Raw genomic sequence first — 57,671 nt, 5'->3', positions numbered from 1 at the left:
GCTCATCTTCCTTTAACATTGTCTTTACTAACTCTGCATAATCTTCTGGAGAAATTTCGGATTTTAAAATTTCAGCATCCTTCTCAACAAGAACATCTTCAATTTCTTCCGGTGGATTACTTATTATATAACTAATAATTGCTCTAGCTAAAAATGTTAGAAGAAAGAATACAAAAGCAACAATACACGCTTTAAGAATAATTCCCATTCCTTCTATAAAGGGAAAAGAATATAAAAAATATACACTAAAAGCAATAAGCGCTATCCAAAAGTTAGAGAGAATAGTTCCTACCATTATATATTTCTCACTCCTTGGTTCACTGTTCGAATATTTAATAGTTTGGTAGTGGGATCGAACTCGATAGTTCTGCCACTATTTCCTCCTGTATCTTCTGCAAGAATAGGAATAGAATATTTTTTTAAATACTCTTTTACCGCCTCGACATTTCGTGGCCCAATTCGCATTGTATCTCTTGTAGAAGAGAACTGAAACATTTGAGCTCCTCCAGCTATCTTAGCCTTTAGCTTATAAGATTGAATACCTTCTATTTTTAACTGCTCCACCATCGCTGTAATTCCCGTATCTGCAAATTTCGCAATATTTATCGTTTCAGTTCTACCAAGACTAGAATCCGGTAGCATAACGTGGACCATGCCCACTGTTGTTGATCTTTCGTCATATAGAACAACTCCTACACACGAACCAAGCCCAGAAGTACGTATTTTATCCGGGGCTTTTGCAATATTCATATCTGCAATACCGACTTTTACTATTTGACCTTGTGCGTTCATATTAGTTAACTCCTAAAGCTTTAAAAATAGCATCAAATGATTCTGGATCTGGCAATAAAAAGAAATGCCCTTTCACACTTTCTTCATTTGGAACGTCCTCTTCAATAATAGCTGTATCTATTACAATGACATAATCACTTATATGAGATAACTCTACCAATCCAAAACTAATGATAGCACCAACCATATCTACGCTCAGGGCAGGTACAGTTGGGTATATTTTTAAACGTGTAAAATCTGATAATGCAGATAGATAGGAACCAGAAAGTATATTACCAAGTTCCTGCATTGCAGAGGCTCCTATTTCAGATACTTCACCTGTTTGAAAATCGAAGGTTTCATCTTGTACCAATCTTCGTATGAATCGATTCGCTTGCTCTACTGGTAGGACAAAAAACATACTGCCAGTTACATCACCTTCTATACGAAGATAAATGCCAGCAACTACACTTTCTGGTCCACCAGCTAAATCCATCATATCGTCAAATGAAACCATTTCCACCTTTGGTACCTTCATGTCAATTTTTTTATTTAATAATGTCGACAATGCAGTTGCAGCATGTGCAGCACCAATATTCCCTATTTCCTTTAAAACATCTAAATGCATGGAGGTTATTTTACTGTCATACATCATTTAAACTCCTGACTTAATAGGATTTAATACATGATTTAAGTGAAGAAGGATTAAAAGACGGCTATCGATTTTTGCAACTCCAGCTATAAAGTCTTGTTCCATACCCCCAACTACCTCAGGCTGTGGTTCAATTGAATCAACTGGAATATCTAATACATCATTAGCAGAGTCAACAATCACCCCAACATCCATATCGTCCAACGTTATTATAATAATACGAGTAGATTCACTTAAACTACTCTCTCCTAGTCCAAAGCGATTTTTCAAATCAATAATAGGAGTAACTACCCCTCGTAAGTTGATAACTCCCTTCACAAATGAAGGAGTTTTAGGGACACGTGTAATATAAATAAGTTTTTCAATACCTTGAACCTGACTTACAGGTATCACATATTCTTTGTCTGCCAGTTGAAAAACTACTACTTTTAAATTTTCAAAGTCTACTGCTACTGTCATAATGCTCTCTCATCCTTTCTAGTAGATGCTATTTAACCGATTAATGCATTACAATCTACAATTAGCGCTACTTTACCATTACCCAAAATAGTTGCACCAGAGATTGCGAATACACTTGATAAATATGCACCAAGTGATTTTAAAACGATTTCTTGCTGACCGATAAACGAATCTACAACTAGGCCAGCCATTTTATCTCCTTTTCGGACAAGAACAACAGAGTGAAATTCATCATCTGTACTTTCTCTAGGAACATCAAATACATTTTCTAAGAATACTAAAGGAACAACTTTCCCACGGAAATCTATCACTTTTTGGTTATGAGCATTTAATATATCTGAAGAGCGAATAATCGCTGTCTCGATAATAGAAGAGAGCGGTATAGCGTATATTTCCTCACCAAGTTCTACTAGCATTACTGAAATAATAGAAAGTGTTAACGGTAATTGGATAGAAAATAATGACCCTTTCCCTTCCGTCGATGAAATATCAATAGAACCACCAAGAGATTCAATCGTCGTTTTTACCACGTCTAATCCAACGCCTCTACCCGAAACGTCTGAAATAACATCAGCTGTAGAGAACCCAGAAGAAAGAATAAGCTCTGCTACTTGTTTATCACTTAACGTTTGAGCCACTTCGTTTGAAACAATTCCTTTTGAGATAGCTTTTTTCAAGACTTTCTCACGGTTAATACCTGCACCATCATCCTCAATCTCGATAAACACATGATTTCCGCTATGGTATGCACGAAGTACGACTGTGCCTTCCTCTGATTTACCTTTAGCTAAACGGATTTCAGGGCTTTCTACCCCATGATCTAAGGAATTTCTTATTAAATGTACAAGAGGGTCCCCAATTTCATCAATTACTGTTCGATCTAATTCTGTTTCAGCACCAATCACTTCTAAATTGATTTTTTTGTTTAAATCACGTGCTAACTGGCGTACCATTCTTGGGAATCTATTAAATACTGTTTCAACAGGAACCATACGCATATTTAATATAATATTTTGTAGATCTCCAGTTATACGAGACATACGTTCTACTGTTTCATCTAACTCGCTATTATGTAAATCTTCGGAGATTGACTGTAGACGACCACGGTCAATTACTAATTCCTCAAATAAATTCATCAATATATCCAATCGTTCAATATTCACACGAATAGTTTTACTAGATTGAACTTGATTATTTTTAGATGTAGTAGATTTTTCAGGAGATTTTACTTCCACTATTTGTCGCTTATCTTCTATGACATCAGCAATTTCCACAACTGAATTCTCTTCAACTTTGTCTAACTCTAAATTATTTCGTTTTTTAAGTTGTTCTAATGTTACTGTGTTCACTAGTACTTCTGTCACTTCAGAGACTTTCATCAATTTCTTTTGCACATCTTCTGAAGGTTCAGTTGTAACTAAAGCTACATAGAAAATTTCATCAAAATCTTCTCCCTCCAATTTTTCCACAGATGGAGAAGATTTTATAACGTCTCCCATTTTCTCTAGCAATTCAAAAACCATATATACTCTTGCAGCTTTTAGTAAGCAATCTTCACGTAGTTTGACAGAAATTTCATACGTAAAGAAATCCTGTTCAACTGACTGTTGAATGACAGTCATTTCATAATCGTCATAAGTTAACCAGTTCTCTTGAGCAATATTACCTACAACAACGGGTTCTACTGTTGTAGCAGCAACTGGAATTTCTTCCCCAGTTTCTATTTTATGTAGCTTTTGTACAGTATCTGTTACATCTAGCTTTCCTTTTCCTCCTGCCGCAATATCCAATACCATTTCTTCCAATTGATCGACAGCAACGAAAACAACGTCTAGTAATTCAGCGGTTACATGCAAACGGCTATTTCTAATTTCATCTAAAACATTTTCCATCTTATGCGTTAAATTTGCGATATCTTCATAACCCATTGTTGCTGACATACCTTTTAAAGTATGTGCAGAGCGGAATACTTCATTGACTATTGCTATGTTTTCAGGATTCTTTTCTAATTCTAATAAATGTTCATTACAAGCTTGTAAATGTTCCTTGCTCTCTTCTATAAACATTTCCAAATATTGATTTGTATCCATTGATTGACACCCCTTTAAGGTAGATATTGTATGATGGTTTTTGCTATTTGATCTAAATCCACTACTTCATTTACTAAATTTGTTTCTACGGCAGCCTTTGGCATTCCATATACAATGCATGTACTCGCTGCTTCAGCAATGGCCACGACATTTCCGCTCTTTTTCAACTCTTTAAGACCGAGAGATCCATCAGATCCCATTCCTGTCATAATAACTGCAATCTTATCAAAATCATTAAACTGACTATTATCTGCAAAAAGTATATCTACAGCCGGCCTATGTCCGTTTCGTGGAGCTTCTTTGTCATTTAGAACAATATAATAAGATGATGCTCGTTTCTGAATGCGCATATGATAGCCTCCAGGGGCAATATACGCATGTCCATCTTGAAGCAAATCACCATCTTCCGCTTCTTTTACCTCAATTTCAGATAATTGATTGAGTCTTTGTGCCAATGACTTTGTAAATCCAGCAGGCATATGTTGAACAATTAAAACTGGAGCTTTCATATTGCTTGGAAGTTTTGTAATCACTTCTTGAAGAGCTCTCGGTCCTCCAGTTGAAGTTCCAATTAAGACCATTTTCTTGTTCGTCTTGTTCCACTTGATAGAACTAGGTGAGTCAGGTATTTTCTTTACTACTACATTTTCGGATGCCCTATTATTTATAGGTTGTGGGGAACGTTTTTTCATTTTTTTTATGGATACTTGTGCTGCATTTTCTACTTTTTCTATTAATTCCTCTTTAATTTTATGTAAATCTAATGAAATGGTGCCACTTGGCTTTGCGATAAAATCAACGGCGCCATATTCCATCGCTTGCATCGTACTTTCCGCCCCACTTTTTGTTGTACTAGATAGCATTACAACTGGAACTGGCATATCAGTCATTATCCTGAGTAGTGCATCCAAACCATTCATCACTGGCATTTCAACATCCATTGTAATGACATCTGGTTGCAGAGTCTTTATTTTTTCAATTGCGTCTTTTCCATTCCTAGCAATACCTATTACTTCTATCGTTTTGTTATCCACAAAGAAATCACTTATAAGTTTTCGCATGAATGCAGAATCATCTACTATTAACAGCTTTTTTTTTGTTCTAACGTCCATCATCTCACGCCCTTCTGCGAAAAAAGACTCTTTAATCGAGATATGAATTTATTGTGCTTAGGAACATCATCTTCCGTATCTTCAAAATCAGTAAATGCAGAAGCTATTTTTTTTAGCTTTTTCGTTATTTCTGCTTGAGGATATAAAATAGAGAATGGTATTTGTTCCCTTACAGCTTTCCGAACAACTGAATCTTCAGGCAATACACCTAATACCGTAATCTCTTTGGATAGAAACTTGGACATAGCTAGCTTTAATCTAGCAGTAGTATCTGCCCCTTCTTCATCGGTAAACGCCCTGTTGCAAATAAGAAAGAAGTTTTTATCAGAATCCTTATAGTAAATGTATTTCATCATAGAATAAGCATCTGTTATAGATGTAGGCTCTGCCGTTGTTATGACAATAATATCGTCTACAGAGACTAACAAATCCAATGTCTGACTAGTAGCACCTGCCCCCATATCAAACACAATATAATCATAGTTTTTCTGTAAATATTCGAAAGCCTCTATCAACCGATTGAACATATCCTCGGTCCACTCCATAACGCCACTTAACCCTGAACCACCAGATATATATTGTAAGTCGTTCGGACCTTCAAACATCACTGATTCTAATGGCTGATCTCCGACTAAATAGTCCTTTAAATTAAAGGGTACTGATTTACCAAGTAAAATATGAATATTTCCCATTCCAATATCCATATCAATGAGTACAACTTTTTTACCTTGCCCACTTAAAGTTGTGGTGAAATTTATGGAAAAATTGCTTTTTCCAACTCCACCTTTACCGCTAACTACTGCTATTGATCGCCCTAGCCTATTTTGGTTCCGAAGCATTTTCATTCTTAGTTCTTCAGCTTGATCTCTCATAGCGAATCCCCTTTAAAAATAATTTGAGTAATTCTTCAAGACTAGCTTCCATAATATCTTCCGGGACTTCTTGACCATCCGTGTAGTAAGCAAGTCCCTTATTATATTTAACCATTAAATTGATAATTGAGCCAATAGTATTTGTTTCATCAACCTTAGTAAAGATAAATTTTTCAATAGGAAATTCACTAAATTGTTCTATTATCACTTCCATGTCCTTTTGCTTAGACGTAGAAGAGAGTACTAGGAAGGTTTCCGTATTCACTTCGAACTCAATTAGTTTTTGCAAATCTCTTACAAATTTAGTTTCTTTATAGTTTCTACCTGCTGTATCTATAAATACAATATCTAAATTATCAAACTTTACCATAGCTTCTTGCAAATCTTTTTCATTGTAGACAATTTCGAGAGGAGCTTGAAGTAAACCTGCATATGTTTTTAGTTGTTCAATTGCTGCAATTCGATATGTATCCGTCGTAATAAAGCCTACTTTTTTCTTTTTTTCTAAAACCGCTCGTGCAGCCATTTTAGCTATCGTCGTCGTTTTACCAACACCTGTTGGACCGAGAACATTTATATATTTCTTCGTATACGAAACTCCACCGAACGGAAGATGCTCAATTTTTGTTTTGAGTAGATTTTTCGTTATAGTAATTTGATCTTTTATTTCAAAATCTTCAGTATTACTTTTTAGATGCACAAAAAGCTCATCACTTACAGGTGTGATAAGCTCCTCTGACAATTCTTGCTCTTGTAAATAGTCCATAAGAGTTTTCATTTCTGCTGGATATGAACTTAACATTTCTGGACGTTGAATATTCTTTACTAGTTGTTTCAAATCTTCTAATTCTTTTTTTATCTCCACAGAAACATTTTGATGTTCTTGAGGTACCATAGTTGGCACCTCAAATGTTTTACTGGATTGCTCGAATGTATCCATTCCAGCTAACACTTCGATAGATTTTTTCTTAAACAAGCCTAAAAAACCTTTCGAGTAGACTACCTTTGAACTTAAAATAACTGCGTCGTCACCAAGTTCTTTACGTATTAACTTCATAGCTTCTGGCATTGTACTCGCCGTATATTTTTTCATCTTCAATCTACATTCACCACCCCGACACTTTGTACCTCGATTGAGGATTCTAGTTCATTATAAGAAAGAATTGGTACATGTGGGAAATATCTTTCAGTCATTTGTCTAACATACATTCTTACTGCAGGTGAACAAAGAATGATTGGAGACTGTTCCATCATGGAAGCACGCTCTATTTCTTTTGCCATAGACTCTAATATTGCTTGAGAATCACTTGGATCTATAGATAAATAGTTTCCATGTTCTGTTTGTTGAATACTGTCGGCAATTAGTTTTTCTACTTTACCAGAGACCGTTAACACTTTTAGAACATTACTATTTCCAGCGTATTGTGTTGTAATTTGTTTCGCTAAAGATTGTCTGGAGTATTCAGTTAATACATCGGCATCCGACGTCATTTTTGAATAGTCTGCAAGGGTCTCAAAAATGATTGGCAAATTCCGAATAGATACATGCTCTCTTAATAGATTGCTCAATATTTTTTGAATTTCTCCTACTGTCAATGGAGTAGGTGTTAATTCGTCTACTAGAATAGGGTAAGTCTCTCTAATATGATCGATTAATTGTTTCGTCTCTTGGCGACCTAATAATTCATGTGCATTATTTCGGATGATTTCAGTCATATGTGTGGAAACAACACTTGGCGGATCGACAACGGTATATCCTAGTATTTCCGCTTCTTCCTTCACAGATTCCGTAATCCATTTTGCAGGTAAACCAAAGGAGGGTTCAACTGTATCAATACCATCGATCGAATCATCGTCACCAGGACTCATTGCTAAATAATGATCTAAAAGAAGCTCTCCTCTAGCCATTTCATTGCCTTTAATCTTGATACGATATTCGTTTGGTTGAAGCTGAATATTATCACGAATGCGAACTACTGGAATAACTACACCTAATTCAAGTGCAAGCTGTCTACGAATCATTACGACACGATCAAGTAAATCTCCGCCCTGTGCAGCATCCACTAACGGAATCAATCCATATCCAAACTCGAATTCGATTGGATCCACATTTAGCAGATTAATAACATTTTCAGGACTTTTCATATTATCAGTTGTTACTTCCTCTTCAAATTCTTCTATTTCGTCTGGGTCTTCTTTACTTGCCTTACTTATCATATAAGCACCTACTGCAAGTGCTATTGCAACTGGCAAAGTTAAAACTAAGCCAATTGGTGTGACAATACCTAGAAGCGTTATTGTCACAGCTGCAACATAAAGAAGTTTTGGCTGATTAAACAATTGACCTGTAATATCTCCACCAAGATTACCTTTAGATGCAGCTCTTGTTACAACAATCCCCGTCGCTGTTGAGATTAATAATGCAGGAATCTGGGAAACGAGACCATCCCCGACAGTTAGTGTTGAAAATAGTACTGCCGCTTCACCAAAAGGTAGTCCAAATTGTACAACCCCGATAATAATACCGAATAATAAGTTGATAATTACGATAATGATACCTGCTATAGCATCTCCTTTTACGAATTTTGTTGCCCCGTCCATAGCTCCGTAAAAGTCTGCTTCACCACTAACCTTTTCACGTCTTTCTCGTGCTTCTTTCTCCGAAATCATCCCCGCATTTAAATCCGCATCGATACTCATTTGTTTACCCGGCATTGCATCTAATGTAAAACGAGCAGCAACTTCAGAAACACGCTCTGCACCTTTCGTAATTACGATAAAGTTTATAATAACTAAAATAGCAAAAACGACTAGACCAACAAGCATATTTCCTCCTGTAACAAATGTACCAAAGGTTTCAACTACTTTACCTGCGTCACCCTCAGCTAAGATTGCTCTTGTCGTGGAAATATTTAAAGCAAGTCTAAATAATGTAACGAGTAAAACGATTGTTGGGAATACTGAGAACTCTAAAGCTTCTTTCATATTCATAGCGGTCATCAATATTAATAAGGCTATCGTAATATTTATAATAATAAGAAAACTTATCAACCAGTGAGGGAGAGGTATTACGAGCATCGCCACAATAGATATTACAGCTGCCAATACGGTTATATCGCGGACTTGCATATACTTCCACCTCTAACTTTACCTTTAAATTTTTTGTTTTATACGATATACATAAGCTAATACTTCGGCAACTGCTTTGAAAAATTCGTCTGGAATTCGTTGCCCAATCTCTACTTGATCATACATCGATCGAGCAAGTGGTCTATTTTCTACCATGACGACATTATTTTCCTTCGCAATTAACTTTATCTTTTGTGCAACAAAGTCTGCACCTTTTGCTACTACTGTTGGAGCATCCATCGATTCATCATCGTATTTTAAAGCAATGGCAAAATGTGTAGGATTCGTAATAACGACATCCGCTGTAGGAATTTCCTGCATCATACGACGCATCGCCATTTCCCGCTGTCTTTGCCGTATACGAGACTTAATAATTGGATCACCCTCAGAGTTTTTATGTTCATCTTTAATATCTTGCTTGGACATTTTAAGATTTTTTTCATAGTCGAACTTTTGATAAAAGAAATCCAGGATTGAAATAAATAATAATACACATGAAGCAGCAATCCCCATTGTTCCAGTTAACCAGCCAACAGTCGACAGTGTATCCCAAGCTGTCTTGAATGATAGGGATAAAACCTTCTCCAAATTCATCCACAATATTAAAGTAGTTACAGAACCAATAAATGATATTTTCAAAATAGATTTTAATAGCTCTATAATTGCTTTAAGCGAAAAGATCCTTTTGAGACCTTTTATAGGATCAATCTTTTTCAAATCAAACTTCAAGGGCTCTGTAGTAAACAATAAACCAAACTGAAAGAAATTTGCAGCTATAGCAGCTACCACAGCAACTAACATTATTGGCAATAAAATCATAGCCATTTCAAGAAGCATATCCTTATAAATGATTATTGCTGTATCGATGGTCAACGTTTCTATTAACATATACTTAGTAAACGTAACGCTGAAGAACGAAAAAATCTCCGTTCTTAAAAAACTAGCAAAGAAAAATAGAAATACAAAAACAGCGAGTAATACAATCGCACTTGTGACATCTGGACTCTTTAATACTTGTCCTTTTTTACGAGAATCCTCTCTCTTTTTAGGTGTAGCTTTTTCTGTTTTTTCTCCCGCAAAATACTGGAGATCTAAGCGTAGAGTAATCATATTAGCCACCACCTAAAATTATCATTAAATCACGCATAGCAATAACCAAAATTTCGAACATCTTCTGTACAACAGCCAATAGTACTCCCATCATAACGAGAAGTACTAAAAACCCAACACCTATTTTTATCGGATATCCTATAACGAAGATATTCAACTGAGGTACCGTTCTTGCTGTAATCCCAAGTGCTATATCGACAAGAAATAGTGTAGCAACAATTGGTATAGACATTTGAAACGCTACGGCAAAAACACCTGCAAAGGTTTTCATAATGAATTCTACGTAATTTTCTTGCCCAAAAGCTGGCCACGTCATTTCCATTGGCATAAAATGATAGCTATAGAAAATACCATCCAGCAATAAATGATGTCCATTTAAAGCTAATAACAACAGCAATGCCAAGGTGTTTAAAAATTGACCGACTAACGGACTTTGGGAACCTGTCTGCGGATCAATAACATTGGCCATTGCAAAACCCATCTGAAAGTCGATAAATCCACCTGCAATTTGAATTGCAGACATAATGATATACGCAAGTAAACCTATAAATAATCCAAATATGACTTCTTTAATAATTAAAAGAATATAATCACCATTTATTTCAAACGGTTCTACATCGAGGGTATAATACATCATCCAGGAAAGCACTACAGCAAAAGCGATCCGGTGGGTAGCAGGTATTGTCCGATGCGAGAATAGTGGTAACACTACAAAAAAAGCAGAAACACGAGCAATAATTAGTAGTAAAACAGTAAGGTTTGGTAAAATTGCATCCATTGAATCAACCAATGTATCGTATTAGATTCTCAAAAATATCTGCTGCATATGAAGTTACTTGAGATAGCATCCATGGACCAAAGAAAACAATAGCTACTAACACTGCAACTATTTTCGGTACAAATGCAAGTGTTTGTTCTTGTATTTGCGTAGTGGCCTGAAAAATACTTACTGCAAGACCTGTTATTAAGGCAACTAAAAGAAGAGGACCTGATGCAAGAAGAATGACCCAAATTGCTCGTTCCGCAATTGAAATTACCATTTCATTATTCAATACAATCAGCTCCTAAAAACTTTGTAATATAGACTTCATAACTAAATACCATCCATCTACCAATACAAATAATAATATTTTAAATGGTAGAGAGATCATAACTGGTGGTAACATCATCATACCCATTGACATCAGTACACTCGCCACAATCATATCAATTACTAGAAAAGGGATAAAAATCATAAAACCAATTTGGAATGCTGTTTTAATTTCACTAAGTGCAAAAGCAGGTACCATAACCGTTAACGGGATATCCTCAATTGTTTCAGGTCTTTCTGCTTCTGAATATCTTAAGAAAAGTTCCAAATCTTTTTGCCTTGTATGCTTACTCATAAACTCTTTGAAGGGACCACTAGCATTTTCATACGCTTGCTCTAAAGTAATATCTTCATCGAACAAAGGTGTTAATGCTTCTTCATTTACTTGCTGTAATGTTGGTGCCATGATAAAAAATGTTAAAAATAATGCTAAACCAACTATCACTTGGTTCGGCGGCATCTGGTTTGTCGCAAGTGCCGTTCGAACAAATGATAATATAATTACTATTCTAGCAAAGGACGTCATCAATATTAATATACTAGGAGCTAAAGATAAGACCGTTAGCAATAGCATTAATTTTATAGAAGTGGAGAGATTTGATGGGTCGCTGTCCGAGAAAAACTGGACAAATTCATTCATTGTTATCGCGCTCCTTCGTCTTCCAATCCTTTAATACATTACTACGGTCTTTTTGAATTTCTTGTAATCTTTTCTGAAAGGTCTCTTCAAACGAAGGTTCCTTAGCCTCACTCTTCGTCTTTGAAGTTCCTTTTTCTTTCAGGCGACCAATAAGTTCAGATATGTATGGAATACTTTTTCCAATATCTACTTTTTCTTCATATATTTTAGTTAGGTTTTCTATTTCCATTGGATCAGTTATTTCTTTTAACAAAGTAATATCTTCTCCAATGCCAACTAAGTATATGGAATTACCAACTTGCATAAGTTGCAACGATTTTCCCTGTCCAACTCCAACCCCACCTAAATTATGAATTAGCTGATTGGTCTGAAAGGTTTTGTTTCTGCTATTTACAAAACGAAGTAATCCATAAAGTAAAGCAATAACAAACAAAAGAGCAAAAATCATTTTGATATAATCCCAAGCTGTAACAGAAACACCCACAGAAACGGGTTCCTCAGTCGTTTCTGGAGTTTCATTTATATTAGCTTCTGACTCTTTTTCATTATTAACATTATCGTTCTGTTTCTTTAAGTACTCATCTACACTTTCATTCGAATCTGATTCTGCTTCTGCATCTGGCTGAATTCCGAAAGTTAGCAAAAATAGCACACTTAAAACGAGGGAGAATTTCCTCATCATATCATTACCCTAAAGCTTTAGAAATTGCTTCTATTACTCTATCAGCTTGGAATGGTTTTACGATGAAATCTTTTGCTCCTGCTTGGATTGCATCAATTACCATCGCTTGTTGACCCATAGCAGAGCACATAATAATAGTAGCTGTTGGATCTTTCGCTTTAATCTCTTTTAAAGCTGCAATTCCATCCATCTCTGGCATTGTAATATCCATCGTAACTAAATCAGGTTTAAGTTCGTTATACTTTTCAATTGCTTGAACGCCATCTCCAGCTTCTCCTACTACTTCAAAACCATTTTTACTTAAAATATCCTTAATCATCATTCTCATAAATGCTGCATCATCTACTATTAAAATTCTTTTCGACATAGTATGTCTCCTCCAGTGCTTATCTTAAATTATTAATACGTTCTGCTTGACTTAAAATATCTGTAATTCGAACACCAAAATTCTCATCAATAACAACGACTTCTCCTTTGGCTACATGTCGATTGTTGACGAGAATATCTACAGGCTCTCCAGCCAGTTTGTCGAGTTCAATGATGGAGCCACTTGTTAGTTCCAAAATCTCTTTTACAGTTCTCTTAGTACGACCTAATTCTACTGTTACTTGGAGGGGAATATCAAGTAGTAAATTTAAATTTCTTGACTCATTTTGCGATAAACTTGGTGACTCGAAGCTAGCAAATTGAGCTTGCTGAACTTTCACTGGTGGTGCTTGTGGACGTGATTGCTGCTGACTATACTGCACCTGCGCCTGTGACTGTACTTCAGGTTTTTGTTGTGTTTGCATAGATTGCTGCTGTTGAACCGGCGCATGATATATTTTTTCTTCTGTAATAGTAGCAGCTACCTCTGGTTCCTCTTCACCTATTAATGACTTCACTAAGTTAAGCCCAAATTCTAATGGCAATAATTGCATAATATTAGAATCTATTAGCTCTCCAATTTTAAGACGGAAAGATATTTTAATAAGTAATTCATCTTCTGGAATGGCGTCTGTTCCTTCACCTTGCATTAGATTCATAAGATCGATGGTAGGTGGTGAAATATCTACTTTTTTATTGAAAACGGTAGACATTGACGTAGCGGCCGAACCCATCATTTGGTTCATCGCTTCTTGAACTGCGCTTAACTGAATTTCGCTAAGCTCAGGCTTGGGATCTAAACCATCTCCTCCAAGCATCAAATCTGCGATAATGGCAGCATCTGACTGTTTTATAACGAGAAGATTCATACCGATTAGTCCAGCGGTATATTGTACCTGTACCGCTACATACGGTTGAGGAAACTCTTCATTTAGTTTTCTGCGGTTAATCATACTAATATTCGGTGTAGTAATATCTACTTTTTGTCCTAAAAGAGAAGAAAGGGCTGTAGCCGAACTACCAAATGAAATGTTACCGATTTCTCCGAGTGTATCCTGGGCAAATGAATCCAAATAATCTTCTACATTTACGTCCTCTGTAACTTTCTCTTTCGCACTTTCCTCATCTATATTCGTTCCTCTAAGGAGGGCTTCAATTTCTTCTTGGGAGAGCATATCATCACTCATCATCATCCTCTCCTCCTTTCACAGTTTCAATGACTTGGACAGCCATTCGTTTTTTTAGTTTACCAGGTTGACCAATGAATTTAGGAATACCTCCAACATTAACTGTTAGTGGATCATCAATTTTAGTATTTAACTGAATGACGTCTCCCAGCTGTAAGTACAATAGATCTTCCATCGATATATCCGTTGTCCCAATCTCTGCGACAATAGGAATTTCTGCTGCTTTTACACGTTTTTTTAGAACTGCGAGTTGTTCAGGTGATACTTCTTTTTTATTGGTTTGCATCCAATAACGTACAGATAAGTTAGGAACAATCGGTTCCAACACTACGTGTGGGATACAAATATTTATCATTCCACTTGTTTCACCAATAATAGTATTAAAGGATATAACAACTACAGTTTCATTCGGTGAGATCATTTGTAAAAATTGAGGGTTTACTTCTAGCTCTGTAAGTATCGGATCAATATCCGCAATATTTACCCATGCTTCTCGTAAATTATCAAATGAACGTTCAAATAGATTTGTCATAATCTTCGTTTCAATTTCCGTTAAATTAGTTGCTTTTGTATGTGCTTGTCCTTTACCACCCATCATTAAATCTAGCATGGAATATGCAATATTTGGATTTATCTCCATCAGGATATTCCCTTCTAGCGGTGGAACCTCAAACACATTGATTAATGTCATATGTGGTACCGAACGAACAAACTCTTCAAACGGTATTTGATCGACTGACACGACCGAAATTTGTACATATGTTCTTAACTGGGCAGAAAAAAATGTAGTTAATAGACGAGCAAAGTTCTCATGGATTCTCGTTAAACTGCGAATCTGATCTTTGGAAAAGCGAAGTGCTCTTTTGAAGTCATACGTCCTTACTTTTCTAGCCTCTTGTTCACTTTTCATCTCATCTGCTGTCATTTCACCTGTTGAGAGTGCACTTAACAACGCATCTATTTCTGATTGAGATAATATATCTCCTGCCAATCTGCCCACCTCCATTCGAAAGAATTACTTTATTGTATAATATAAGAAGTAATATAAACTTGTTGAATTTCTCCACTATCCATTAGCTCACCAATTTTTGTTTTTAATGCTGATTCAAACATCGCTTTCCCCTCTTTACCCTCTAACTCTTCAGGAGTCAATTCAGATAGTTCCGTAATCACAATATTGTTCACTTGGAAATCCCGTTTAGTTAACTCTTCGGCAGCCTCTTTACTATCTGTTTGAACCTTTAAAGATATGCGGATAAATTTATTCGACGCTAGATTAGTAGTTATTTCTGGTATATCTACCGAGGATTCGATAATTTGATCAATTGTCGGCTCCTTACTTTCGTCTGTTTTGTTTAATTGCATAATTATTAGCAAAGCGACTACTCCTACTAACGTAATCGAAACTAAAATTATAAGCATAATGGTTAATAGTTTATTTTTACTCTTCATCTTGTTCACCTCTTATATGCGGGTTCGATAATATATGTACTTCTTTGTAATACTGAGAAATTTTGAAGTGTACCTCGTCCCTAGATTCCAACGCTACATATTTATGACCATTTGTGAGTGTAATCGTCGTGTCTGGGAAAGACTCCACCGTCTCTATGTACAGAGCATTTAACGAAAACTCCTTACCGTTCAATCTTGTTAAAGTAATCATATAAAAGGGCCGGGCACTACAGGAACGGCCCAACCCTCCCTTACAATATGTTTTTAATCAATTTCACCTTGGCGTAATTGCGTCAAGATTTTGTATCGTGCTTGCACGATTAACTCTTTTACAAAATCTGTAACAACCGCCGGTGGCTCTAATATGATTCAGTTGTTATTAAAATAACTGAATCATATTAATTTATCGTTTTAAATTAATTAACTCTTCCAAGATAGAATCTGAAGTTGTGATTATACGAGTATTTGCTTGGAAACCACGTTGTGCAACAATCATGTCTGTGAATTCTTCAGATAAATCAACGTTGGACATTTCTAGGAAACCAGAATTGATAGTCCCAAGACCCGAAGTTAGAGGGGCCCCTATAACAGGTTCACCAGAAGCAGGTGATTCAATAAAATAATTTGAACCACTCTTAGTTAACCCACCGCTATTTGGGAATTTGGCTAATTCAATTTGCCCTTCTGTTTGAAGTACTCCGTCCACATCGACATAAGTGACTGTTCCATCTTGACCAATTGACATACTCTGTGCATCTGTAGGAATATTTAAAATTACTGAACCTACACCTATTAAATACTTTCCATCACCATTTACTAAGTCACCATTACTATCCATATAAAAATTACCTGCTCTAGTATAGGAAATATCAGTAGTAAGTTTATCAGAATCGGCTACTTGGAAGAAACCATCACCTGAGATAGCTAAATCCAAAGTATTTCCCGTAGATTGTAATGAACCTCCTGTTTGAATTGTGTCAATAGAAGCTAATTGTGATCCTAAACCTACTTGTTTAGCATTCACTCCACCACGTGTACCAGTTGCACCTGATGCCCCCGAAGTAGTCTGCGAGATAAGATCTTTAAAAATGGTACGTCCCTTTTTAAATCCGTATGTGTTTACATTAGAGATATTGTTACCTATTACGTCTAATTTCGTTTGGAAGTTTTTCATACCTGAAATACCTGAATACAATGAGCGAATCATTTAATTTTTCTCCCTTCAATTTGCGTGCTAGCTTCAATCAGTCGGCTGCACATAGCTTCCTTTACAGGTCCTGCTATAATTTTTTTGTTAGTTTAGTACGATTGTACCGTCAATATTTGTGAATAGTTGGTCTTTCGCTTCCGTGCGATTCATTGCAGTAATGACAGTGGAATTTTTTGCACTGACGATTAATGCTGCTTGATCCATCAATACTAATGAGTCATTCACACCCTTTGAGCGTGCTTCTGATACCTTTTCACTTACTATTTGCCATTCCGCATCTGAAATATAAATATTTCTTTCTTGTAAACGTTGGTTTGCATGTTTACTTACCTTTAGTTCTGTTTTTGCAGATGCTTCATGTAAATGCTGTAAGAAAGATTGTTTAGGTGAAGCTACTTTGCTTGATGAGATTGGTTGACGGATAGTTGTTTGCAGCGGAACACGATTTATCGAAATGTTGTCCATTGCAATTCTCCGTTCTTATTTGCTTATTGAAGTAATTTGATCTGCCGTAATGGAAGTACCATCACTTAAGTTATAGACTATATTTCCATCTTTTTTGCTAACAGATTCAACCGTTGCCGTAATTTCAGTTGGTGTTTCTGTTTCTGCATCATCTTCATTAGTTTCCGTTTTAGCGGGAATATAACTAACTGTTTTACCAATTAACATACTTGCCTCTACTAAACTATTAGAATTAGAACTTGAGTTACCCGAAAGAACTTCTGAAATATTTCCAGGGTTAATGACTTTTCCATCTGCTAACGTGAATTCTACGTTTCCTGCCACAAACTTAATACCTATAATAGTACCAGTACCTTCGTTTATAATTGGATTACCTTTGTCATCTTTTTTGTCTGTCATTTCATGCCATTTTACATTTTTACCTACAAAGTTACTAAATTCAATCATTTGACTTTGCTCTTGAACTGCAGCAAATTCTTGAAAAGCAGTAGTTAAATTTGTCATTTGCTCTAAAGAAGAGAATTGCGCCATCTGTGCAATGAATTGTGAGTCATCCATCGGTTTTGTCGGATCTTGGTTTTGAAGCTGTGTCATTAGAATTTTTAAAAATGCATCTTTACCTAATGTACTATTCCCAGTTGTAGTAGTTTTTTTCACTTGGTTTGATAGATACATACTGTCTGTAATTTTAGACATTTCAGCCATAGCTTAGGCCTCCATTTCCTCTAAATAATCTTGAAAAGTAAACGGTTCTTCTAGCTCTTCATTATTATTTTCTTGTTGTTGCTGCTGATCTTGCTGTTTAAATGACTGTTGGAAGTCTTGGTTCTTTTCTTGTCTAGTAGATTCTTGCAAAGCTTGAGTTATTTCTAACCTCTCCAGTTGAATATTTTGACCTGCAAAACCTTGCCTCAATTGACTTGAGTTAGAATCCAACATTTCTTTACCTAATGCTGTTGATGCTAATATTTTTGCTGTCAGCATACCATCTTTTTGAATCAATTCAATTCGAATTGTACCAAGTTGCTCAGGAAATAGTTTTAGAACTAGTCTATTTGCTCCACCTGCTTGTCCAAACTGGACACGGTTCATCACTTTTTGCAATTCTTTAATAAATTCTTCTGACTGTGCAGCCTTCTCTGTTGGTAGTGTCATAGAAACTGATTCTACTTTAGTTTGAATCACTGTAGTAGTACTGCCTTGCACATTTGATGTAATTTCTTTCGTTTCAGTAACAATCTCTGGTTGAACAGAGTGAGACGTCTGTTTGACTACCATTTGAGTTTGAATAATCGGTTGTTTTAATAGTTGTGGTGACGAAGGTGTATTATTTGTAGGTATTCTGCCCACAGTTTCCTTCACATTTTCAAGCAACTGCTTTATATCAAATAGTGTGGATTCTTCTTTAATCGTTAAATCTGATTTGTTTCCGATTAACTGTACCGTTTTTAGTAACTCCACAGCTTGTTTGGCATCAACTGGATTGCTCGGTCCTTGTCCGTTAAGGGATGAAATGATTGCATCTATAATTTTAGTTGCTTTTTCATTTATACCTGCAAGTAAATCCCAAACATTTGATACGATTAGTTCGTCATTAGTATCTGTATTTTTTTCACTCTCAGCGCCTAATAAATTATCCAAAAGATCTTTTAAATCCTTAGGATTAACAGTTAATTCGCCTGAACCTACTAGTGATTCAAGTTCCTCTAGAGAATTTACATTAAGAATTGCTAACAAATCCTGCAATGCATTTCCTTCAGCAACTGCTTGTGGTACAGCAGTTGGTTGTTGGATTTGTTGATTGGATAAGATCTGACCAAATACAGTTCCAAACTTTTGACCGTTATTCGAATTTACTTGAAGTTTATTTGCTACTTGAGTTGTAGCATTTAAATTTGTGTTAACGACCATTGCGATATTCATGATTATTATCACCTCCCTTCAATAGAAAGTATTATTGTTTAGTCATCAATTCTGTATACTTTGCGGCATCCTCTGGTGTCATTTTTTCATAAATGCTCGCCACAGTATCTGGCTTAAGGCTTGTTAAAATACGTAAAGCCTCTGCATCACTCATTTTAGTTATAACTGGAGCTGCTGTTTTTGCAGACATTTTTTCAAAGGTAGAAACGATTTCTGCATAATCACGTTTAGCACTCTCTCGATCTCTTGTTAATGTTGCAATTTCATCTAATAATCGTTCTTGTTCTATTAACAGAGCTTCTTTTTCCGTTGCTGAATTATCTAGTTCTGCTTGTACTTTGTCAATTTGAGCTTCTTTTTCTTGAATTTTTGCTTGTAAAGAGACAACTCGTTCTTCTAGTACATCCGTTTTTTTGTCTTCTGTTAAAACTTGTTCCTCACTAAAACCAGTTAACTCTTTTGCTTTTTCAAAAACGTTTATATTTGCTATCTGAGCAATTACTAGTAAGAGAAGTAAAGCAAATAAAAAAGGAATGATAAACAAATAAAAAAACATTTTTATTTTACTTATACTCTTTGTTTCGCTATTTATTTGTTCAATGCTTTTATTTGATTTGTTCCGTTTAGCCATGCTTCTACTCACCTAATCTCTTTGTTTTGAAACTTCAAAGAAGATATTTCATCTAATTGAATTGTTTCTAGTCTTTGTTGCTCTTGCTGAAACTGCTCTAAGCCTTTTTCTTTTATCTTTTCGAACTTCTTTACCTCTAATGACTTTTCAAGAAGTTTTTCTTCCATCCAATTCATTTTAGATCTTGCTTGGATAACTTCCTTTTGAACTATATCAATTCTTTTTTGCAGTCCTTCGATATAGCTTGAATAATGATGGATGTTGTCTATGGATAGACCAGAAACAAGAAGATTGTTTTGAGTGTCTACTGTATCCTCTTTTTTCTTCAACAAATTATAAAGTTCCGTTGCAACTTTTTCGAAAACAGATACAGATTCTTTGTATGCCAATTCTGTTTCCGACTTTTCTTGTTCACGAATCGTTAAAACTTTAGCAAATTTAAATTGATAAGCAACCATTTTATGAAACACCACCTGATAATTTCACTAATTCATCTACCGAGGAATCCAAAGATACTTTATCTAAATATCCTTGTTTTAAAAATGAAGTAATTAAAGGTTCATACTGTATAGCTTCGTCAATCTCACGAGATGTACCACGTTTATACGCTCCGATATTGATCAGATCTTCTGATTTATTGTACGTAAAGTATAAATCCCTCAATCTTTCCGCTGCTTTCACATGTTTTTCGTCTGAAATATGATTCATCAATCGGCTAATGCTTTTCAAAACATTAATAGCTGGATACTGCCCCTTGTTAGCGAGTGAACGATCCAACACAATATGACCATCTAAAATACCACGAACAGTATCGGCAATTGGTTCATTCATGTCGTCACCATCTACCAGTACTGTATAAAATGCTGTGATCGTTCCAAATTCGTTTGTACCTGTGCGTTCTAACAACTTAGGTAAAATGGAAAATACAGATGGAGTATATCCTCTTGTAGCTGGAGGCTCTCCTACTGCAAGACCCACTTCACGCTGCGCCATCGCTACACGTGTAACAGAGTCCATCATGAGCATAACGTTTAACCCTTTGTCCCGGAAGTACTCAGCAATTGCTGTAGCCGTAAAAGCACCTTTAATGCGCATTAAAGCAGGTTGGTCAGAGGTAGCTGCTACTACAATCGATTTTTCTAGTCCTTCTTTTCCCAAATCTCTCTCGATAAACTCACGTACTTCTCTGCCACGTTCCCCAATTAACGCGATGACATTTAAATCTGCGTTAGTATTTCTAGCAATCATTCCTAGTAATGTACTTTTTCCTACACCAGAACCAGCGAAAATACCTACCCTTTGGCCTTTTCCGACCGTTAGCATTCCATCAATTGCCTTTACACCAACTTCGATTTGCTCTTCTATTGGTGGTCTTGTCAATGGATTCGGGGAATCTTTTTCGGTTCCAACTGTCATCAAGCCTTTTGGCAAGACAGATCCATCAATTGGATTCCCCATAGAATCTAACACTTTCCCTATTAGTTCCGAACCAACCTTAATCTCTAATGGACTATTCGTCCCTTCGACTAAACAGCCAGTAGATATTTCTCTAATATTAGTGTAGGGCATTAATACGACGATCTCTTCCTTAAAACCAACTACTTCAGCAAGAATAATCGAAGCTCCTGTTTTGGCTGAGTTTATATGGATTTTACAAACATCTCCAACTGAACTTTCAGGACCTTGTGATTCAATCATTAATCCAACTACTCGACTAACTCGACCATATTTTTTAAAGGTAGGTATATTCGAAATTTGTTGAATTAAATCTACAGCCTTCATCACATTCACTCCATACTATCTAGAATATCTACTAGCTTGCGTCGCAACTCTTGAACTTGCTCGTCAATACTGACGACGATTCTTCCATGGTTGGTTTCTATATAACAATCTGTTTCATTCATATCTTCATCAACAAAAATCATAAATGGTACATCTACTGGGAAAATGGAGGAGAGTTCTTCTCTATTATTAGATACAAGTTCAAAGTAGACGGGCGAAACATAAAGTTTAATCTCTCTCATTTCTCTTGCCTCTTTTAAACCTCTTTTAACAATTGATAAAAACAATTCCTCGTTGTTATCTAGCTTCGTTGCAATAATACGCTCTGCAGTTCGTATAGATAGTTCTAAAATGACCTGTTCCTGTTGCTGTAAATAATTTGCAGCATTCTCATGAGCAGTTTTCATTGCATCGTTAGCTAATTTTAGTGAATTTTGCATATCAGCTTGTGCTTTTAAGCGACCTTCTTCTAATCCTTGCACAAAGCCTTCATCATATGCTTTTTGCTGATAAGCAATCTTCTCTTCTTCCCAAATATTTAATTGGTCTTCGATATACTGTTTTGTTTCTTCGATATCTTTTGTTAGTACTGATCGCTTTCTTGCTATCTCTTGGTCTACCTCTTCTATCATTTTACTTCGTTCTTGTGTAAGTACATCTAGAGTCAACGGCTCGTCTGTGTTCAACATTTCTTGAACATGTAAATTCCTTATTTGAATAGGCTTGGAATTTTCCTTTGTTTCATTCAAATATACATTTCGGAAAATTTTAGACAATGATGTCATCTCCTCCGCCACGAGCAATTATTATTTCGCCTGCGTCTTCCAATCTTCTAATTACTGTTACAATTCTAGATTGAGCTTCTTCTACGTCACGTAGACGAACTGGCCCCATAATTTCCATTTCTTCTTTAAATGTATCAGCCATACGTACGGACATATTGCGGAAAATAACATCTTTAACTTCTTCACTAGAAACCTTCATAGAAAGTAATAAGTCTTCATTTTCACAGTCACGAATAACACGTTGGATAGAACGATTATCAAGTGTAACAATATCTTCGAACACGAACATTCTTTTCTTGATCTCTTCTGCAAGCTCTGGATCCTGTATTTCTAAAGCATCCAAAATTGTTTTCTCCGTTGTTCTGTCTACACCATTTAACACTTCTACGACTGCATCGATACCACCGGTCTCTGTATAATCCTGCGTTACAGTCGAAGATAGCTTACGTTCTAGTACAGATTCAATTTCACTAATTACTTCAGGTGAAGTAGAATCCATTGTAGCTATTCTTTTTGCAATATCTGCTTGTACTTCCTGTGGTAATGACGAAAGAATGATTCCAGCTTGCTGTGCCTCTAGATAAGATAGGATCAAAGCAATCGTTTGCGGATGTTCATTTTGGATAAAGTTAAACAGTTGAGCTGGCTCTGCACGTCTTGCAAAATCAAAAGGTCTCACTTGTAAAGATGAAGTAAGTCGATTAATAATTGCTTGAGCATGATCTGTGCCTAATGCTTTCTCTAACACTGTTTTTGCGTATCCAATACCACCCTGTGAAATATAATCTTGTGCTAAAGCTATATTGTGAAATTCTTCTATTATATCTTCTTTTATTTCAGGTTCTACTTTTTTAACACCTGAAATTTCTAGAGTTAAACGCTCAATTTCTTCTTCATTTAAATGTTTATAAATAGAAGCAGACACTTCAGGTCCGAGAGAAATTAATAAGAGCGCGGCTTTTTGTTTACCACTTAAATCTTTTTCTTTCTTGTTCATAGCCGTCCCCCCAATCAATTACGACTCAGCGTAACTGTCTCCAGATTTTGAACCCGACAAGCCGGGTTCACTCTTTTTTAAAATCTAAGACATCCGCCGGAGGCTTTAACTTTATACTACGAAAGTAAAGTAAGTTAATCCTCTGCTATCCAAGTACGTAATAACTTCGCAAATTCTTCTGGCTTATCTTTCGCCATTTTTTCTAGTTGTTTTCTTCTTAAAGTCGATTCGGTTTCTTTTTCTGTATTGATATCGTCTATATTAAGCTCTTCTCGTTGCTCTTCTAGAATAATCATTTCTTCTTCATCGGTTTTTCTAGAGCGTAGTAAGGATATTACTAGCAGTATTATTGCAACAAGTAAAATTCCGCCGATTACATATACCCACCAAGGAATGGACGATTGTGTACTCGACACTGCCGCAGCTTTACCATTAAACGGTTGCACAGAAACAACAATTTTTTCCTGTAGTAATTCCTCTGTCAATTCACCACCTGCTTCTTCATCGATAGAAGTGCGGATAATTGTCGCGAGAATTTGTTCTATATCTTGTTCTACACCGTCTGGCATAGAAGCAGCATCCTCAGGATCTGGTGGTTCTACCATTACTTGAATGCCTATATCCCTAATTTTATACGGGCTTTCTACTATTTCTTTTCGAATACGATTTACTTCACTATTAATCGTGTCTTCAATTCGCTCATAATCACCATTTGATGTTGAACCTTCTACATAGTTGGTAAAGTTATCAGTTGAATCCTCTGTTGCCGGAGTACCACCTGCTACAGGATTCTCACCAGTAAAGGTTTCTGAAATACGTTGAGCACTAATTTCAATTCCAGCCATATTTTCTTCATCAACTGGCTCAACCAAATTTTCTTCGCGATTTTCCTGCTTAAAGTCAATGTCTGTAGTAACAGAGACAACTACTTTGTCTTGTCCCATTAATGTACCTAACATTGTTTGTACCTGGCGCTGTAAATCACGTTCAACTGTTTTCTTAATCGACATTTGATCGCTTACATTTGCACCAGCAGTATTTGCATTTGCTTGATCTAAGTCAAAATACTCTAAGTATTGATTTCTAATGCTAATATCTTCTGTAGCTAGGTTAGGAATTGACTTGGATACTAAGTTATATAAGGACAAAATCTGTGCATCTGTAAATTTGTATCCAGCCTCTGTATTCAAAACTATCGCTGCACTCGCCGTTTCATTGCTTTGAGATAGAAAAACCCCTTCTTCAGGTAAGGTAATCATTACCTGAGCATCCTTTACCCCTTTTACACCTTTAATCAATTTCGCAAGCTCGGTTTGCATAGAAGCTAATTTCAACACATTAAACTCATTATCTGTCATACCAAATCCAGCGTTTTGGGAAAAGAAGCTATAGTCGATCATACCTGATTCTGGATATCCTTCTGCAGCTAGTTGTACTAACAATGAATCTACTTGCTCTGCTGGTACTAAGATGGATGTTCCACCTGGAGCAATTTCATTTGGCACTCCTTGTGCATCTAATGTTTCTTTAATACGTCCAATTTCAGATGGAGATACGTCTGTATAAAGCGGAACAAAGTTAGTTTTATTCATCATTAAAGTAATAACGGTAGCTATAATGATAATCCCTAACACACTACCGATTATTGTTCCTTTTTGCATTTTAGTGCGACTTTTCCAAAACGTGGTTACATCGCTCGTCATTTTTTTTATACGTTCATTCATTATTATCCTCCGGTTATGGTGAATATTTTTGCTCGATATTTAGCGATAACCGAAAGAGGTTACACTTGCATACGCATTATTTCTTGATATGCTTCTACTACCTTATTTCTAATTTCTAATGTCGCATTTAATGTAATACTTGCTTTTTGAGAAGCAATCATTACATCGTGTAACTCGATATCCCCACCATTTATTAGCTTTTCGGTAGCTACATCGGACGCTTTTTGATTTTCATTAACAGATTGAATAGCAGTCTTCAAAAAATCACCAAAATCAGCTTGTGCCTCTGCAGGACTTAACTTTGAAGTTGTCGAAACTGGGTTTATTTGTGAAGGATTAAATAATGATATGGATTCTATTGGCAATTTAAACTATACCTTCTTTCTTATTTTCCTATTTCTAATGCCTTAGATAACATAGCTTTGTTTGCATTAAAAACTGTTACGTTCGCCTCATAAGATCGGGTAGCTGATATCAAATCAACCATTTCTCTTAAAGGGTCGACATTTGGCATTTCCACGTACCCATCTTCATCTGCATCAATATGTGTCGGATCATATACCAATTTAAAAGGTGTTTCTGTATCTTCTTTTACATCACTAACTTTTACTCCATTTCCAACACTTCTATTGTCCGAAGAACCCATGGCCACATTTAAGAAATTCGAAAAATTACCTTCTAACGGCTTTAATGTCACAGACTTCCTTCTATATGCTTGCCACTCTCCATTTACAAGCTTTGATCTTGTTGTATCCACATTCGCCATATTGGAGGAAATTACGTCCATTCTAAGTCGCCCGGCAGTTAATGCTGACGCTGTTGTATTCATACCATGAAAAATCGACATACTTAGCTTCCTCCTCTAATAACAGTTTGTAAAGTATTTAACTTGCCACTCATCCGATCTATTAACGCATTATAATAGATTTGATTGGTCGCTAGATTTGCTTGTTCTTTATCCATATCTACGCCGTTGCCATTGTGGTTATAGCTATAATTGGCATAATCGAACACACCTGATGTACTAGATTTTGTTTGAAAATCTATATGTTTTTCCTGCGTTCTATGTGCAGAAATAGTCGATTGTTTAGCATTGGATAAATATTCACTAAAACTAACACTTTTCGTTTTATAGTTCGGAGTGTCGACATTTGCTATATTTTGCGCAATTGTCTTTTGTTTTGTCGCTGAGAAATCCAATCCTTGCTCTAAACTTGAAATTGCTCCACCAAATATACTCATTTTTTTCACCTCGTCATAAATAATTCTACATATTTTTTAGTAATTATCTTTGAATATCATAATAATTTAATTGTAATGATTATGTAACATTGTGTCTATTGAATTTTAAGTATTTTAATAGGTCTTTATTCCTTTTTATTTGATAATAGTCGACATTTTGTGTCAATTCTGGTCAATTTCTTATATTTACACATCTTACTAGTAAAAATAAACTATTAACTCCTAAAGCTTTTATCCCTTTATAAAAAATAATATTATTGTCTAAAAAAATTAGTTTAATTCTTAATTACTTTTGAAAAGGCAGTTAAATGGCACTATACAATATAATCTTAAGTACTACTCACTTTATTGCAGCGAAGGGAGGCACTTCGACAGGATGAGGGAGACAGATAACCCAACGCGTGTGCGACTGTGATGATTCATCGCACTCCAAACAGAACATGTTCGCACTAAACGGAATATTGTCGTGTTATGAGTTGGTTAAGGTACTATACCTCAGTATTCATGTATTTCCTTATTCTTGAAGAAAAGCGGAAGTCGGAAGTCAGTCTACATCCTGTTGACCTCCCAAACGCCCCAAAAGGACTTCACGTAAGCGCGTTCTTTGCTTTTACCGAAATCCCAAAGAGACTTAGATATAGAACTGGGCAATACTGAGTAAAACGAATATTTTCCTCCTATCAAAAAAATCTCTTCCACATAAAGTGGAAGAGATCGATTATTTTTCATTATTTCATTTTAAGTTGAGCTAACTCTGCAAGAAACTTATCATTTAATACTTTGATATATGTTCCTTTCATCCCAAGAGATCTAGATTCAATTACACCAGCACTTTCTAGTTTGCGTAGTGCGTTTACTATTACAGATCTTGTAATTCCTACGCGATCAGCTATTTTAGATGCTACTAAAAGACCTTCACTGCCATCTAATTCTTCAAAGATGTGTTCGATTGCTTCTAATTCACTGTAAGACAATGAATTGATAGCCATTTGAACTACGGCTTTGCTACGAGCTTCTTCCTCAATTTCTTCTGATTTTTCACGTAAGATTTCCATACCTACAACTGTCGCACCATACTCACCAAGTATCAAATCATCGTCTTCAAACTCTTGTTTAAGACGCCCTAGGATTAATGTACCTAAACGTTCACCGCCACCAATGATTGGAACTATAGTTGTTAAACCATCTTTAAATAACTCACGGTTTTCTTCAGGGAATACAGAGTGCTCACTATATACATCTAAATTTGAAGATGTTTCATCCACGTGGAAAAGATTTTTCGTATATTGTTCAGGGAATTGGCGTTCTTCCATCATGTTAATCATACGTTCATTTTCAATTTGCTGATGAACTTCAAATCCTAATAATTTCCCTTTTCTAGATACGATGAAAGCATTACTTTCTATTACTTCACTTAAAGTAGCTGCCATTTCCTTAAAGTTCACTGGCTTACCAGCAGATGCTTGTAACATCGAGTTAATCTTTCTTGTTTTAGTTAATAAATTCATAAATATAGTCCTCCATTTAATTTTCTTATTTATTTTAATATTCTAAAGGTTTTAAATTGTTTTAGATACTTATTTGCATCGATATTACAAAATAAATTGAGATAAATCTCTGTTTTTCACAATATTGTCAAGTTTTTGATCTATATAAGCTGGGGTAATCTGAATATGAGCCGGCGAAATTTCAGATGCTTCAAATGAAAGCTCCTCTAAAATCTTCTCTAAAATTGTGTGTAAACGTCTAGCTCCAATATTATCGGTCTCTTGGTTGACTTCATAAGCGATTTCACCAATTCTTTCAATAGATTCTTCCGAAAACGTGATTGTGACTCCTTCAGTTTCTAATAGAGCCTCATATTGTTTAATCAGTGATTGGCGCGGCTCTTTTAAAATACGAACAAAATCTTCTTTTGTTAATTTTTCTAATTCTACACGAATTGGGAAACGACCTTGTAATTCGGGTATTAAATCTGACGGCTTTGCCATATGGAAAGCTCCTGCTGCTATAAACAAAATATAGTCCGTTTTTACTGCACCGTACTTTGTAGTAACTGTAGATCCTTCTACAATTGGTAGAATATCTCGTTGAACACCTTCTCGCGATACATCTGCAGAAGATCCAGCACCGTTTTTACTTGCTATTTTGTCCATTTCATCAATAAATATGATACCAGTTTGCTCTGTCTTTTCAATGGCTATTTGAGAAAGTTCATCTTTGTCTATCAACTTGTTCGCTTCTTCTTGCATTAATACTTTGCGTGCATCTTTTACTTTCATCTTACGTTTTTTCTTTTTCTTTGGCATAAGATTAGATAGGGCGTCCTGCATATTCATCCCCATGCTTTCCATGCCACCTGGCTGTAATGCGTCAAATAGTGATGGAGTTTGTTCAACAACCTCCACAGTTATAAGCTCCTCTTCCAATTTTCCATCTCTTAAATCTTCGGCAATTTGAGAGCGTTTTATACGTACATCTGTATCTTCAACATCAGCAGTATCTTCTTCTTTCCCTCCAAATAATGCTTCGAATGGATTGGAATTAGCGTTCTTTTTCTTCAAGGAAGGAACAAGCAGTTTAACGATTGCATCGTTTGCCAAACGAATTGCTTGGTCTTTTACTTCTTCCATCTTTTCCTCGCGAACAATTCGGATAGCTGCTTCTACTAAATCTCTTACCATCGATTCAACATCTCTACCGACGTAACCTACTTCAGTGAATTTTGTTGCTTCTACTTTTACAAATGGAGCCTTCGTTAGTTTAGCAATCCTTCTAGCAATTTCTGTTTTTCCAACTCCCGTAGGTCCAATCATTAGAATATTCTTCGGAATTACCTCGTTTTTCATCTCTTCATCCAATAATTGTCGACGATACCTATTTCGAAGTGCAACAGCCACTGCTTTTTTAGCAGCTTCTTGACCAACGATGTATTTATTTAAATGCTCAGTAATTTGTTTTGGGGTTAAGTTAGTTTCCTTCATTCACCTAATACCTCCACAATAATTTGATGGTTTGTAAATACACATATATCTGCAGCTGTAGTAAGCGCCGCTTTAGCAATTTCTTGTGCCGTCATATTCTCTCCTGCATATTGCTTTAAAGCTCTCCCGGCAGCTAATGCATAGTTCCCACCAGAACCAATAGCTAGTATACCATCATCTGGCTCAATCACTTCTCCCGTGCCAGAAACAAGTAATAGACTATTTTTATCCATCACTAGAAGCATTGCCTCTAATTGACGTAGCATTTTGTCCCCTCGCCATTGTTTAGCAAGCTCAACTGCTGCTCTTTGTAAATTTCCGTTATATTCTAAAAGCTTTCCTTCAAACATTTCAAATAACGTAAAAGCATCTGCTACAGAGCCTGCAAAACCTGCTACAACTTGACCGTTAAAAAGCCTTCTTACTTTTTTAGCAGTATGTTTCATCACTACTTGGTTGCCTAAAGTCACTTGACCATCTCCTGCCATTGCCTGACTACCATTGTGACTAACTGCAAATATCGTGGTTGCATGAATATTACCCAATTTTATTTACCTCCAATATTTACGCACGCGGATGCGCATTCATATAAGTTTTACGCAAATGCTCTTTTGTTACATGTGTATATATTTGTGTGGAAGATAAGCTGGAATGTCCTAATAGCTCCTGCACACTTCTAAGATCTGCTCCATTATTCAATAAATGAGTAGCAAATGTATGTCTTAGCATATGTGGATAAATAGTTGAATTTATAGCGGCTTTTTTCAACATTTGGTTTAAAATATATCTTACACCGTCTGTTGTTAGATGCTCTCCTCGATTATTAACGAATAAAAATGTATGAGATGTTTTCTTCATTAGCTTTGGTCTACTATTCACCAAATAATCATCTATTGCTGCTAATGCATAATCACCGACAGGAACATACCGCTCTTTTCTACCTTTTCCCATCACTCGCACGACACCATAGCTACTATCTATATGACGCAGTTCAATCGATGTAAGTTCACTCACACGTATTCCAGTCGCATACAACAATTCTAATATAGCAATATTACGGATAGATAAAGAATCAGTTCCTCTATTCCCTTCAAACAACTGCCCGATTTCCTCTTCATAAAAAAAATGTGGTAGTTTTTTTTCTTTTTTGGGATGGAACAAAGATTGAAATGCGTCATCTCGAATATTATATTCTTTATGTAGAAATTTATAATAAGAGCGAATAGAGGATATCTTTCTAGAAATAGAAGTTCTTGCTAGCTTCTCCTCATATAATTTAGTCACATACAATCTCGCATGAATATACTCTACCTCATTTAAATCAGTAACGCCCTCGATGTCTAAAAAAGACAAAAATTGCCTTATATCTTTATCGTACTCCTGAACAGTAAGATTCGAATAATTTCTTTCTAATTGTATGTATTCCATAAAAGCATGAAGTTCTTCTAACCCTATGATGATTATCAACTCCACTCCAGTATATCTCCATTGTAAAAGCCTCTAAAAGTATACAACTTTTAAGAGGCTTTTAGCAATTATAACGCAGTACTTTTCATAAAATTTTGAATTGTCGTCAATGCTCGATTTGCTAATTGTTCTATTTTTACTTTTTTATCCCTTACTTTTGGTTGTAGTTCAGGGAATAAACCAAAGTTAATATTCATAGGTTGGAAGTTTTTTGGATTCGCTTCTGTAATATATCTAGCCATGCTTCCAAGTGCAGTTTCAGCCGGGAGTACTACTAATTCTTCGCCTTTTGCTAGCTTAGCTGCATTTATACCCGCCAATAACCCACTTCCTGCTGATTCTACATAACCTTCTACACCCGTCATTTGACCGGCAAAGAAAATTTGTTTATTTGCTTTTAGCTGATAAGTCGGTTCTAGAACATATGGCGAATTAATGAACGTATTACGATGCATGACACCATAACGTACAATCTCCACGTTTTCAAGTCCTGGTATTAGCTTCAATACCTCTTTTTGTGGACCCCATTTTAAATGTGTTTGGAATCCAACAATATTATAAAGCGTCCCTGCACCATCATCCTGTCTAAGCTGAACCACTGCATACGGACGTTTACCTGTTTTCGGATCTTCTAATCCTACAGGTTTCATCGGACCGAATAATAAAGTCTTACGACCACGCTCAGCCATTACCTCAACAGGCATACAGCCTTCAAAGTAAATTTCTTTTTCAAATTCTTTTAATGGTACTACTTCTGCTGCTATCAATGCATCGTAAAAGCGATTAAACTCATCCTCCGTCATTGGACAATTTAAATAAGCAGCTTCGCCTTTATCATATCTCGATTTCAGATAAACTTTATCCATATCGATACTATCTTTTTCCACAATTGGTGCTGCTGCATCATAGAAATACAAATAATCTTGACCAGTCATTTCTTTTACTTTTTCGGCAAGAGCTGGAGAGGTTAATGGGCCCGTCGCTATAACAGTAATACCCTCTGGGATTTCTGTTACTTCCTCATTGACAATTTCGATTAACGGATGATTACGTATAGCATCTGTAACTCTTCCAGAGAAATCATGTCTGTCAACAGCAAGTGCGCCTCCAGCAGGTACACTGCTGTTATCTGCTGATTGTATAATAATTGAGTCCAACATACGCATTTCTTCTTTAATAACGCCTACAGCATTAGTTAAGTTATTAGCTCTTAGTGAATTGGAGCAAACCAATTCAGCAAACTTGTCAGTATGATGCGCTGGAGTTTGTTTAACGGGGCGCATTTCATAAAGACGTACTTTTATACCTCTTTTAGCTATTTGCCATGCAGCCTCACTTCCTGCTAGTCCTGCACCAATAACGTTTACTATTTCAGTCATGTCGTATCCTTCTTTCTAACTTTGCGGATCTTCTTTATAATCACACGCAACACATTGTATTTGTATACCTTTTTTCAATTTCTTCTCTACTAACATCTCATTACATTTTGGACATGGTCTATTTATTGGTTTGTCCCAAGAAACGAATTCACAGGTTGGATATTGGTTACACCCATAAAATAAACGCTTCGTTTTACTTTTGCGCTCCACAATCTGTCCTTCTCCACACACTCGGCAAGGGACACCTATTTCCTTGATGATCGCCTTTGTATTTCGACATTCCGGGAAATTACTACATGCCATAAATTTCCCATATCGTCCTAATTTATAAACCATTGGAGAACCACAGTTTTCACAATCTTCTCCCGTTGGTTCATCTTTAATAACGATTTTCTCCATCTCAGCGTCTGCATATATGACACGCTTCTCGAAATCCTGATAGAAGCCATCGATTACTTCCACCCATTTTACTTGTCCCTCTTCTACACTATCCAAATCTCTTTCCATCTGGGCAGTGAACTCTATATCTAAAATTTGAGGGAAAAACTCTAATACAAGCTGATGGACGATTGTTCCAAGCTCGGTAGGAACAAAACGCTTCGTCTCTAAAGCTACATACCCACGTTTTTGAATCGTATCTAAAGTTGGAGCATAAGTAGAAGGTCTACCAATCCCTAACTCTTCCAACGTTTTCACAAGTCTTGCCTCCGAGTATCTTGGAGGAGGCTGAGTAAAATGTTGCTTCGGGTCAATAGACAACGCATTTACTTTATCCCCGACTTCCAAAACTGGTAATAGTTTGTCCTTGTCATCAGTTTGATCATCCGAACCTTCCACGTACACCTTCATAAATCCAGGAAATTTTACTTGTGAACCATTTGCTCTAAAGTAAACTTCCCCGTTTTTAAGGTCAACAGCTACTGTATCTAATATAGCAGATGCCATTTGGCTAGCTATAAAACGCTCCCATATTAACTTGTATAATTTTAGTTGGTCACGAGATAGAATTGCTTTTAGTTCATTCGGAGTTCTTAGAACACTCGTAGGTCGAACAGCTTCGTGGGCATCTTGTGCTTTTTTCGATTGCTTTTCTACCTTTTTCGTAGAAATGAATTCTGCACCAAATTCAGTTTTTATATATTCCTGTACATCTGCTTTCGCACTATCCGATATTCTTGTAGAATCCGTACGCATATAGGTAATCAACCCGACCGTTCCTTGTTTTTTACCTAAGTCGATTCCCTCATACAATTGCTGTGCAAGCATCATGGTTTTTCTAGCTCTAAAATTTAGTTTTCTTGCTGCTTCCTGTTGAAGGGATGATGTAGTAAAGGAAGGGGCTGGATTGCGTTTTCGTTCTTTTTTCACAACATTAGCAACTTCAAACTTTTTGCCCTTCATAAGCTTTAGTACTTCTTTTACTTCTTCTTCATTAGAAAGTTTTCTTTTTTCTTTCTCACTTCCATAATAAAGCGCATCGAAAGCTTTCTTATTTTTATCGAATTGTCCTTCAATTGTCCAGTACTCTTCTGGTGTGAAATTATTGATTTCATCTTCCCGATCAATAATTAAACGAAGAGCTACAGATTGCACTCGGCCTGCTGACAGACCTTTCTTTACTTTTTTCCATAAAATTGGACTAATATTGTATCCTACAAGTCGGTCTAAAATTCTTCTCGCTTGTTGTGCATCGACTAGATCCATATTAATAGGTCTAGGATGCTTAAAGGATTCTAGGATAGCCTCTTTTGTAATTTCATTAAACACTACTCGGCAATCCGATTCAATATCTACATTTAAAGAGTTTGCCAAGTGCCAAGCTATTGCTTCCCCTTCTCTGTCGGGGTCAGCCGCGAGATAAATTTTCTTTGCTTTTTTTGCTGCAGTTTTTAGTTCTTGTAGTACCGGGCCTTTACCCCTGATTGTTATATACTTTGGTTCGTAATTATTTTCCGTATCGACACCCATTTGACTTCTAGGAAGGTCACGTACATGACCAATAGATGCTTTAACTTTATATTTTTTTCCAAGATATTTTTCTATTGTTTTTGCCTTTGCTGGCGATTCAACAATTACCAAATAATCCGACATAAATTTCCCTCCTTATAGAAGGTAACTCGCTTTAATCTTCAAAACAAATACCTGTTGCAAAATGTATACCAGTTTTCTTATAAAAGCAAGACTTTTCATTTTTTTGTTTTTTATTTATTTAACTCTTCAAGTATTTGATGCCCGTTCCAGACTGGTTTTGCACCTTCTAATATAAGCAAATGCGGACCAATAGAAAGCGGAGAGTGTATAGATCCCGGGATCGCAAAAATCTCCTTACCATTTTCTAACGCATGCTCCATAGTGGAAACAGTACCACTCTTTTTTATCGCTTCTGTAATAACTATACCTCTGGAAAGCCCGCTAATAATTCGATTTCTCATAGGAAAATTCCACTTTTGTGGTGTTATATATGGGGGGTACTCAGTTAATAATAACTGATTTCTCTCCATTTCGTTAGCTAATTTAAGATTTTGTTTAGGATATACATGAAATAATCCTGTTCCCAGCACTGCAATCGTTTTTCCGCCTAAGCTCATTGTTATTTCATGCGCTAATGTATCTGCTCCCTTAGCAAGACCGCTAATAATTACATACTCTTCGTTTATTAAGGGAGGCAGTATTGTTTTAATACTTTCGGCGGAATAATCCGTTGCCTCTCTTGAACCAATAATTGCTAGTTTCTTAGGGGTGGCAAGTAATTCTATCTTACCTTTTACGTATATTACAGCGGGAGGATCATATAAATTTAATAGACTTTTAGGATAATTGGGATCGGAAAAAAGAATGGGGATAATCGAGTGCTTTTCATACATTTGAAGCATCGGAATTTCGACAAATTCTTGAAACATTTTTTGGAGTTTATTAGCGCGTTCGAGGGAGATTTTACATAACTTCGACAATAAATGCGGGGATATTTTTTCAAATTGAGCTAAATTCGGATCATATTCAAGTAAAGTTTGTAGCTTATTTAATGGTACAGGATAAACATAATGTAAAGCTAAAAAGCGGTTAGTAAATTGACTTTTACTCATTGGTTTCCTCCTTTATTATACGACTAGTTTAGTATTGTTTGTCCTTTCAAGCGTAGAATTATTTAAGAAAAACCGTGCAAAATAGACGCTCAGTCCAGGGTCTTCAGCTCATGCTATTCCGGCTGGAGTCGCCGCCCTGCGCTTCATTCAACAAAGTCCACTTTAAACAAACGGATAATTGAATACAATTGCACTGATTATTCATAGTGTACACGGAAAAAAGAAATGCTGAAATGGATTCTAGTACAAGAATTATTACTGGCTTCATCTATCATTGGATATAGCATATAAAATTTAAAATCGATTACAGATGATTTTATCCCTACATTCACTTTGACTAATCTTTTTATCTAAGCGATACGCTTTGCCAAATCTTATATATACTTTTTCTTTTAAAAAAATACGGCAACATCAGTTGATGCGCCGTACTTCTATATTAATGTGTTTTACAAGAATCGTAAATACCTGCTTCTTTAATCGCTTCGATTAAAGTTTCACCAATAACAGATGGAGTTGCCGCTACTTTCATGCCAGCTGCTTCCATTGCTTTGATTTTTCCTTCTGCAGTACCTTGTCCACCGGAAATAATAGCTCCAGCATGACCCATACGTTTACCAGGAGGTGCAGTTTGACCACCGATGAATCCAATGACAGGCTTAGTCATATTTGCTTTGATCCATTCAGCTGCTTCCTCTTCTGCAGTTCCACCAATTTCCCCAATCATAACTGCTGCATATGTTTCAGGGTCATCATTAAATTCTTTTAGAACATCGATGAAGTTAGTTCCGTTAACTGGATCTCCACCAATACCCACAGAAGTAGATTGACCGATACCTGCATCAGTTAATTGAAGTACAGCCTCATAAGTTAGAGTTCCTGAACGAGAAACTACTCCTACATGACCTTTAGTGTTGATGTAACCTGGCATAATACCAATTTTACATTCATCTGCAGTAATAACACCCGGACAGTTCGGTCCAACTAGGCGTGTTTTCTTACCTTCCATGTAACGTTTAACGTTAACCATGTCAAGTACTGGGATATGTTCAGTAATACAAATAGTCATATCTAATTCCGCGTCAACAGCTTCTAAAATCGCATCTGCAGCAAATGGTGCTGGAACATAAATTACTGAAACGTTAGCGCCAGTAGCTTTAACAGCATCTTCAACTGTATTGAAAACTGGAACTCCTTCTACTTCTGTTCCACCTTTACCAGGTGTTACCCCAGCAACGATTTTAGTTCCATATTCTAACATTTGTTTTGTATGGAAAAGAGCAGTTGAGCCCGTAATTCCTTGTACAATTACTTTAGTATCTTTATTAATGTATACGCTCACTTTTTGTCCCTGCCTTTCTTATCCTACAAGATTAACGATTTTTTGAGCACCGTCAGCCATTGAATCTGCTGCAACGATATTTAAGCCGGATTCATTTAATAATTTTTTACCTAGTTCTACGTTAGTACCTTCTAAACGAACTACAAGTGGTACTTCTAAACCTAATTCTTTGGCTGCAATAATAACACCCTCAGCGATAATATCACACTTCATAATTCCACCGAAGATATTAACAAAAATACCTTTTACATTTTTATCAGAAAGAATGATTTTGAATGCTTCTGTAACTTTTTCAGCTGTCGCGCCGCCCCCAACGTCAAGGAAGTTTGCGGGTGATCCGCCGTAATAGCTAATCGTATCCATTGTTGCCATAGCAAGTCCTGCTCCATTAACCATACAACCGATATTTCCGTCTAAAGAAATATAGCTTAGGTCATATTTTGAAGCTTCAATCTCTTTTGGATCCTCTTCATCATAATCACGCATTTCTAAAATGTCTTTATGACGATATAATGCGTTACCATCGAAGTTGAATTTTGCATCAAGTGCTAAAACATTGTCATCAGCAGTTACTACCAATGGGTTAATCTCAACGATTGAAGCATCTTTTTCTTTATAAACTTGATATAAACCAAGCATAAATTTAGCTGCTTTGTTCACAAGTTTAGCTGGGATATTCATATTAAACGCCATACGACGTGCTTGGAAGCCCGTTAAGCCTACAACTGGATCGATTTCTTCATAGAAAAGTTTTTCAGGACTATTTTCAGCTACTTCTTCAATGTCCATACCGCCCTCTTCAGAGCCCATTAATGTTACACGTGAAGTTGAACGGTCTAAAACTAGACCTACATAATATTCCTTCTTGATGTCGCTTCCTTCTTCGATAAGTAAGCGTTTAATCTCTTTACCTTCAGGACCAGTTTGGTGAGTAACAAGTACCTTACCTAATAGTTCCTTCGCGTATTCACGTACCTCATCTAGATTTTTTGCGATTTTTACTCCACCAGCTTTACCTCGTCCACCTGCGTGAATTTGAGCTTTAACAACAATAACGCTTGATCCTAATTCCTTTGCCGCCTTCACTGCCTCTTCAGGTGAGAAAGCTACAATTCCGTTAGAAACTGCTACGCCATATTGTCTAAGGAGTTGTTTACCTTGATATTCATGGATATTCATCTTACATCCTCCAATCAAACTTATGTCAAGTAATTTACTACCTTTCTAATTGTATTAAAAGTGTCACATCTTGTCCACAAAAGTATGATATTTGCTTAAAACAACAAATATTCAGATTATCTGTCGAACGTTTTAACTTTAGTTCCTTTTTCTTTATCTATTTTATAAATATAAGCAAAAACCTCCGCTACCGCTTGATACAGCTCCTCTGGAATCGATTGATTAATATCTAATTGTCCAAGAAGTTCTACTAAACTGGCATCCTCCTGGACAGGAACATTAAATTCTTCTGCTTTTGCTAAAATATTTTCTGCTATTTTACCTTTTCCTTTAGCAACTATCTTTGGTGCATCGTTAAACCCCGGGTTATACGTTATGGCTACTGCTTCTTTTCGAGCATATCTTTCCTCTTTCATATACGAATGTCTACTCCTTGCGCGTCATACGTGTTTGGTTTTGACTTCAAAATAGATGTCATTTTTTGTTCCTCAAAAGTTTTTACGAATACTCCTGATAGTTGATAGCCGACAGAGGATAGTCCTACCTTTAATGTTTCTTTAAATTTTTCAGCAAATAGACCTAACTGTTGGTCGTCATTAAACAAAGTAATCGATACTACTCTATTTTGAACCTGCATATCTACCACAGTTTCTTCTAAAGTATCCAACTGTAAATAAAACATTATCCTTGCAAAATCAGAGTCGATTTTACCGTCCTCTTTCATACGACCATTCCACTCAAGTGTCGCATCCATTTTTTTACCTAAAAACTCCAATGGAACTTGCATCAACAGCTGGTGTTGTGGTCCATTTTCATTAGATAATATTTGCAATCCATTCATGCGCCCGAGTACCACTTCCGCACTTTCTCTAACTGCTGAGGAAATGGTCTGATTTTGCAATAGCTCTACAATTTGCGGCTTTAATTGGGAAGCTAATTGTCTTATTTCTTCACTATTACCTCCGAGCTTCGCTTCATAACCGAATCCTAGAGATTTCAATACCTCTTTCATAGCATGCTCGAATGCTTTTCCATCTAGTTGTTGCATAACTTGTTGTTCTGCTTGAACTATTGTTTGAGCCAACACATTACTGCTTGCAGAATTTTTACTTATAACCGTTACTTGCTGCAGAGTCTGAGCTATCGATTCTACGGTTGTTCCTTTACCTACCAATGACACCAAATGATCCTTAGGAGTTAAACCATTCATATCCTTTGAGAAAATTGCTTGTTGGCTTTGCTCGGCAAATACTTTTGTCAGTGCATTATTTACTACTTGCATTTGGTTGGGGTGATTATCATTTTTTAATAATGCAATCACTTCACTTTTTTGGCTTGTCGTTAAAGAAGGATGCCCACTTACCCAATTGCGTAATAGTTCTAATACTTGTCCTTTTTCCGTAGGAGCAGCCTGGCCAAGCTTTACCAATTGATCTCCAGCAGAATTCGCAATCGCTTGCTGCCCAGTAACCGGAATTGGATTGGCAAGACTTGCAGTTGGCAATAAAATATTGGATTCTTTTAGTGCTTGCAGAATCGGTAAGCGTGAAGCTAAAGGTTGTTGCTGATTCTGAAGGATTTCTACTTGTTTTCCAAGCATCGCTCCAGCAGCTGGTCCATTAAATGGTTCTGCTATCTTTTGTAGATTTTGGAGGATATTATTTTTCAATGTTGGCGTTACCGTTTGATCTTGTTGTAATTGAACTTGCAAATTTTGAAGGATAGTATGCAAGCCATCGGTAGATTTACCACTCAATACTGTCTGTAGAATTGAAGTCGTTAAAGGCAATTTCATCTCAATTATCTTTTGAATTGTCTCGAGCGCCGCTTTCATCGTTATATCCTTTGGCAGCTGTTTTAATAATTGTTCTACTTGCATTAATGTATCCTTAGAAACGGGTAATTGCTGTTTCATAAAAAAATGTACCGCCGCTTGCATTTCAGTTGTTTTTGGTAAATTCATTGCTTGTAATAATTGTTGGCCTTGTTGCGCCAATGTATTTCCCTGTGTAAGAGGTCCTGTAACTACTTTTAATTGTAATTCAGGTGCTGATTTTTCTACGTGAAAAAAATGAGAATCTCCAGCTTTTAGCGGAGTCTCTAATTTAGCAATTACTTTTTGATTGCCAATCTGGACTTCTGCTGTTTGATTTGGATACAGTTTTTTAATAGTCCCGTGAACCACTTGTCCTTCCTTCATAGGAGTCTGTAACTGAGAAGTGATCCCAGAAGTTTTTTGTGATTGAATAATTGAAAAAGATGTCGAAGTCACGTTATCACCTCATTCTTAATATAGATTTAATCGGTTCGAAAGTCTTTCGATGATGCGGGGTTGGGCCGTACCGTTCGATCATTTCGATATGTAGCTTTGTGCCATAGCCTGCATGTTTGTTAAATAAATACATTGGAAATTGCTCGTGTAATTGGTCCATGTATTCGTCTCGAGCCGTTTTTGCTAATATGGACGCCGCTGCAATTGCTAAGCTTTGTGCATCACCTTTTACAATGGAATGAGCTTCGATATCGATTGGCAAATTCATTGCATCTACTAAAACAACATTTGGTCTTGTTTTTAGACTTAATACAGCCTCTGTCATGGATTGTTTAGTTGCTTCATAAATATTGAGTTGATCTATTTTTTCAACTGATTGAAAGTGAATGAAATACGCAATTGCATTTCGCTTAATACATTCAGCTAATTCATTTCGCTTTTTTCGTGACAATTGTTTAGAATCATCAAGACCTATTAAATCCTCTGTATTATTTTGAAGTATTACAGCCGCTGTCACTACTGGTCCAGCTAAAGGTCCTCTACCGGCTTCATCTACTCCTGCCACTAAATCATTTGTTTGAGAACAATAACTTCTATCGAAGACGACTTTTTCTTCATGCGATTGACGTTCTAGTAGAAGTAGCTGTTGTTTTCTTTTCCAGCTTGTCCATAGTTTTCGAGCACCAATTCGTTCATCCTGTTCTAATTCAGTTATCCAGGCTTCCGAGCCCGTTGATTGTTCCAATTTGTCTTTGATCTCTTTTAAACTTAACAATTCTCTCACATTCTTTCTATTTCTTAATCTATGTATCGACAATTATGTATTATATTGAATAATTTCACAAACAGTGAATGCTTCTTTTAAAAAGAGAAAACCCTTTTTACCATTTGGCAAAAAGGGTAGTATGTTTGCTTAATATTCTTCCACAAAATCAAATGTTAATCTACCTAGATGAAGATTACGAACGTCTCGTACAATTAGCTCCGCCACTTGGTCGTAATCTATTTCTCCACCATTTGAAAAACATCTTCTTAACTTACCAATATGGTCAAACGTTTCCACCAAATCTTCGCTGACTTCTTTCACCTGATAACGGTCTTCCATCCTTTTTGGATAGTGTTCCTGCAAAAAATTTAAGCCGTAAACCGCTAAATCCTCCATATTGATCACCGCGTCTTTAATAGCACCAGTAAGAGCAAGCTTATACCCGACCTGCTGATCCTCAAATTTCGGCCATAGAATACCAGGAGTATCAAGCAATTCAATTTCTTTTTCTACTTTGATCCATTGTTGCCTTTTCGTTACACCAGGGGTATTACCTGTTCTCGCAATATTTTTCTTTGCAAATCGGTTAATTAGAGTTGATTTTCCTACATTAGGTATACCAACAATCATTGCACGTATCGCTCTAGGTTTTATACCTCTGTCCTTCATGCGGTCCCATTTAGGCTTTAACAGCTCTTTTGCTGCCTTAAATACAGTTTGGAGACCTTTTCCCTCTAAAGAGTTAATCGCCACTGCAGGATGTCCTTTTTCCTCGAAATAGGCAATCCATTTTTTAGTTTGCGTTTCATCTGCCATATCCATTTTATTTAATATGAGTAATCTCGTTTTCTGATGTATAACCTCATCTATCATTGGATTTCTAGATGATAGCGGTAAACGTGCATCTATTAATTCAAAAACGATATCTACTAATTTTAAGTTTTCTGTTACTTCTCTTCTTGCTTTGGCCATATGACCAGGAAACCATTGAATTGTCATAGTGCACCTCCTTTTTACTTAATAAAACCAATTTCATTCAGAGGCCAAAAAACAATATTTGTATTACCAATAACTTCATCAATAGCAACCAGGCCGATATGTCGACTGTCTTTACTATATCTTCGGTTATCTCCCATAACAAAAATATATCCTTTAGGAATTTCTTCCTCCTGAGTAATCTCTTTTAAAGTGAAATCATCTGTAAGTGTACCTTCCGTTATTTCACTTTTGTATTGATCTAAATAGGGTTCATCCATTGCTTTTCCATTAATGTATAACTGATCATTTTTATACTCAACATGATCACCAGGGAGCCCTATGACACGCTTAATGTAATTCTTTTGCTCTGGGGCATGAAATACTACTATGTCGTATCGATCTGGCTCACCAACCATATAGCCGATTTTGTTAACAACCATACGATCTCCATTTTTTAAAGTAGGCATCATCGATTCTCCGTCTACTACGATAGGTGTAAATAAAAAGAAGCGAATTATTGCTGCTAGCCCAAAAGCAATTAATAGAGCTTTTGACCACTCCCATAATTCATTCTTTTCTTTTTTTACTTGTTCCATCAACTTGCCCCCTTTAGTTATTGTCTTTATTGTACAAGGAAAACTCTTTTCAAGCAAAAACAAATGTCCATTTTTCTCGTTGTTTGTGTGTTTTGTTTATATGTAGCATGCTTAGTAATTATGCTTGCTATACAGATATGCACTATCTAAGAGCCAAACATAAATTTTCAAGATTGACCACATTGTCCCCTGTGTGAAACTCTTCACCTCTTCACCGATAATGCCCTAAAATTATAGATAATTTTCCAGTTTCGCAAGTGAATCAGCATTAGGAGCGAGTAATATACTTATTAACACAAGTATTTGAAATGTCCAAGCAAATAACGATCATAAGAGAATTGCTACCCTTTTGATATGACTTAGAAACTGTGATTCATTTTCAATACTTGGCTAAATTCATTAACAAGAGTAATCTCTAACACGAGCTGTATAGAGATTACCTTCTATTGAATCTATTATGTACATTTAATATGAATTCCATTTTTTTGAAATTCTTGATCATAGTCAAAATAAAAAATGTTGTAGCAAAAGTAGAAACACTCTTGCTACAACATTTACTTTTGCTATTAACGACGCTCTTTAATACGAGCTGCTTTACCGCGTAGGTCACGTAAGTAGTACAATTTAGCACGACGAACTTTACCACGACGAGTAACTTCTAAGTTTGCAATTTTTGGTGTGTGTACAGGGAATGTACGTTCAACACCAACACCGGATGAAATTTTACGAACTGTGAAAGTTTCGCTGATTCCGCCACCACGACGTTTAATTACAACACCTTCGTACATTTGGATACGTTCGCGAGTTCCCTCAACAACCTTAACGTGAACACGAACTGTGTCCCCTGGACGGAATGTAGGAAGGTCTGAACGTAATTGTTCTTTAGTGATTTCTGAAATAATGTTTTGCATCATTTTCTCTCCTTCTGTAGAATGCTCTTACACACAGTTGCTGTTGCAGCGGAACACCCAAAATCAGTACTTTTCATAAAAGTACATAGTAAAATATAACACAACTAATTATTGGATGCAATAATTATTACTATCTTTTTATTTCTTTTAATAAACGCTCCTCATCGGAAGTTAATTTTATCTGCTCCAATAAATCCGGTCTGCGCATGTAAGTTCTTTTTAATGATTGTTCTTTGCGCCACTTATCAATTGCAGCATGGTTTCCAGATATTAAAACGTCTGGAACTTTAAAACCTCGGAATTCCACTGGACGGGTATAATGAGGATGCTCAAGCAAACCAGTAGAAAAAGAATCTTTTTCATGCGATTCTGCATTACCTAGTACATTCGGCAATAATCTCACAACGCTATCCACAACAGTCATAGCTGCGAGCTCGCCACCTGTTAAAACAAAATCTCCTATGGAAATTTCATCCGTCACTAAATGCTCTCGAATTCGTTCATCATAGCCCTCGTAATGACCACAAATAAAAACAAGTTCTTCTTCTCGTGCTAGTTCTTCTGCTTTTTTCTGCGTAAAACGCTCTCCCTGCGGACATAAAAGAATAATGCGTCTACTTGTCCCCTGACTCGGCGGAAGAGCCTCTACTGCATTAAAAATAGGTTCTGGCTTCAACACCATTCCAGCTCCCCCACCATAAGGATAGTCATCAACTTGATGATGTTTATTGCCAGAGTGATCACGAAAGTTTACTACATTTATCGCTACTTCATTCTTTTCTTGAGCCTTTTTCAAAATCGATGAATTAAATACACCTGTAAACATCTCCGGAAAAAGAGAAAGAATGTGAATGCTCATCATGACAGTAAACCATCCATTACTTCAATTGTGATTTTCTTGTTTTCAATATCAATTGATTTCACTATGTCCTCGATATATGGAATATAGTGGTCTTTTTTCCCTTTTTCAGGTCGGACGGTCCAAACATCGTTAGCACCCGTTTGAATAATTTCCGATATTGTTCCAATGATTTCACCTTCAGTAGATACTACTGTGCAGCCAATAATTTCGTGAAAATAGAATTCATTTTCTTCTAATTCTGAAAGATATTTTTCAGAAACCTTTAAAATTGCATTTCGAAATGCTTCAACATCCTTCAACAATGAATATCCTTCAAAAGTTAATAAATCAAAGTTCTTATGTTGACGATGGCTTGCCACTTTAACGATAATTGGTTTTGAACCATCAGCTTTATGTAGAGCTAATTCGCTTCCAACCTCGTAGCGTTCGTCTGCAAAGTCCGTAGTAGAGATCACTCGAACCTCTCCCCAAATACCATGTGTATTTACTATCTTACCTACATTAAACCATTCCATTAAGATTACCTCCTTGTATGATAAACCGGGCAAAAAAACCAGGTTTTTAAGAACAAAAACATAGAAATGCCATTGATTTCCTCTCCGGTCGGACGCTTTCCGTGGGCACAGTCGAGCCTGTAGTCTCTCCCTCGTGCTGTCCCACTGGAGTCGCCGACCTGCGCTACAATCAATAATAACCACTTATTAATAAGGAAAGTTGAATACAATATCACATAAATAAGCAGGCTGTCTCTATACTAATTGTATAAAAATAAATTTAATTCTGCTTTCTTCATCTATCATTGGATAGCATTTCTGATTAAAAAAAGATTACAAGGAATTTGAATTGATCACTAAAAATTTGAACATCTTATCATCTAAGCGACAAGCTATGCTTAATCTTCTTGTTGGGTACTACACATTATATTGATTGTAGTGAAAGGTGGCGACTCCAGTGGGATGAGTGAGACAGATGAGATATCACATCGACGCGCTAGCGACGGTGATAGCTCATCGCTCACCCCACGGAAAGCGTCCACCTGAAACGGAAATCAGTAGTTTCATTAATTTAAGTCCCATGAACCCAGTGTACTGAGTAGTATAAAGTTTTCTGACCTATCAAAAAAGGAAGAACAAATTGTTCTCCCTTTAATCTAATATGTCGACATATGTTTTTTTCTTTTGGTGACTGCCTGCTGCTGAGTAAACAATTGTACGAATTGCTTTCGCGACACGCCCTTGTTTGCCAATTACTTTTCCCATATCTTCAGGATGAACAGAAAGTTTATAAACTATACGGTTTACACTTTCATCTTTTTCAACCTTCACATTTTCTGGATAATCAACTATCGGTTTAACGATTGCTTCGATCAGCTGCTTCACATTGTCCCCTCCGATTATTTGCCGAGTTTTGCGTTATGGAATTTTTCCATAATTCCTTGTTCTGAGAACAAGTTACGTACTGTATCAGATGGTTTCGCACCGTCTTGAAGCCATTTTAACGCTAATTCTTCGTTAATTTTAACTTCAGCTGGTTTAGTAAGTGGGTTATAAGTACCTACTGTTTCAATTTGACGACCATCACGCGGTGAGCGAGAGTCTGCTACTACAATACGATAGAAAGGAGACTTTTTTGCTCCGATACGTTTTAAACGAATTTTAACTGCCATTTTCATTGCACCTCCGAATAGTTTCACACAAGATAGTATATTATCAAGCTTTTATTTGTTTGTAAAGTGTTTTTTCTTAACACCCTATATTTTTTACTTAAACAATGAGTCTAGACCAGGCAATTTCATCTTTTTCTTGCCTTTTTGTTGCATGTTGGTCATTTGTTTCATCATTTTTTTCATGTCTTCAAATTGTTTCAGTAATCTGTTTATATCTTGAATAGATGTACCAGATCCTTTAGCAATTCTCTTTTTTCTTGGTCCATTAATTATCTCAGGAGTTGTTTTTTCTTGCGTAGTCATAGAATATATGATGGCTTCTACACGATCCATCTGTTTTTCATCCACCTTCGCATTTTCCAATCCTTTGATTTTACCTGCACCTGGAAGCATTTTTAGAATTTCGTCTAAAGGTCCCATTTGTTTCACTTGGCCAATTTGCTCTAAGAAATCATCAAATGTAAAACTCTGCGTACGGAATTTTTCTTCTAATTCCTTCGCTCGCTCTTCATCGACATTTGCCTGGGCTTTTTCGATCAGTGACATCATATCGCCCATACCTAAAATTCGAGAAGCCATTCGTTCCGGGTGGAAGGGCTCTAACGCATCCATTTTTTCACCCATCCCGACAAATTTAATCGGTTTTTGAGTAACGGAACGGATAGATAGTGCAGCACCACCGCGTGTGTCTCCATCTAGCTTCGTTAAAACGACACCAGTAATGCCTATAGCTTCATTAAAGTTATTCGCTACATTGACCGCATCCTGTCCAGTCATTGCATCTACAACTAAAAACACCTCATCAGGTTCTTTAATCGCACGGATATCCTTTAACTCTTGCATAAGTGTCTCATCAATATGAAGACGTCCTGCAGTATCTATAATAACTACATCATGATGTTCTTCCTTAGCTTGCTCCATAGCCTGTTTGACTATTTCAACAGGAGAAATATCTGTTCCTAATGCAAACACAGGTAGTGAAAGCTGTTTCCCAATGGTTTGCAGTTGCTGAACAGCCGCCGGTCTATAAATATCCGCAGCAACCAATAATGGCTTTTTATTATACTTTTTACGCAGAACATTGGCCAGTTTACCTGTTGTTGTTGTTTTCCCTGCGCCTTGCAAACCGACCATCATAATAACTGTTGGAGGTCTAGTAGAGAAAGAAATTTGACTTTGTTCTCCCCCCATCAGCTCCGTCAATTCATCTTTAACGATTTTAACAACCTGTTGACCAGGAGTTAAACTTTTCATCACGTCTTGCCCAACGGCACGATCCGATACATTTTTGACGAATTCTTTTACTACTTTTAAGTTAACGTCTGCCTCAAGAAGTGCATATCGAACTTCTCTCATCATTTCTTTTACATCGGCTTCAGAAATTTTCCCTTTACCTTTTATTTTCTGAAGTGTGCCTTGGAGTCGCTCAGCTAATCCTTCAAATGCCATGCTCGCTCGCCTCCTAATCCCATTCTTTTAATTGATTAATGAGTTGAATCAGTTCTTTTTCAGATGATTGATCTTTTACAAGAGAAAGCAGTTGTTCTACAGTTTCTTGTCTACGTTGAAATTTAGAAAATAGACTAAGTTTTTCTTCATACTCTTCTAACATAGCTTCAGTTCGACGTATATTGTCATATACTGCCTGCCTAGAAATAGTATATTCTTCCGCAATTTCTCCAAGGGATAAATCATCTAAATAATAAAGTTGCATATAGCTTCTTTGTTTATCTGTTAATAAAGCCTGGTAAAAATCGAAGAGAAAATTCATACGAGTTGTTTTTTCAATCATTTCCATCTCTCCTTACCATATCAACTACGCCACAGCGTAATTGCGTCCAGATTTTGAATTGTGCTAGGTCCTGCGTGATGCAGGTCAGTTTAGCCGTTGTCGCATGGATGCGACGTATTTAGGCTAACATCCTTTTAAAACCTTTCAAAATCTGTGACATCTGCCGGAGGCTAGTGATTACGTGGATGTCTTTCACACGCAAATCACCTGTCATACTATAGTTTAGTAAGAGAAGATACTTCTGTCAAGTAAAATTACTTGTCTGACTCTTCCCCTTTTTCTTCTTCTAATTCTAATCCATCAGCAAAAAGTCCATATACATACTTCTCGGCATCAAATGGTTGTAAATCATCCATCTGTTCTCCTAGACCAACAAATTTTACTGGGATATGAAGTTTATTGCGTATCGCGAGCACTATACCACCTTTTGCAGTACCGTCTAGCTTAGTTAATACAATTCCCGTCACATTTGTTACTTCTTTAAATGTTTGTGCTTGAACAAGTGCATTTTGCCCTGTAGTAGCATCAAGAGCTAGTAGCACTTCATGCGGAGCATCAGGTATCTCACGAGAAATTACCCGATGAATTTTTTCAAGCTCATTCATTAAGTTTACTTTGTTCTGCAATCTACCTGCTGTATCACAGATTAAGACATCGACACCACGTGATTTAGCGGCTCTTACAGCGTCATACATAACAGCAGCAGGATCTGAGCCTTCAGATTGTTTAATGACTTCGACTCCTACTCTATCTCCCCAGACTTGAAGCTGTTCGATTGCCCCAGCACGGAAAGTATCTCCCGCCGCTAGCATGACATTTTTCCCTTCCCCTTTTAGACGATGGGCGAGTTTGCCGATAGTCGTTGTTTTACCAACGCCGTTTACTCCGACAAACAAAATAACAGACAATCCTTTTTCTTCTAGTTGAAGTTCCGTTATGTCGTCCTCTCCAGCTTTATAAATTTCTACTAATTTTTCAGAAATGACCGATTGAATTCCAGAAGTATTTTTAATGTTTTTGCGTTGTACTTCAAATCGTAAAGAATCCATCAATTCTGTAACTGTTTCGAAACCCACATCTGCTTGAAGTAAAATTTCCTCCAGTTCCTCAAAAAAGTCTTCGTCCACTTTACGATATTTGGCAACTAAATCATTTACCTTTGACGTAAATTGGTTCCTTGTTTTGGAAAGCCCTTCCTTAAACTTATTTGTAATCGAAACTGTTTCTTCCGATTCTGGCGTAGAACCTAACATTTTCTCTTTGAATTTTTTAAAAAAGCTCATATATAAACTCCTTTTAAGTTACTAGTTCCGCTTCTAACTTAACAGAAACTAATTTAGATATACCAGATTCCTGCATTGTAATACCATACAGGACGTCTGCACCCTCCATTGTCCCCTTACGATGTGTAATAACGATAAACTGCGTATCATGACTGAATTTCTTTAAATAGTCACTATAACGAGTTACGTTAGCCTCATCCAGCGCTGCTTCCACTTCATCCAAAATACAAAATGGAACTGGACGTGTGCGTAAAATAGAGAATAGTAACGCAATGGCCGTAAGTGCTCGTTCCCCACCAGATAATAAAGAAAGATTTTGTAGTTTCTTTCCTGGTGGTTGAGCCAATATATCAATACCCGTATCAAGTAATGAAGTAGGATCTGTTAACACTAAATCTGCCTGACCACCACCAAATAATTCTCGGAACACCACTTTAAAATGACGTTGAATTTCATTAAAGGTTGTTTCGAAACGAATTGTCATCTCTTCATCCATTTCTTTGATAACCTCATGTAATGTTTCTTGAGCAGATAACAGATCTTCTCTTTGCTCCGTCAAAAATGAGTGGCGTTCATTTACTTGCTCATATTCCTGTATCGAACTGAGATTTATTGGCCCTAATTCCTCGATAGAGCGTTTCAATAATTTAACCTTTTTACGGGCTAGATTTTCTTCCATCTCAAATGGATAATCCCGCTCTGCTTCTTCTAATGTCATTTCATATGTTTCTTCTAAATGATTTTGTAACGTTTTCATTTCTACTTCTATTTTACTTTGTTTTATATCTAATGTACGTTCTTCCGTAAGTTGTATATTAGCTTGTTGTTGCAGTTGTTTTAATGTAATTTCTGCTTGTAAAATTGTTTGTGCAAGTCCTGTACGCTTCGTTTTACCTGTTTGAATTTGGACAACCAAATGTTCTTTTTTCAGTTTATGTTGATCTATTAGTTTCATCAATTCTTCTGGAGATGTTCCACCCTGGTCATCGTTTTCATACCAGGCAATTTCCTTCTGTAAGGTTGCTACTTTTTGTATACTCGTTACGCTAGTTTGATCCAAAAGAACATTCTCTTTCTCTAGTTGAGAAATTTGTTCATTGACCACTGCGATTAGAGATAGTAATTCACCTAATTCATTTTGGAATTTGTCTTTCTCCTGTAGGGATTGTTGTTTCAACATCTGCAATTCGTCAATTGTTTTCTGAATAGAAGTCAATGACTCGTTAATTTCTACGCTTCTGGAAGCAGTTTGTTCTTTTTTACGAACTAAGCCTTCATGTAGATGATTCTTTTCTGTTTTTTCTTCATCATATTCTAATAACTGACTCGTCAATCTAGAAATTATTGCTGCACATTCTCTAGATTCCGAGAGCAGTTTGTGCTCAAGTTCTCTTAGTTGTTCTCCAGAGAGTCGAGTTTCTTCAAGATCTTTTTTCAATTCTTGTACTTCTTGCTTTCTTTTTGAAACAGAAACTTCCGCTTCCAAAACGGATTTTTCTAGTTCCACCAGTTTAACATTTAGTTGCTCTAGCTCTGCTTTACGAGTAAATAAAGAAGATTGCTGTTTAACAGAACCCCCTGTTAAGGAACCTCCCGCATTCACTACATCACCATCTAAAGTAACGAAACGGAATTTATATTGCAGTCGAGCAGCCATTTCATTGGCTCCTTTTAAATCTTTGGCAATAATAATATTACCAAGTAGATTTTCTACAATAATTTGATAACCATCTGAATAATTTACAAGTTTATCCGCCGTATCTACAAAAGACGGATGATCCTTGATAGAATTTAGTGTGAATTCGTTTACTTTACGAGATTTCATAACCTGCAGCGGCAGGAATGTTGCTCGCCCCACTCTTTTCTTTTTTAACCAATCAATTGCAATTCTTGCATCCTGACTACTATCTGTAATTATATGCTGAGATTGGGGTCCAATAGCAGTATCAATTGCAGTCATATACGATTCCGGTATTTGAATTAGCTCGGCAACTGCTCCGTGAATTCCTTTTAGTTCCTTTTTATCTCGCGCAATAAGAACCTCTTTAACTCCTTGGAAAAACCCTGAAAACTCAGACTCTAACTCTTCCAATGAATCTCTTCTTGCTTGCATTTGATGTTTCATTTGATAGGCTTTTTGAAGCATTGTTTGTTGTTCTTCGAATGTGCCATCCAGGCGTTCTGAAACTTCTCGTTTGTTTTTATAATCCGCAAGTTTTTGTTGTAGCTCCTTTTGACAATTTGCCAATAATGGATCTAGTTCATTTTTGTGGATTGTTAGTTTTTCTAATTCGACTTTGATTTCCTGATAATCTGCAATCATTTTTTCAGAAGAAACTAATTCAAAGTGAAGTTGTTGCTCCATATGCTTCATTTCATTTTTCATCGTCGCTTCTTCATTTAACAAATCGATATACGTACTTTTCAAATCTTCAATTTCTTCTTCCATTTCGGAAGCCGATTTACTTAACACATGATCAATTTGAACTTTCTTGGCACGAAGCTCTTTGAGTTGAGCTAGTTTTTCTGATTTGGCTATACTATTAGTTTTCAATTGCTCTTCAAGTGTTTGGACTTTATGCAGTTCTTCTTCTAGCGCTTTTTTTAGCTGCGATATTTGCTGACTAGCATTTTGCTGTTTTTCAGCCAAAAGCAGTTTTCTGCCTTCTAAGCGTTCTAGCTCAGAACTTGACTCAACTAGTTCGCTTTGCTCTGTATCTAACTTTTCATCGATATCAGACATCACTTTTCTATGTTGTTGAATATTTTTTTCCAATTCATCTATTTGTAATAGCAAAGACTGTTTGATTTGCTGGAGTTCTTCTAGTTTTTTTTGTAACTCCATATTTTCTTGAACAAATAGTCTTAAATCATGGGCAATTACCGCAATTTCAATATCCTTAAGTTCAGCCGACATCATTAAATAATCGGACGCCAAAGAAGACTGGATTTGCAATGGCTCCATACGACCATCTAGTTCATGCAATATATCTAGCACACGGTTTAGGTTATCATCTGTTTCAATTAGCTTGAATTCAGCTTTCTTTTTACGTTGCTTATACCTTAGGACACCTGCAGTTTCCTCAAAAATTGTACGACGATCTTCTGGTCGACTATTTAATATTTCATCGACTCGTCCTTGAGAAATAATAGAAAAAGCTTCTTTTCCAAGTCCCGAATCCATAAATAAATCGGTAATATCCTTTAGTCTACATGTTTGTTTGTTTAACAGATATTCACTGTCTCCCGAACGAAACACCCTTCTAGTCACACTAATTTCCGCAAAATCAAGAGCAACTCGCTGATCTGCGTTATCTAATATCAAGGTCACTTCTGCAAAGTTCAATGCTTTTCTAGAATCACTTCCAGCAAAAATGACATCTTCCATTTTTGCACCTCGAAGGGATTTAGCAGATTGCTCACCTAACACCCATCTAATTGCGTCTGTAACATTACTTTTTCCACTACCATTTGGCCCTACTACTGCAGTTACTCCAGGAACAAAATCAATTCCTATACGGTCTGCAAATGACTTAAATCCAACAATTTCTAATCTTTTAAGGAACAATGATTATTCCTCCTGTTCTGAATCCCTTAATGCGAGTATTGCAAGTCTTGCGGCTTGTTGTTCTGCCTCTTTTTTTGAACGACCATTTCCAATACCCAGTTCTTTAGTGTTTAAAATAACCCGAGAAACAAAAGTTCGATTATGAGCCGGACCTTTTTCCTCTACAATTTCATAGCTTAAAGTACCATTATTTTGTTGTTGAATAATTTCTTGTAATTGACTTTTATAATCCATCACATGCGAAAAAGCACCGAGCTCAATTTTAGGGAAAACAACTTTTTCTAAAAACTCTATAACTGTTTCTAATCCCTGATCTAAGTATAAAGCACCGATAAATGCTTCAAAAACGTCCGCTAGAAGCGCTGGTCTTTCACGACCACCCGTCAGTTCCTCACCTTTTCCTAACAATACATATTTGCCGAAGTTTAACTCATTTGCAAATAAGACAAGTGAAGGCTCACAAACGATTGCTGCTCGAAGTTTAGTTAACTCACCTTCACTCATACCTGTATACTGTTGAAATAAATATTGAGAAACAGACAATTCCAATACTGCGTCTCCAAGGAACTCTAAACGTTCGTTATCGGTAAAAAATTTCCGTCGATGCTCATTCACATAAGATGAATGGGTAAAGGCTTGATACAATAATGTTGAATTATGAAACCTAATCTGAAAATGCTCCTGAAACTGCTCAAATTGTTCTTTTACAGTTTCTGAAAAAATGGCCTTACGTGTACTATTTTTTTTATGATTTACTTTCATGAATTATCTGCCTTTCTCACTTATCAAATGTCCTTCTAAGTTTACCCGTTTCTATACTAATGTGCAAAAAGAAATAGAGACGTTCTGTATTATTCGCATGGAATAAGTAGAACGTCTCTGCTACTATTAGATTTTATGTAGCCATCTAGAACTGCTAAATAAAATTTAACCTTGTTTGCTTTCAATATACTTAACTGCACTACCTACAGTTGAAATTTGTTCAGCATCTTCATCTGAAATTTCCATATCGAATTCATCTTCTAATTCCATTACTAATTCTACCACATCTAGAGAATCAGCACCTAAATCTTCACGAAAAGATGCTTCTAATTTTACTTCGCTCTCATCTACTCCTAGACGATCAATGATTACTTTAGTTACGCGTTCTAAAACAGTTGACACATTAGTCACCTCCCCTCAATGATTATACAAAAAACTACTTTCTAATGAAAGAGCTATTGCAATTTAATATCCTGTTAACCACTACTATTGATTTTCGTTGCAACTCATTTTCATGTTTCAAAGCTAGCGCAGCGATGCAGAAACATGCGGACGCTTTCCGCGGACGGAACCGTGAGCTGTGCTACCGCGGAGTCTTACATGTACATTCCGCCATTTACATGAATCGTTTGACCAGTTATATAATTTGCGTCTTCTGAGGCTAAAAATGCAACAGCCTTTGCAATATCCTCTGGATTTCCAAACTTAGCGAGCGGAATCTGACTAAGCATTTGGGATTTTATATCCTCTGGAAGGGCATCAGTCATATCTGTTGTTATAAATCCCGGTGCAACCGAGTTCACCGTAATATTGCGACTTGCCAACTCTTTAGCCGATGATTTAGTTAGACCGATAACTCCTGCTTTTGCAGCAACATAATTGGCCTGACCTGCATTACCAGATACACCAACAATGGAGGTAATATTAATAATTCTTCCAGCACGTTGTTTCATCATTTGTCTTGTCACAGCTTTTGTACAAAGAAAGACACCTTTTAAATTCGTATTAAGTACATCATCCCACTCTGCCTCTTTCATACGCATAAGAAGATTATCACGAGTAATACCTGCATTATTTACTAAAATATCAATGGAACCGAATTGTTCCATCGTTGCGCTTATTAGATTTTGAACATCATCGGCTTGGTCAACATTCGCTTGAATAGCAAACGCCTCCCCACCAGTTGCCTTAATTTCTTCTACAACTGCTTCTGCTCTATCTTTACTGCCACTATAGTTTACTGCAACCTTTGCTCCTTCTTTTGCTAGGTATAGAGCAATATCTTTTCCAATTCCTCGAGAAGCACCGGTTACAATTGCAGATTTCCCATCTAATTTACCCAATTTGCTCATCTCCTAACTCTGTAATAACTTGCTGTAACGTCACTTCATCATACACACAATAGGTGGTTACAGATCGATCGATTTTTTTCACTAATCCACTTAAAACTTTTCCAGGACCACATTCCACAAAAATAGTCGTTCCCTGCTCAATCATCTGTTGAATTGACTCCTCCCAGCGAACAGGCGAGTACAATTGTTCAACAAGTAAATTTTTAATATGGCTAGCATCTGTAACCGGTTCAGCAGTGACATTTGAAATTACAGGTATAGAAGCTTGCTGTAATTCTATCGCTGAAATAGCAGCATCTAATTGCTCCGCTGCAGGTCTCATTAATTCGGAGTGAAATGGTCCACTAACTACTAGAGGAATTGCTCTTTTAGCACCAGCTTCTTTTGCTTTACTCGAAGCCTCTTCTACTCCAGCAGCGGTTCCAGAAATAACAATTTGTCCAGGACAATTCAAGTTAGCTATTTGGACTACCTCACCATTTGCCGAAACTGCAGCTGTGACAGCTGACAATTCATCTCTACCCAATCCTAGTATCGCAGCCATTGCCCCTTCTCCAGCAGGCACTGCTTCGTTCATATACAAACCTCTTTGATGGACCAATAAAACAGCCTCTTCAAAGCTTAAAACATTTGAAGCAACAAGGGCAGAATATTCACCTAAACTATGACCAGCAGTGAAATGCGGAATGATGCCAGCTTGTTTTAGTTTGTGGGCAACCATTGAACTCGTAGTTAGCAATGCTGGCTGAGCATTATATGTTTTAGTAAGTTCCTCAGCAGGTCCATTCAACATAAGATCACTCAAAGAAAATCCTAATACCTCATTTGCCTGCTCATAAAAAGTACGGCAATCTGCATTATTTTCTACTAATTGTTGACCCATCCCTACTGATTGAGATCCTTGTCCAGGAAAGATAAAAGCAATTTTAGTCATTGGATGATTCCTTTCGTAATGTAGTAGATATGATGTCTGCAACATTATGCTCCACCATTGTTCGTGCTTGTCTGATTGCATGATAAATTGCACGACCGTTCGACGACCCATGCGCTTTAATAACAGGAGCCTTCAGTCCGAATAATCCTGCACCACCGTATTCGGAGTAATCTAATGTGTTTTTTAATCCTTTAAGCTCATTTTTTACTAATAGTGCAGAAATTTTTGTTTTAGCAGATGTATTAAAAGCTTCCTTCAACAAAGTAAATATACCCGAAGCTGTACCTTCAATCGTTTTAAGTACCATGTTACCAGTAAAACCATCTGTTACAACAACGTCTGCTACTCCAGTAAGTAAATCTCGGGATTCCACATTGCCTACAAAATTAATCGGTGCGTTTTTTAACAAAGTAAATGCCGCTTTGGTTAGCTCGTTTCCTTTAATATCTTCCGTCCCAATGTTCAATAGCCCAACACGAGGATTCGAGATACCTCGAACTTTCTCTGCATATATGCTACCCATAACCGCAAACTGCTCTAAATGCTCTGGTTTAGCATCTGCATTTGCCCCTAAATCCAGCATAACAAACCCTTTACCATCAAGTGTAGGTAGGGTAGGTGCTAGAGCAGGACGATCTACTTGATCGATACGACCAACAATAAATAATCCTGCAGCCATTAAAGCACCAGTATTCCCCGCTGATACACATGCATCTGAACTTCCATTTTTCACTGATTCCGCCATTTTAACCAAGGAGGAGTTTTTCTTTCTTCTAATTGCACGAACGGGCTCATCCGTTCCTTCAATTACTTCATCTGTATGTATTACGGTTAAACGTTCATGTTGCTTAACTAAAGAAGCAAGCTTTTCCTCATCGCCGTATAGTTGAATTTCGATATCAGCGAACGCTTCTAACGCCTCATAAACACCTTTTACAATTTCATAAGGAGCATTGTCCCCGCCCATTGCATCTATTGAAATTTTCATTTTTAATCACCTTTTTTATGACATCGTTACTCTGTACATGCTAAATTGACCAACGAAAACCGTCTCATTTTCAACTTTGCTGGTCACTTCTATTAACGTACTATTCTTTTCAGCATCACTGTTTTTTACTACCGCTTTTGCAATTACACGATCACCCGCTTTTACAGGTTTGACAAATGTTATATTAGATTTCCGTGTAAGTGCTAGATCATCATTTATAACTGCAACAGCCAATGAATTAGCCTGGGCAAATAAATGGTGTCCCCTTGCTATACCATTTCGAGCAAATACATGATCCTTTGTAATATCCAATATTGAAATGGCTTGCTTATCAAGATCTATATCAATAATTTCTCCAATTACTTCATCAATTGGAAGAGATTTGACCTCTTCTTCAAAATTATGAGCAGCTACTGATTTAATACGCTCCCGTAGTTCTGGAATAGATAATTCCATTCTATCTAATCGAATAGTTTGAACACTCACACGAAAATTAGATGCTAAATTTTCATCTGTAATAAACGGATTTTTCTCTAGTGTCTCTAGAAGTAGATTCTGCCTATCTTTTTTGGAGTATTTCATTTCTTCACCACCATTTTAGCACTTGGTACTAATATCAGTATATAAATATTAAAAAAAGAATGCAAGAATTGATTCAAAATCATTCTTACATTCTCTTTAATCAATTCGTTCACCATCCATAGCTTTTGAATTTGTAAGCATTTCCCGAAGTCCGGCAAGTTCTTCCGAATTCCAAAATTCTTTAGAGTCTAATAACCTTTCAGCGTCTACCTTAGCAGTATTCAAAGCCCGATAATCATGAACAAGATCTGCTACTTTAAATTCTGGAAGTCCACTTTGTTTTTTTCCAAAAAAGTCGCCAGGACCTCGAAGCTCTAAATCTTTTTCAGCTAGTATAAATCCATCATTTGTCTCGGTCATGGAAATCATTCGCTCTTTACCTTCTTCTGACTTCGGATCAGCTAGCAATATACAATACGATTGATGCTCTCCTCGACCAACTCGACCACGTAATTGATGTAGCTGAGCTAAACCAAAACGTTCTGCATCGAAAATAATCATAAATGTTGCATTCGGAACGTTCACACCAACCTCAACAACAGTAGTGGAAACTAATA

62 protein-coding genes (2 of these 62 running past the window's edge) are annotated in these 57,671 nt (G+C 36.5%); all 62 read right to left on the bottom strand.

The features are described from left to right. Window positions 1–295, bottom strand: partial view of a hypothetical protein gene (locus tag KD050_RS17750; protein ID WP_211893645.1) — the 5' portion only. It extends 20 nt beyond the left edge of the window; the window shows 295 of its 315 coding nt (coding positions 1–295); the start codon lies at window positions 293–295; its stop codon lies beyond the left edge, outside the window. Beyond that, entirely contained in the window at window positions 295–792 is a 498-nt protein-coding gene (locus tag KD050_RS17745; RefSeq protein WP_211893644.1) for a chemotaxis protein CheD, read from the bottom strand. The genes KD050_RS17750 and KD050_RS17745 overlap by 1 nt, the downstream gene beginning before the upstream one ends. A gap of 1 nt (window position 793) precedes the next feature. Further along, entirely contained in the window at window positions 794–1,426 is a 633-nt protein-coding gene (locus tag KD050_RS17740) for a chemotaxis protein CheC (RefSeq protein WP_211893643.1), read from the bottom strand. Then, window positions 1,427–1,882 carry a chemotaxis protein CheW gene (locus KD050_RS17735; RefSeq protein ID WP_211893642.1) on the bottom strand — a complete coding sequence of 152 codons (456 nt, stop codon included), beginning with the start codon at window positions 1,880–1,882 and terminating at the stop codon, window positions 1,427–1,429. A 32-nt stretch (window positions 1,883–1,914) separates the two neighbouring features. After that, complete coding sequence (locus tag KD050_RS17730) at window positions 1,915–3,972, bottom strand: chemotaxis protein CheA (RefSeq protein WP_211893641.1); 2,058 nt, start codon at window positions 3,970–3,972, stop codon at window positions 1,915–1,917. Between the two features lie 14 nt (window positions 3,973–3,986). Further along, complete coding sequence (locus tag KD050_RS17725; protein WP_211896347.1) at window positions 3,987–5,084, bottom strand: protein-glutamate methylesterase/protein-glutamine glutaminase; 1,098 nt, start codon at window positions 5,082–5,084, stop codon at window positions 3,987–3,989. Continuing rightward, the gene (locus tag KD050_RS17720; RefSeq protein WP_211893640.1) at window positions 5,084–5,956 is read right to left on the bottom strand and encodes a MinD/ParA family protein; all 873 of its coding nucleotides are present in this window, start codon (window positions 5,954–5,956) and stop codon (window positions 5,084–5,086) included. The genes KD050_RS17725 and KD050_RS17720 overlap by 1 nt, the downstream gene beginning before the upstream one ends. Further along, on the bottom strand, window positions 5,940–7,055 hold the full coding sequence (locus tag KD050_RS17715) for a flagellar biosynthesis protein FlhF (RefSeq protein WP_211893639.1): 1,116 nt from the start codon (window positions 7,053–7,055) through the stop codon (window positions 5,940–5,942). Before KD050_RS17715 ends, KD050_RS17720 begins: the two co-directional genes overlap by 17 nt. Further along, complete coding sequence (gene flhA, locus KD050_RS17710; protein WP_211893638.1) at window positions 7,052–9,085, bottom strand: flagellar biosynthesis protein FlhA; 2,034 nt, start codon at window positions 9,083–9,085, stop codon at window positions 7,052–7,054. The genes KD050_RS17715 and flhA overlap by 4 nt, the downstream gene beginning before the upstream one ends. 24 nt (window positions 9,086–9,109) lie before the next feature. Continuing rightward, window positions 9,110–10,195, bottom strand: coding sequence for a flagellar biosynthesis protein FlhB (flhB, locus tag KD050_RS17705; RefSeq protein ID WP_211893637.1), 1,086 nt, complete (start codon window positions 10,193–10,195; stop codon window positions 9,110–9,112). Window position 10,196: 1 nt separating this feature from the next. After that, window positions 10,197–10,973, bottom strand: a complete 777-nt coding sequence (gene fliR / locus KD050_RS17700; protein ID WP_211893636.1) for a flagellar biosynthetic protein FliR — start codon at window positions 10,971–10,973, stop codon at window positions 10,197–10,199. A gap of 4 nt (window positions 10,974–10,977) precedes the next feature. Beyond that, window positions 10,978–11,247, bottom strand: a complete 270-nt coding sequence (gene fliQ, locus KD050_RS17695) for a flagellar biosynthesis protein FliQ (RefSeq protein WP_093263173.1) — start codon at window positions 11,245–11,247, stop codon at window positions 10,978–10,980. A 12-nt stretch (window positions 11,248–11,259) separates the two neighbouring features. Then, window positions 11,260–11,925 (bottom strand): flagellar type III secretion system pore protein FliP, encoded by a 666-nt coding sequence (gene fliP / locus KD050_RS17690; RefSeq protein ID WP_211893635.1) that lies wholly within the window; start codon window positions 11,923–11,925, stop codon window positions 11,260–11,262. Further along, entirely contained in the window at window positions 11,918–12,604 is a 687-nt protein-coding gene (locus KD050_RS17685; protein WP_211893634.1) for a flagellar biosynthetic protein FliO, read from the bottom strand. The genes fliP and KD050_RS17685 overlap by 8 nt, the downstream gene beginning before the upstream one ends. Before the next feature lie 7 nt (window positions 12,605–12,611). Next, window positions 12,612–12,974 (bottom strand): response regulator, encoded by a 363-nt coding sequence (locus KD050_RS17680; RefSeq protein WP_211893633.1) that lies wholly within the window; start codon window positions 12,972–12,974, stop codon window positions 12,612–12,614. Window positions 12,975–12,993: 19 nt separating this feature from the next. Further along, window positions 12,994–14,160, bottom strand: a complete 1,167-nt coding sequence (gene fliY / locus KD050_RS17675; RefSeq protein ID WP_211896346.1) for a flagellar motor switch phosphatase FliY — start codon at window positions 14,158–14,160, stop codon at window positions 12,994–12,996. Then, window positions 14,153–15,151 carry a flagellar motor switch protein FliM gene (fliM, locus tag KD050_RS17670; protein ID WP_211893632.1) on the bottom strand — a complete coding sequence of 333 codons (999 nt, stop codon included), beginning with the start codon at window positions 15,149–15,151 and terminating at the stop codon, window positions 14,153–14,155. Before fliM ends, fliY begins: the two co-directional genes overlap by 8 nt. A gap of 29 nt (window positions 15,152–15,180) precedes the next feature. Further along, on the bottom strand, window positions 15,181–15,612 hold the full coding sequence (gene fliL, locus KD050_RS17665) for a flagellar basal body-associated protein FliL (RefSeq protein ID WP_211893631.1): 432 nt from the start codon (window positions 15,610–15,612) through the stop codon (window positions 15,181–15,183). Further along, entirely contained in the window at window positions 15,602–15,823 is a 222-nt protein-coding gene (locus KD050_RS17660; RefSeq protein WP_211893630.1) for a flagellar FlbD family protein, read from the bottom strand. The genes fliL and KD050_RS17660 overlap by 11 nt, the downstream gene beginning before the upstream one ends. A gap of 192 nt (window positions 15,824–16,015) precedes the next feature. Next, window positions 16,016–16,819, bottom strand: coding sequence for a flagellar basal body rod protein FlgG (gene flgG / locus KD050_RS17655; protein WP_211893629.1), 804 nt, complete (start codon window positions 16,817–16,819; stop codon window positions 16,016–16,018). 87 nt (window positions 16,820–16,906) lie between these two features. Beyond that, window positions 16,907–17,287: a TIGR02530 family flagellar biosynthesis protein gene (locus tag KD050_RS17650; RefSeq protein ID WP_211893628.1), complete on the bottom strand. Its 381-nt coding sequence runs from the start codon at window positions 17,285–17,287 to the stop codon at window positions 16,907–16,909. 15 nt (window positions 17,288–17,302) lie between these two features. Further along, entirely contained in the window at window positions 17,303–17,992 is a 690-nt protein-coding gene (flgD, locus tag KD050_RS17645) for a flagellar hook assembly protein FlgD (protein WP_370627143.1), read from the bottom strand. 3 nt (window positions 17,993–17,995) lie between these two features. Further along, complete coding sequence (locus tag KD050_RS17640) at window positions 17,996–19,210, bottom strand: flagellar hook-length control protein FliK (protein WP_211893627.1); 1,215 nt, start codon at window positions 19,208–19,210, stop codon at window positions 17,996–17,998. A 31-nt stretch (window positions 19,211–19,241) separates the two neighbouring features. Then, the gene (locus KD050_RS17635; protein WP_211893626.1) at window positions 19,242–19,841 is read right to left on the bottom strand and encodes a MotE family protein; all 600 of its coding nucleotides are present in this window, start codon (window positions 19,839–19,841) and stop codon (window positions 19,242–19,244) included. A gap of 8 nt (window positions 19,842–19,849) precedes the next feature. Next, complete coding sequence (gene fliJ, locus KD050_RS17630; RefSeq protein WP_211893625.1) at window positions 19,850–20,299, bottom strand: flagellar export protein FliJ; 450 nt, start codon at window positions 20,297–20,299, stop codon at window positions 19,850–19,852. Between the two features lies 1 nt (window position 20,300). Continuing rightward, window positions 20,301–21,623, bottom strand: a complete 1,323-nt coding sequence (gene fliI, locus KD050_RS17625; RefSeq protein WP_211893624.1) for a flagellar protein export ATPase FliI — start codon at window positions 21,621–21,623, stop codon at window positions 20,301–20,303. 5 nt (window positions 21,624–21,628) lie between these two features. After that, window positions 21,629–22,408, bottom strand: coding sequence for a flagellar assembly protein FliH (gene fliH, locus KD050_RS17620; protein WP_211893623.1), 780 nt, complete (start codon window positions 22,406–22,408; stop codon window positions 21,629–21,631). Further along, a complete protein-coding gene (fliG, locus tag KD050_RS17615) occupies window positions 22,392–23,405 on the bottom strand; it encodes a flagellar motor switch protein FliG (protein ID WP_211893622.1) in 1,014 nt (337 codons plus the stop codon). The genes fliH and fliG overlap by 17 nt, the downstream gene beginning before the upstream one ends. 134 nt (window positions 23,406–23,539) lie before the next feature. Continuing rightward, window positions 23,540–25,129, bottom strand: coding sequence for a flagellar basal-body MS-ring/collar protein FliF (fliF, locus tag KD050_RS17610; protein ID WP_211893621.1), 1,590 nt, complete (start codon window positions 25,127–25,129; stop codon window positions 23,540–23,542). Window positions 25,130–25,188: 59 nt separating this feature from the next. Continuing rightward, on the bottom strand, window positions 25,189–25,494 hold the full coding sequence (gene fliE, locus KD050_RS17605; RefSeq protein ID WP_211893620.1) for a flagellar hook-basal body complex protein FliE: 306 nt from the start codon (window positions 25,492–25,494) through the stop codon (window positions 25,189–25,191). Between the two features lie 20 nt (window positions 25,495–25,514). Further along, the gene (gene flgC, locus KD050_RS17600) at window positions 25,515–25,976 is read right to left on the bottom strand and encodes a flagellar basal body rod protein FlgC (protein WP_211893619.1); all 462 of its coding nucleotides are present in this window, start codon (window positions 25,974–25,976) and stop codon (window positions 25,515–25,517) included. Between the two features lie 2 nt (window positions 25,977–25,978). Beyond that, on the bottom strand, window positions 25,979–26,371 hold the full coding sequence (gene flgB, locus KD050_RS17595) for a flagellar basal body rod protein FlgB (protein ID WP_211893618.1): 393 nt from the start codon (window positions 26,369–26,371) through the stop codon (window positions 25,979–25,981). 728 nt (window positions 26,372–27,099) lie between these two features. Beyond that, entirely contained in the window at window positions 27,100–27,879 is a 780-nt protein-coding gene (codY, locus tag KD050_RS17590; RefSeq protein ID WP_211893617.1) for a GTP-sensing pleiotropic transcriptional regulator CodY, read from the bottom strand. An 84-nt stretch (window positions 27,880–27,963) separates the two neighbouring features. Next, the gene (gene hslU, locus KD050_RS17585; protein WP_211893616.1) at window positions 27,964–29,355 is read right to left on the bottom strand and encodes an ATP-dependent protease ATPase subunit HslU; all 1,392 of its coding nucleotides are present in this window, start codon (window positions 29,353–29,355) and stop codon (window positions 27,964–27,966) included. Continuing rightward, window positions 29,352–29,900 (bottom strand): ATP-dependent protease subunit HslV, encoded by a 549-nt coding sequence (hslV, locus tag KD050_RS17580; protein WP_211893615.1) that lies wholly within the window; start codon window positions 29,898–29,900, stop codon window positions 29,352–29,354. Before hslV ends, hslU begins: the two co-directional genes overlap by 4 nt. 19 nt (window positions 29,901–29,919) lie before the next feature. Next, window positions 29,920–30,819 (bottom strand): tyrosine recombinase XerC, encoded by a 900-nt coding sequence (gene xerC / locus KD050_RS17575; protein WP_370627239.1) that lies wholly within the window; start codon window positions 30,817–30,819, stop codon window positions 29,920–29,922. Window positions 30,820–30,890: 71 nt separating this feature from the next. Further along, entirely contained in the window at window positions 30,891–32,201 is a 1,311-nt protein-coding gene (trmFO, locus tag KD050_RS17570; protein WP_211893614.1) for an FADH(2)-oxidizing methylenetetrahydrofolate--tRNA-(uracil(54)-C(5))-methyltransferase TrmFO, read from the bottom strand. Window positions 32,202–32,216: 15 nt separating this feature from the next. Then, window positions 32,217–34,292 carry a type I DNA topoisomerase gene (gene topA, locus KD050_RS17565; protein WP_211893613.1) on the bottom strand — a complete coding sequence of 692 codons (2,076 nt, stop codon included), beginning with the start codon at window positions 34,290–34,292 and terminating at the stop codon, window positions 32,217–32,219. 110 nt (window positions 34,293–34,402) lie between these two features. Then, window positions 34,403–35,284, bottom strand: a complete 882-nt coding sequence (gene dprA / locus KD050_RS17560; protein WP_211893612.1) for a DNA-processing protein DprA — start codon at window positions 35,282–35,284, stop codon at window positions 34,403–34,405. A gap of 436 nt (window positions 35,285–35,720) precedes the next feature. After that, complete coding sequence (sucD, locus tag KD050_RS17555) at window positions 35,721–36,623, bottom strand: succinate--CoA ligase subunit alpha (protein ID WP_211893611.1); 903 nt, start codon at window positions 36,621–36,623, stop codon at window positions 35,721–35,723. An 18-nt stretch (window positions 36,624–36,641) separates the two neighbouring features. Further along, window positions 36,642–37,802: an ADP-forming succinate--CoA ligase subunit beta gene (gene sucC, locus KD050_RS17550; protein WP_211893610.1), complete on the bottom strand. Its 1,161-nt coding sequence runs from the start codon at window positions 37,800–37,802 to the stop codon at window positions 36,642–36,644. A 116-nt stretch (window positions 37,803–37,918) separates the two neighbouring features. Then, entirely contained in the window at window positions 37,919–38,218 is a 300-nt protein-coding gene (locus KD050_RS17545) for an EscU/YscU/HrcU family type III secretion system export apparatus switch protein (RefSeq protein WP_211893609.1), read from the bottom strand. Then, on the bottom strand, window positions 38,215–40,074 hold the full coding sequence (locus KD050_RS17540; RefSeq protein ID WP_211893608.1) for a hypothetical protein: 1,860 nt from the start codon (window positions 40,072–40,074) through the stop codon (window positions 38,215–38,217). The genes KD050_RS17545 and KD050_RS17540 overlap by 4 nt, the downstream gene beginning before the upstream one ends. A 4-nt stretch (window positions 40,075–40,078) precedes the next feature. Beyond that, complete coding sequence (locus KD050_RS17535; RefSeq protein ID WP_211893607.1) at window positions 40,079–40,849, bottom strand: ribonuclease HII; 771 nt, start codon at window positions 40,847–40,849, stop codon at window positions 40,079–40,081. A 138-nt stretch (window positions 40,850–40,987) separates the two neighbouring features. Beyond that, complete coding sequence (ylqF, locus tag KD050_RS17530; protein ID WP_211893606.1) at window positions 40,988–41,839, bottom strand: ribosome biogenesis GTPase YlqF; 852 nt, start codon at window positions 41,837–41,839, stop codon at window positions 40,988–40,990. Window positions 41,840–41,853: 14 nt separating this feature from the next. Then, on the bottom strand, window positions 41,854–42,414 hold the full coding sequence (gene lepB / locus KD050_RS17525; protein ID WP_211893605.1) for a signal peptidase I: 561 nt from the start codon (window positions 42,412–42,414) through the stop codon (window positions 41,854–41,856). A 566-nt stretch (window positions 42,415–42,980) separates the two neighbouring features. Beyond that, window positions 42,981–43,325 carry a 50S ribosomal protein L19 gene (gene rplS, locus KD050_RS17520; protein WP_093535190.1) on the bottom strand — a complete coding sequence of 115 codons (345 nt, stop codon included), beginning with the start codon at window positions 43,323–43,325 and terminating at the stop codon, window positions 42,981–42,983. A 130-nt stretch (window positions 43,326–43,455) separates the two neighbouring features. Next, window positions 43,456–44,184, bottom strand: a complete 729-nt coding sequence (gene trmD, locus KD050_RS17515) for a tRNA (guanosine(37)-N1)-methyltransferase TrmD (RefSeq protein WP_211896343.1) — start codon at window positions 44,182–44,184, stop codon at window positions 43,456–43,458. Then, entirely contained in the window at window positions 44,184–44,702 is a 519-nt protein-coding gene (rimM, locus tag KD050_RS17510) for a ribosome maturation factor RimM (protein WP_211893604.1), read from the bottom strand. Before rimM ends, trmD begins: the two co-directional genes overlap by 1 nt. A 630-nt stretch (window positions 44,703–45,332) precedes the next feature. Continuing rightward, window positions 45,333–45,566 (bottom strand): KH domain-containing protein, encoded by a 234-nt coding sequence (locus tag KD050_RS17505; protein WP_211893603.1) that lies wholly within the window; start codon window positions 45,564–45,566, stop codon window positions 45,333–45,335. A gap of 14 nt (window positions 45,567–45,580) precedes the next feature. Next, window positions 45,581–45,853 (bottom strand): 30S ribosomal protein S16, encoded by a 273-nt coding sequence (rpsP, locus tag KD050_RS17500; RefSeq protein ID WP_093535196.1) that lies wholly within the window; start codon window positions 45,851–45,853, stop codon window positions 45,581–45,583. Between the two features lie 93 nt (window positions 45,854–45,946). Then, a complete protein-coding gene (gene ffh, locus KD050_RS17495; protein ID WP_211893602.1) occupies window positions 45,947–47,302 on the bottom strand; it encodes a signal recognition particle protein in 1,356 nt (451 codons plus the stop codon). 13 nt (window positions 47,303–47,315) lie between these two features. After that, entirely contained in the window at window positions 47,316–47,645 is a 330-nt protein-coding gene (locus tag KD050_RS17490) for a putative DNA-binding protein (RefSeq protein ID WP_090562647.1), read from the bottom strand. Window positions 47,646–47,899: 254 nt separating this feature from the next. After that, window positions 47,900–48,928 (bottom strand): signal recognition particle-docking protein FtsY, encoded by a 1,029-nt coding sequence (gene ftsY, locus KD050_RS17485; RefSeq protein ID WP_211893601.1) that lies wholly within the window; start codon window positions 48,926–48,928, stop codon window positions 47,900–47,902. A gap of 13 nt (window positions 48,929–48,941) precedes the next feature. Further along, window positions 48,942–52,496: a chromosome segregation protein SMC gene (gene smc, locus KD050_RS17480; protein WP_211893600.1), complete on the bottom strand. Its 3,555-nt coding sequence runs from the start codon at window positions 52,494–52,496 to the stop codon at window positions 48,942–48,944. A gap of 3 nt (window positions 52,497–52,499) precedes the next feature. After that, on the bottom strand, window positions 52,500–53,258 hold the full coding sequence (rnc, locus tag KD050_RS17475) for a ribonuclease III (RefSeq protein WP_211893599.1): 759 nt from the start codon (window positions 53,256–53,258) through the stop codon (window positions 52,500–52,502). 165 nt (window positions 53,259–53,423) lie between these two features. Further along, a complete protein-coding gene (gene acpP / locus KD050_RS17470; RefSeq protein ID WP_211893598.1) occupies window positions 53,424–53,660 on the bottom strand; it encodes an acyl carrier protein in 237 nt (78 codons plus the stop codon). Between the two features lie 194 nt (window positions 53,661–53,854). Next, window positions 53,855–54,601 (bottom strand): 3-oxoacyl-[acyl-carrier-protein] reductase, encoded by a 747-nt coding sequence (gene fabG / locus KD050_RS17465; protein ID WP_211893597.1) that lies wholly within the window; start codon window positions 54,599–54,601, stop codon window positions 53,855–53,857. Next, on the bottom strand, window positions 54,594–55,544 hold the full coding sequence (gene fabD / locus KD050_RS17460; protein WP_211893596.1) for an ACP S-malonyltransferase: 951 nt from the start codon (window positions 55,542–55,544) through the stop codon (window positions 54,594–54,596). Before fabD ends, fabG begins: the two co-directional genes overlap by 8 nt. Then, window positions 55,537–56,532: a phosphate acyltransferase PlsX gene (gene plsX, locus KD050_RS17455; protein ID WP_211893595.1), complete on the bottom strand. Its 996-nt coding sequence runs from the start codon at window positions 56,530–56,532 to the stop codon at window positions 55,537–55,539. Before plsX ends, fabD begins: the two co-directional genes overlap by 8 nt. Before the next feature lie 15 nt (window positions 56,533–56,547). Then, a complete protein-coding gene (gene fapR / locus KD050_RS17450; RefSeq protein WP_211893594.1) occupies window positions 56,548–57,114 on the bottom strand; it encodes a transcription factor FapR in 567 nt (188 codons plus the stop codon). A gap of 96 nt (window positions 57,115–57,210) precedes the next feature. Beyond that, window positions 57,211–57,671 carry the final stretch of an ATP-dependent DNA helicase RecG gene (gene recG / locus KD050_RS17445; RefSeq protein WP_211893593.1) on the bottom strand. The gene runs 1,588 nt beyond the window's last position, so 461 of the gene's 2,049 nt are visible here — the last part of the coding sequence; the start codon falls outside the window, past its right edge; its stop codon occupies window positions 57,211–57,213.

Source organism: Psychrobacillus sp. INOP01, assembly GCF_018140925.1.
Classification (GTDB): Bacteria; Bacillota; Bacilli; order Bacillales_A; family Planococcaceae; genus Psychrobacillus.
This window is presented reverse-complemented; position numbering and strand designations above follow the sequence as displayed.

What these genes read in the sequence shown, in the direction of transcription:
- trmFO (WP_211893614.1), bottom strand. Translation starts at nt 32,201, where the DNA reads ATGACTGAAATAGTAAACGTTATTGGTGCAGGACTAGCAGGAAGTGAG.
- flgD (WP_370627143.1), bottom strand. Translation starts at nt 17,992, where the DNA reads ATGGCTGAAATGTCTAAAATTACAGACAGTATGTATCTATCAAACCAA.
- ylqF (WP_211893606.1), bottom strand. Translation starts at nt 41,839, where the DNA reads ATGACAATTCAATGGTTTCCTGGTCATATGGCCAAAGCAAGAAGAGAA.
- KD050_RS17740 (WP_211893643.1), bottom strand. Translation starts at nt 1,426, where the DNA reads ATGATGTATGACAGTAAAATAACCTCCATGCATTTAGATGTTTTAAAG.
- flgB (WP_211893618.1), bottom strand. Translation starts at nt 26,371, where the DNA reads ATGAGTATATTTGGTGGAGCAATTTCAAGTTTAGAGCAAGGATTGGAT.
- fliJ (WP_211893625.1), bottom strand. Translation starts at nt 20,299, where the DNA reads ATGGTTGCTTATCAATTTAAATTTGCTAAAGTTTTAACGATTCGTGAA.
- fliH (WP_211893623.1), bottom strand. Translation starts at nt 22,408, where the DNA reads ATGACATCATTGTCTAAAATTTTCCGAAATGTATATTTGAATGAAACA.
- flgC (WP_211893619.1), bottom strand. Translation starts at nt 25,976, where the DNA reads ATGTCGATTTTTCATGGTATGAATACAACAGCGTCAGCATTAACTGCC.
- flgG (WP_211893629.1), bottom strand. Translation starts at nt 16,819, where the DNA reads ATGATTCGCTCATTGTATTCAGGTATTTCAGGTATGAAAAACTTCCAA.
- fliF (WP_211893621.1), bottom strand. Translation starts at nt 25,129, where the DNA reads ATGAATGAACGTATAAAAAAAATGACGAGCGATGTAACCACGTTTTGG.
- fliI (WP_211893624.1), bottom strand. Translation starts at nt 21,623, where the DNA reads ATGAAGGCTGTAGATTTAATTCAACAAATTTCGAATATACCTACCTTT.
- hslU (WP_211893616.1), bottom strand. Translation starts at nt 29,355, where the DNA reads ATGAAGGAAACTAACTTAACCCCAAAACAAATTACTGAGCATTTAAAT.
- codY (WP_211893617.1), bottom strand. Translation starts at nt 27,879, where the DNA reads ATGAATTTATTAACTAAAACAAGAAAGATTAACTCGATGTTACAAGCA.
- fliR (WP_211893636.1), bottom strand. Translation starts at nt 10,973, where the DNA reads ATGGATGCAATTTTACCAAACCTTACTGTTTTACTACTAATTATTGCT.
- KD050_RS17640 (WP_211893627.1), bottom strand. Translation starts at nt 19,210, where the DNA reads ATGAATATCGCAATGGTCGTTAACACAAATTTAAATGCTACAACTCAA.
- KD050_RS17745 (WP_211893644.1), bottom strand. Translation starts at nt 792, where the DNA reads ATGAACGCACAAGGTCAAATAGTAAAAGTCGGTATTGCAGATATGAAT.
- rplS (WP_093535190.1), bottom strand. Translation starts at nt 43,325, where the DNA reads ATGCAAAACATTATTTCAGAAATCACTAAAGAACAATTACGTTCAGAC.
- topA (WP_211893613.1), bottom strand. Translation starts at nt 34,292, where the DNA reads ATGTCGGATTATTTGGTAATTGTTGAATCGCCAGCAAAGGCAAAAACA.
- rpsP (WP_093535196.1), bottom strand. Translation starts at nt 45,853, where the DNA reads ATGGCAGTTAAAATTCGTTTAAAACGTATCGGAGCAAAAAAGTCTCCT.
- ffh (WP_211893602.1), bottom strand. Translation starts at nt 47,302, where the DNA reads ATGGCATTTGAAGGATTAGCTGAGCGACTCCAAGGCACACTTCAGAAA.
- flhA (WP_211893638.1), bottom strand. Translation starts at nt 9,085, where the DNA reads ATGCAAGTCCGCGATATAACCGTATTGGCAGCTGTAATATCTATTGTG.
- KD050_RS17680 (WP_211893633.1), bottom strand. Translation starts at nt 12,974, where the DNA reads ATGTCGAAAAGAATTTTAATAGTAGATGATGCAGCATTTATGAGAATG.
- fliY (WP_211896346.1), bottom strand. Translation starts at nt 14,160, where the DNA reads ATGAGTGATGATATGCTCTCCCAAGAAGAAATTGAAGCCCTCCTTAGA.
- KD050_RS17660 (WP_211893630.1), bottom strand. Translation starts at nt 15,823, where the DNA reads ATGATTACTTTAACAAGATTGAACGGTAAGGAGTTTTCGTTAAATGCT.
- fapR (WP_211893594.1), bottom strand. Translation starts at nt 57,114, where the DNA reads ATGAAATACTCCAAAAAAGATAGGCAGAATCTACTTCTAGAGACACTA.
- fliP (WP_211893635.1), bottom strand. Translation starts at nt 11,925, where the DNA reads ATGAATGAATTTGTCCAGTTTTTCTCGGACAGCGACCCATCAAATCTC.
- KD050_RS17720 (WP_211893640.1), bottom strand. Translation starts at nt 5,956, where the DNA reads ATGAGAGATCAAGCTGAAGAACTAAGAATGAAAATGCTTCGGAACCAA.
- KD050_RS17635 (WP_211893626.1), bottom strand. Translation starts at nt 19,841, where the DNA reads ATGGCTAAACGGAACAAATCAAATAAAAGCATTGAACAAATAAATAGC.
- rimM (WP_211893604.1), bottom strand. Translation starts at nt 44,702, where the DNA reads ATGGAATGGTTTAATGTAGGTAAGATAGTAAATACACATGGTATTTGG.
- KD050_RS17490 (WP_090562647.1), bottom strand. Translation starts at nt 47,645, where the DNA reads ATGATTGAAAAAACAACTCGTATGAATTTTCTCTTCGATTTTTACCAG.
- KD050_RS17725 (WP_211896347.1), bottom strand. Translation starts at nt 5,084, where the DNA reads ATGGACGTTAGAACAAAAAAAAAGCTGTTAATAGTAGATGATTCTGCA.
- lepB (WP_211893605.1), bottom strand. Translation starts at nt 42,414, where the DNA reads ATGGAACAAGTAAAAAAAGAAAAGAATGAATTATGGGAGTGGTCAAAA.
- ftsY (WP_211893601.1), bottom strand. Translation starts at nt 48,928, where the DNA reads ATGAGCTTTTTTAAAAAATTCAAAGAGAAAATGTTAGGTTCTACGCCA.
- fliG (WP_211893622.1), bottom strand. Translation starts at nt 23,405, where the DNA reads ATGAACAAGAAAGAAAAAGATTTAAGTGGTAAACAAAAAGCCGCGCTC.
- KD050_RS17545 (WP_211893609.1), bottom strand. Translation starts at nt 38,218, where the DNA reads ATGAAAGAGGAAAGATATGCTCGAAAAGAAGCAGTAGCCATAACGTAT.
- trmD (WP_211896343.1), bottom strand. Translation starts at nt 44,184, where the DNA reads ATGAGCATTCACATTCTTTCTCTTTTTCCGGAGATGTTTACAGGTGTA.
- sucC (WP_211893610.1), bottom strand. Translation starts at nt 37,802, where the DNA reads ATGAATATCCATGAATATCAAGGTAAACAACTCCTTAGACAATATGGC.
- fliL (WP_211893631.1), bottom strand. Translation starts at nt 15,612, where the DNA reads ATGAAGAGTAAAAATAAACTATTAACCATTATGCTTATAATTTTAGTT.
- plsX (WP_211893595.1), bottom strand. Translation starts at nt 56,532, where the DNA reads ATGAAAATTTCAATAGATGCAATGGGCGGGGACAATGCTCCTTATGAA.
- KD050_RS17730 (WP_211893641.1), bottom strand. Translation starts at nt 3,972, where the DNA reads ATGGATACAAATCAATATTTGGAAATGTTTATAGAAGAGAGCAAGGAA.
- KD050_RS17650 (WP_211893628.1), bottom strand. Translation starts at nt 17,287, where the DNA reads ATGGACAACATTTCGATAAATCGTGTTCCGCTGCAAACAACTATCCGT.
- fabD (WP_211893596.1), bottom strand. Translation starts at nt 55,544, where the DNA reads ATGACTAAAATTGCTTTTATCTTTCCTGGACAAGGATCTCAATCAGTA.
- KD050_RS17685 (WP_211893634.1), bottom strand. Translation starts at nt 12,604, where the DNA reads ATGAGGAAATTCTCCCTCGTTTTAAGTGTGCTATTTTTGCTAACTTTC.
- dprA (WP_211893612.1), bottom strand. Translation starts at nt 35,284, where the DNA reads ATGAGTAAAAGTCAATTTACTAACCGCTTTTTAGCTTTACATTATGTT.
- rnc (WP_211893599.1), bottom strand. Translation starts at nt 53,258, where the DNA reads ATGAAAGTAAATCATAAAAAAAATAGTACACGTAAGGCCATTTTTTCA.
- KD050_RS17735 (WP_211893642.1), bottom strand. Translation starts at nt 1,882, where the DNA reads ATGACAGTAGCAGTAGACTTTGAAAATTTAAAAGTAGTAGTTTTTCAA.
- flhB (WP_211893637.1), bottom strand. Translation starts at nt 10,195, where the DNA reads ATGATTACTCTACGCTTAGATCTCCAGTATTTTGCGGGAGAAAAAACA.